The sequence below is a fragment of the Micromonospora sp. DSM 45708 genome, assembly GCF_039566955.1.
Taxonomy (GTDB): Bacteria; Actinomycetota; Actinomycetes; order Mycobacteriales; family Micromonosporaceae; genus Micromonospora.
Genome location: NZ_CP154796.1, coordinates 6,328,675 through 6,382,644, shown reverse-complemented (window position 1 = coordinate 6,382,644; position 53,970 = coordinate 6,328,675). Strand labels below are relative to the sequence as shown.

General features: G+C 73.8%; 59 protein-coding genes, 3 tRNA genes and 1 pseudogene (2 of these 63 cut by a window edge). 27 read left to right on the top strand and 36 right to left on the bottom strand.

The annotated features are described in order from the left end of the window. Nucleotides 1–759, top strand: partial view of an adenylosuccinate lyase gene (purB, locus tag VKK44_RS27885; RefSeq protein ID WP_343444145.1) — the 3' portion only. 666 nt of this gene lie to the left of the window's left edge; 759 of the gene's 1,425 nt are visible here — the last part of the coding sequence; the start codon falls outside the window, past its left edge; the stop codon is at nt 757–759. Nucleotides 760–865: 106 nt separating this feature from the next. Here purB and VKK44_RS27880 read toward each other — a convergent pair. Further along, a pseudogene (locus VKK44_RS27880) lies at nt 866–1,430 on the bottom strand (YbjQ family protein). Nucleotides 1,431–1,453: 23 nt separating this feature from the next. Further along, nucleotides 1,454–2,137 (bottom strand): S1 family peptidase, encoded by a 684-nt coding sequence (locus VKK44_RS27875; protein WP_343444144.1) that lies wholly within the window; start codon nt 2,135–2,137, stop codon nt 1,454–1,456. Nucleotides 2,138–2,582: 445 nt separating this feature from the next. Between VKK44_RS27875 and purS the strand changes: the two genes are divergently transcribed. The 4 genes from purS to VKK44_RS27855 are packed head-to-tail and all read left to right on the top strand — an operon-like array spanning nt 2,583 to nt 7,125. Continuing rightward, entirely contained in the window at nt 2,583–2,846 is a 264-nt protein-coding gene (purS, locus tag VKK44_RS27870; protein WP_107157991.1) for a phosphoribosylformylglycinamidine synthase subunit PurS, read from the top strand. Then, nucleotides 2,843–3,526, top strand: a complete 684-nt coding sequence (gene purQ / locus VKK44_RS27865; protein WP_343444143.1) for a phosphoribosylformylglycinamidine synthase subunit PurQ — start codon at nt 2,843–2,845, stop codon at nt 3,524–3,526. The genes purS and purQ overlap by 4 nt, the downstream gene beginning before the upstream one ends. A 52-nt stretch (nt 3,527–3,578) precedes the next feature. Further along, complete coding sequence (gene purL / locus VKK44_RS27860) at nt 3,579–6,365, top strand: phosphoribosylformylglycinamidine synthase subunit PurL (RefSeq protein ID WP_343444142.1); 2,787 nt, start codon at nt 3,579–3,581, stop codon at nt 6,363–6,365. Nucleotides 6,366–6,375: 10 nt separating this feature from the next. Beyond that, nucleotides 6,376–7,125, top strand: coding sequence for a 2-phosphosulfolactate phosphatase (locus VKK44_RS27855; RefSeq protein WP_343444141.1), 750 nt, complete (start codon nt 6,376–6,378; stop codon nt 7,123–7,125). An 88-nt stretch (nt 7,126–7,213) separates the two neighbouring features. Here the strand turns inward: VKK44_RS27855 and VKK44_RS27850 are convergent, their stop codons facing one another. Then, entirely contained in the window at nt 7,214–9,403 is a 2,190-nt protein-coding gene (locus VKK44_RS27850; protein WP_343444140.1) for a carboxypeptidase-like regulatory domain-containing protein, read from the bottom strand. 190 nt (nt 9,404–9,593) lie between these two features. Between VKK44_RS27850 and VKK44_RS27845 the strand changes: the two genes are divergently transcribed. From VKK44_RS27845 to amcA, 5 genes are all read left to right on the top strand, one after another. Continuing rightward, nucleotides 9,594–9,917, top strand: a complete 324-nt coding sequence (locus tag VKK44_RS27845) for a sterol carrier family protein (protein ID WP_343447922.1) — start codon at nt 9,594–9,596, stop codon at nt 9,915–9,917. 168 nt (nt 9,918–10,085) lie between these two features. Next, nucleotides 10,086–11,603: an amidophosphoribosyltransferase gene (gene purF, locus VKK44_RS27840; protein WP_343444139.1), complete on the top strand. Its 1,518-nt coding sequence runs from the start codon at nt 10,086–10,088 to the stop codon at nt 11,601–11,603. Between the two features lie 55 nt (nt 11,604–11,658). Next, a complete protein-coding gene (purM, locus tag VKK44_RS27835; RefSeq protein WP_343444138.1) occupies nt 11,659–12,813 on the top strand; it encodes a phosphoribosylformylglycinamidine cyclo-ligase in 1,155 nt (384 codons plus the stop codon). 138 nt (nt 12,814–12,951) lie between these two features. After that, nucleotides 12,952–14,043, top strand: coding sequence for a cyclophane-forming radical SAM peptide maturase AmcB (amcB, locus tag VKK44_RS27830; RefSeq protein WP_343447920.1), 1,092 nt, complete (start codon nt 12,952–12,954; stop codon nt 14,041–14,043). Continuing rightward, nucleotides 14,024–14,236 (top strand): multiple cyclophane-containing RiPP AmcA, encoded by a 213-nt coding sequence (gene amcA, locus VKK44_RS27825; RefSeq protein WP_343444137.1) that lies wholly within the window; start codon nt 14,024–14,026, stop codon nt 14,234–14,236. Before amcB ends, amcA begins: the two co-directional genes overlap by 20 nt. Nucleotides 14,237–14,382: 146 nt before the next feature. Here the strand turns inward: amcA and VKK44_RS27820 are convergent, their stop codons facing one another. After that, nucleotides 14,383–14,598 carry a DUF3073 domain-containing protein gene (locus VKK44_RS27820; RefSeq protein WP_107157984.1) on the bottom strand — a complete coding sequence of 72 codons (216 nt, stop codon included), beginning with the start codon at nt 14,596–14,598 and terminating at the stop codon, nt 14,383–14,385. A 298-nt stretch (nt 14,599–14,896) separates the two neighbouring features. Further along, nucleotides 14,897–15,979, bottom strand: a complete 1,083-nt coding sequence (locus tag VKK44_RS27815) for a Glu/Leu/Phe/Val family dehydrogenase (protein WP_343444136.1) — start codon at nt 15,977–15,979, stop codon at nt 14,897–14,899. 176 nt (nt 15,980–16,155) lie between these two features. Between VKK44_RS27815 and VKK44_RS27810 the strand changes: the two genes are divergently transcribed. Together VKK44_RS27810 and VKK44_RS27805 are read left to right on the top strand one after the other, a co-directional pair. Beyond that, the gene (locus tag VKK44_RS27810) at nt 16,156–16,995 is read left to right on the top strand and encodes a hypothetical protein (protein ID WP_343444135.1); all 840 of its coding nucleotides are present in this window, start codon (nt 16,156–16,158) and stop codon (nt 16,993–16,995) included. A 256-nt stretch (nt 16,996–17,251) separates the two neighbouring features. Beyond that, a complete protein-coding gene (locus tag VKK44_RS27805) occupies nt 17,252–17,461 on the top strand; it encodes a BldC family transcriptional regulator (protein ID WP_007073996.1) in 210 nt (69 codons plus the stop codon). A gap of 71 nt (nt 17,462–17,532) precedes the next feature. Here VKK44_RS27805 and VKK44_RS27800 read toward each other — a convergent pair whose 3' ends face one another. Then, nucleotides 17,533–17,931, bottom strand: coding sequence for a PPOX class F420-dependent oxidoreductase (locus VKK44_RS27800; protein ID WP_343444134.1), 399 nt, complete (start codon nt 17,929–17,931; stop codon nt 17,533–17,535). Between the two features lie 52 nt (nt 17,932–17,983). On the opposite strand from VKK44_RS27800, the gene VKK44_RS27795 reads away from it, so the two are divergent. Further along, nucleotides 17,984–18,763, top strand: a complete 780-nt coding sequence (locus VKK44_RS27795) for a class I SAM-dependent methyltransferase (RefSeq protein WP_343444133.1) — start codon at nt 17,984–17,986, stop codon at nt 18,761–18,763. A 51-nt stretch (nt 18,764–18,814) separates the two neighbouring features. Here the strand turns inward: VKK44_RS27795 and VKK44_RS27790 are convergent, their stop codons facing one another. After that, a complete protein-coding gene (locus tag VKK44_RS27790; protein WP_343444132.1) occupies nt 18,815–19,102 on the bottom strand; it encodes a hypothetical protein in 288 nt (95 codons plus the stop codon). Nucleotides 19,103–19,264: 162 nt separating this feature from the next. Here VKK44_RS27790 and VKK44_RS27785 point away from each other — a divergent pair, with 162 nt between their 5' ends. After that, nucleotides 19,265–20,122, top strand: a complete 858-nt coding sequence (locus VKK44_RS27785) for a 3-hydroxyacyl-CoA dehydrogenase family protein (protein ID WP_343444131.1) — start codon at nt 19,265–19,267, stop codon at nt 20,120–20,122. Further along, nucleotides 20,119–20,862 carry an enoyl-CoA hydratase/isomerase family protein gene (locus VKK44_RS27780; protein ID WP_343444130.1) on the top strand — a complete coding sequence of 248 codons (744 nt, stop codon included), beginning with the start codon at nt 20,119–20,121 and terminating at the stop codon, nt 20,860–20,862. The genes VKK44_RS27785 and VKK44_RS27780 overlap by 4 nt, the downstream gene beginning before the upstream one ends. A 62-nt stretch (nt 20,863–20,924) precedes the next feature. Here the strand turns inward: VKK44_RS27780 and VKK44_RS27775 are convergent, their stop codons facing one another. Next, on the bottom strand, nt 20,925–22,262 hold the full coding sequence (locus tag VKK44_RS27775) for an ABC transporter substrate-binding protein (protein WP_343444129.1): 1,338 nt from the start codon (nt 22,260–22,262) through the stop codon (nt 20,925–20,927). A gap of 166 nt (nt 22,263–22,428) precedes the next feature. On the opposite strand from VKK44_RS27775, the gene VKK44_RS27770 reads away from it, so the two are divergent. Next, nucleotides 22,429–22,818, top strand: a complete 390-nt coding sequence (locus tag VKK44_RS27770; RefSeq protein WP_343444128.1) for a hypothetical protein — start codon at nt 22,429–22,431, stop codon at nt 22,816–22,818. Between the two features lie 33 nt (nt 22,819–22,851). Beyond that, nucleotides 22,852–23,556, top strand: a complete 705-nt coding sequence (locus VKK44_RS27765; protein ID WP_343444127.1) for a DUF2786 domain-containing protein — start codon at nt 22,852–22,854, stop codon at nt 23,554–23,556. A gap of 22 nt (nt 23,557–23,578) precedes the next feature. Here VKK44_RS27765 and VKK44_RS27760 read toward each other — a convergent pair whose 3' ends face one another. Then, the gene (locus VKK44_RS27760; RefSeq protein ID WP_343444126.1) at nt 23,579–24,094 is read right to left on the bottom strand and encodes an SRPBCC family protein; all 516 of its coding nucleotides are present in this window, start codon (nt 24,092–24,094) and stop codon (nt 23,579–23,581) included. A 165-nt stretch (nt 24,095–24,259) separates the two neighbouring features. Here VKK44_RS27760 and VKK44_RS27755 point away from each other — a divergent pair, with 165 nt between their 5' ends. Continuing rightward, on the top strand, nt 24,260–25,243 hold the full coding sequence (locus VKK44_RS27755) for a hypothetical protein (protein ID WP_343444125.1): 984 nt from the start codon (nt 24,260–24,262) through the stop codon (nt 25,241–25,243). A gap of 103 nt (nt 25,244–25,346) precedes the next feature. On the opposite strand, the gene VKK44_RS27750 is transcribed toward VKK44_RS27755, so the two are convergent. The 10 genes from VKK44_RS27750 to VKK44_RS27705 form a co-directional block, all read right to left on the bottom strand. Then, nucleotides 25,347–25,556 carry a hypothetical protein gene (locus VKK44_RS27750; protein ID WP_343444124.1) on the bottom strand — a complete coding sequence of 70 codons (210 nt, stop codon included), beginning with the start codon at nt 25,554–25,556 and terminating at the stop codon, nt 25,347–25,349. Nucleotides 25,557–25,583: 27 nt separating this feature from the next. Further along, nucleotides 25,584–26,021, bottom strand: a complete 438-nt coding sequence (locus VKK44_RS27745; protein WP_343444123.1) for a VOC family protein — start codon at nt 26,019–26,021, stop codon at nt 25,584–25,586. A gap of 140 nt (nt 26,022–26,161) precedes the next feature. Next, a tRNA-Phe gene (locus tag VKK44_RS27740) sits at nt 26,162–26,235 on the bottom strand. Nucleotides 26,236–26,309: 74 nt separating this feature from the next. Further along, nucleotides 26,310–26,383: transfer RNA gene (locus tag VKK44_RS27735), tRNA-Asp, on the bottom strand. A gap of 33 nt (nt 26,384–26,416) precedes the next feature. Further along, nucleotides 26,417–26,489, bottom strand: a tRNA-Glu gene (locus tag VKK44_RS27730). A gap of 155 nt (nt 26,490–26,644) precedes the next feature. Beyond that, nucleotides 26,645–27,439, bottom strand: a complete 795-nt coding sequence (locus VKK44_RS27725; protein WP_343444122.1) for a polysaccharide deacetylase family protein — start codon at nt 27,437–27,439, stop codon at nt 26,645–26,647. 76 nt (nt 27,440–27,515) lie between these two features. Then, entirely contained in the window at nt 27,516–28,463 is a 948-nt protein-coding gene (locus VKK44_RS27720; RefSeq protein WP_343444121.1) for a MerR family transcriptional regulator, read from the bottom strand. Further along, nucleotides 28,453–29,073, bottom strand: a complete 621-nt coding sequence (gene idi, locus VKK44_RS27715) for an isopentenyl-diphosphate Delta-isomerase (RefSeq protein ID WP_343444120.1) — start codon at nt 29,071–29,073, stop codon at nt 28,453–28,455. Before idi ends, VKK44_RS27720 begins: the two co-directional genes overlap by 11 nt. Next, on the bottom strand, nt 29,070–30,551 hold the full coding sequence (crtI, locus tag VKK44_RS27710; RefSeq protein ID WP_343444119.1) for a phytoene desaturase family protein: 1,482 nt from the start codon (nt 30,549–30,551) through the stop codon (nt 29,070–29,072). The genes idi and crtI overlap by 4 nt, the downstream gene beginning before the upstream one ends. Nucleotides 30,552–30,586: 35 nt before the next feature. After that, entirely contained in the window at nt 30,587–31,741 is a 1,155-nt protein-coding gene (locus VKK44_RS27705; RefSeq protein ID WP_343444118.1) for a polyprenyl synthetase family protein, read from the bottom strand. Nucleotides 31,742–31,805: 64 nt separating this feature from the next. Between VKK44_RS27705 and VKK44_RS27700 the strand changes: the two genes are divergently transcribed. Both VKK44_RS27700 and VKK44_RS27695 read left to right on the top strand, forming a co-directional pair. After that, nucleotides 31,806–32,732 carry a phytoene/squalene synthase family protein gene (locus VKK44_RS27700; RefSeq protein WP_343444117.1) on the top strand — a complete coding sequence of 309 codons (927 nt, stop codon included), beginning with the start codon at nt 31,806–31,808 and terminating at the stop codon, nt 32,730–32,732. Then, nucleotides 32,729–34,051 (top strand): cryptochrome/photolyase family protein, encoded by a 1,323-nt coding sequence (locus VKK44_RS27695; RefSeq protein WP_343444116.1) that lies wholly within the window; start codon nt 32,729–32,731, stop codon nt 34,049–34,051. Before VKK44_RS27700 ends, VKK44_RS27695 begins: the two co-directional genes overlap by 4 nt. 281 nt (nt 34,052–34,332) lie before the next feature. Here the strand turns inward: VKK44_RS27695 and VKK44_RS27690 are convergent, their stop codons facing one another. After that, entirely contained in the window at nt 34,333–35,433 is a 1,101-nt protein-coding gene (locus tag VKK44_RS27690; protein WP_343444115.1) for a serine hydrolase domain-containing protein, read from the bottom strand. A 93-nt stretch (nt 35,434–35,526) separates the two neighbouring features. On the opposite strand from VKK44_RS27690, the gene VKK44_RS27685 reads away from it, so the two are divergent. After that, a complete protein-coding gene (locus VKK44_RS27685) occupies nt 35,527–37,011 on the top strand; it encodes a dihydrolipoyl dehydrogenase family protein (RefSeq protein WP_343444114.1) in 1,485 nt (494 codons plus the stop codon). Nucleotides 37,012–37,014: 3 nt separating this feature from the next. Here VKK44_RS27685 and VKK44_RS27680 read toward each other — a convergent pair whose 3' ends face one another. Then, nucleotides 37,015–37,779: a crotonase/enoyl-CoA hydratase family protein gene (locus VKK44_RS27680; RefSeq protein WP_343444113.1), complete on the bottom strand. Its 765-nt coding sequence runs from the start codon at nt 37,777–37,779 to the stop codon at nt 37,015–37,017. A gap of 167 nt (nt 37,780–37,946) precedes the next feature. On the opposite strand from VKK44_RS27680, the gene VKK44_RS27675 reads away from it, so the two are divergent. Further along, entirely contained in the window at nt 37,947–38,798 is an 852-nt protein-coding gene (locus VKK44_RS27675) for a Rieske (2Fe-2S) protein (protein WP_343444112.1), read from the top strand. Nucleotides 38,799–38,827: 29 nt separating this feature from the next. Here the strand turns inward: VKK44_RS27675 and VKK44_RS27670 are convergent, their stop codons facing one another. The 12 genes from VKK44_RS27670 to VKK44_RS27615 all read right to left on the bottom strand — a co-directional run bounded on the left by VKK44_RS27670 (nt 38,828) and on the right by VKK44_RS27615 (nt 47,776). Further along, entirely contained in the window at nt 38,828–39,856 is a 1,029-nt protein-coding gene (locus VKK44_RS27670; RefSeq protein WP_343444111.1) for a LysM peptidoglycan-binding domain-containing protein, read from the bottom strand. A gap of 14 nt (nt 39,857–39,870) precedes the next feature. Then, the gene (locus VKK44_RS27665) at nt 39,871–40,299 is read right to left on the bottom strand and encodes a hypothetical protein (RefSeq protein ID WP_343444110.1); all 429 of its coding nucleotides are present in this window, start codon (nt 40,297–40,299) and stop codon (nt 39,871–39,873) included. Next, the gene (locus VKK44_RS27660) at nt 40,296–40,766 is read right to left on the bottom strand and encodes a TadE/TadG family type IV pilus assembly protein (RefSeq protein WP_343444109.1); all 471 of its coding nucleotides are present in this window, start codon (nt 40,764–40,766) and stop codon (nt 40,296–40,298) included. The genes VKK44_RS27665 and VKK44_RS27660 overlap by 4 nt, the downstream gene beginning before the upstream one ends. Further along, complete coding sequence (locus tag VKK44_RS27655; RefSeq protein WP_343447919.1) at nt 40,763–41,173, bottom strand: TadE/TadG family type IV pilus assembly protein; 411 nt, start codon at nt 41,171–41,173, stop codon at nt 40,763–40,765. Before VKK44_RS27655 ends, VKK44_RS27660 begins: the two co-directional genes overlap by 4 nt. Nucleotides 41,174–41,247: 74 nt before the next feature. Next, complete coding sequence (locus VKK44_RS27650; protein ID WP_343444108.1) at nt 41,248–41,463, bottom strand: hypothetical protein; 216 nt, start codon at nt 41,461–41,463, stop codon at nt 41,248–41,250. A gap of 26 nt (nt 41,464–41,489) precedes the next feature. Then, entirely contained in the window at nt 41,490–42,353 is an 864-nt protein-coding gene (locus tag VKK44_RS27645; RefSeq protein WP_343444107.1) for a type II secretion system F family protein, read from the bottom strand. Next, nucleotides 42,353–43,309 (bottom strand): type II secretion system F family protein, encoded by a 957-nt coding sequence (locus VKK44_RS27640; RefSeq protein WP_458351696.1) that lies wholly within the window; start codon nt 43,307–43,309, stop codon nt 42,353–42,355. Before VKK44_RS27640 ends, VKK44_RS27645 begins: the two co-directional genes overlap by 1 nt. Next, nucleotides 43,252–44,796, bottom strand: a complete 1,545-nt coding sequence (locus VKK44_RS27635) for a CpaF family protein (protein ID WP_343444105.1) — start codon at nt 44,794–44,796, stop codon at nt 43,252–43,254. Before VKK44_RS27635 ends, VKK44_RS27640 begins: the two co-directional genes overlap by 58 nt. Continuing rightward, nucleotides 44,786–45,610 (bottom strand): ParA family protein, encoded by an 825-nt coding sequence (locus tag VKK44_RS27630; RefSeq protein WP_343444104.1) that lies wholly within the window; start codon nt 45,608–45,610, stop codon nt 44,786–44,788. Before VKK44_RS27630 ends, VKK44_RS27635 begins: the two co-directional genes overlap by 11 nt. Next, nucleotides 45,610–46,275: an SAF domain-containing protein gene (locus VKK44_RS27625; protein WP_343444103.1), complete on the bottom strand. Its 666-nt coding sequence runs from the start codon at nt 46,273–46,275 to the stop codon at nt 45,610–45,612. Before VKK44_RS27625 ends, VKK44_RS27630 begins: the two co-directional genes overlap by 1 nt. Next, nucleotides 46,272–47,216: a hypothetical protein gene (locus VKK44_RS27620; RefSeq protein WP_343444102.1), complete on the bottom strand. Its 945-nt coding sequence runs from the start codon at nt 47,214–47,216 to the stop codon at nt 46,272–46,274. Before VKK44_RS27620 ends, VKK44_RS27625 begins: the two co-directional genes overlap by 4 nt. Then, nucleotides 47,210–47,776: a hypothetical protein gene (locus VKK44_RS27615; protein WP_458351574.1), complete on the bottom strand. Its 567-nt coding sequence runs from the start codon at nt 47,774–47,776 to the stop codon at nt 47,210–47,212. Before VKK44_RS27615 ends, VKK44_RS27620 begins: the two co-directional genes overlap by 7 nt. 581 nt (nt 47,777–48,357) lie before the next feature. Here VKK44_RS27615 and VKK44_RS27610 point away from each other — a divergent pair. Both VKK44_RS27610 and VKK44_RS31090 read left to right on the top strand, forming a co-directional pair. Further along, entirely contained in the window at nt 48,358–49,140 is a 783-nt protein-coding gene (locus VKK44_RS27610) for a prepilin peptidase (protein WP_343444101.1), read from the top strand. A gap of 32 nt (nt 49,141–49,172) precedes the next feature. Next, on the top strand, nt 49,173–49,547 hold the full coding sequence (locus tag VKK44_RS31090) for a hypothetical protein (protein WP_458351695.1): 375 nt from the start codon (nt 49,173–49,175) through the stop codon (nt 49,545–49,547). Here VKK44_RS31090 and VKK44_RS27605 read toward each other — a convergent pair. Next, a complete protein-coding gene (locus VKK44_RS27605; protein WP_343444100.1) occupies nt 49,450–49,929 on the bottom strand; it encodes a hypothetical protein in 480 nt (159 codons plus the stop codon). The two genes, VKK44_RS31090 and VKK44_RS27605, sit on opposite strands and share 98 nt — an antisense overlap. Before the next feature lie 96 nt (nt 49,930–50,025). Between VKK44_RS27605 and VKK44_RS27600 the strand changes: the two genes are divergently transcribed. Both VKK44_RS27600 and VKK44_RS27595 read left to right on the top strand, forming a co-directional pair. Then, nucleotides 50,026–50,766, top strand: coding sequence for an SAM-dependent methyltransferase (locus VKK44_RS27600; protein WP_343447917.1), 741 nt, complete (start codon nt 50,026–50,028; stop codon nt 50,764–50,766). 228 nt (nt 50,767–50,994) lie between these two features. Further along, nucleotides 50,995–52,128 (top strand): MFS transporter, encoded by a 1,134-nt coding sequence (locus VKK44_RS27595; RefSeq protein ID WP_343444099.1) that lies wholly within the window; start codon nt 50,995–50,997, stop codon nt 52,126–52,128. A gap of 3 nt (nt 52,129–52,131) precedes the next feature. Here VKK44_RS27595 and VKK44_RS27590 read toward each other — a convergent pair whose 3' ends face one another. After that, nucleotides 52,132–52,425, bottom strand: a complete 294-nt coding sequence (locus VKK44_RS27590) for a hypothetical protein (RefSeq protein ID WP_343444098.1) — start codon at nt 52,423–52,425, stop codon at nt 52,132–52,134. Next, nucleotides 52,422–53,321 (bottom strand): RNA polymerase sigma-70 factor, encoded by a 900-nt coding sequence (locus VKK44_RS27585; RefSeq protein WP_343444097.1) that lies wholly within the window; start codon nt 53,319–53,321, stop codon nt 52,422–52,424. The genes VKK44_RS27590 and VKK44_RS27585 overlap by 4 nt, the downstream gene beginning before the upstream one ends. 167 nt (nt 53,322–53,488) lie before the next feature. Here VKK44_RS27585 and VKK44_RS27580 point away from each other — a divergent pair, with 167 nt between their 5' ends. Further along, a protein-coding gene (locus VKK44_RS27580; protein ID WP_343444096.1) for a carboxymuconolactone decarboxylase family protein crosses the window boundary here: on the top strand, nt 53,489–53,970 show its 5' portion. 4 nt of this gene lie beyond the right edge of the window; the window shows 482 of its 486 coding nt (coding positions 1–482); the start codon lies at nt 53,489–53,491; its stop codon lies beyond the right edge, outside the window.

Genomic DNA, 53,970 nt, shown 5'->3' with positions numbered 1-53,970 from the left:
CGGGTGCTGGACAGCGTCGGGCAGGTCTACCCGCGCTCGCTGGACTTCGACGTGCTCTCCGCGCTGGCGCAGGTGGCCGCCGCGCCGTCGTCGCTGGCCACCACCATCCGGCTGATGGTGGGGCAGGAGCTGGTCACCGAGGGCTTCAAGCCGGGGCAGGTCGGCTCCAGCGCGATGCCGCACAAGATGAACACCCGCTCCTCGGAGCGGGTGAACGGCTTCGCCGTGATCATCCGGGGTTACCTGTCGATGGTCGGCGAGCTGGCCGGCGACCAGTGGAACGAGGGGGACGTCTCCTGTTCGGTGGTGCGGCGGGTGGCGTTGCCGGACGCGTTCTTCGCCGCCGACGGCCTGTTCCAGACGTTCCTGACGGTGCTGGACGAGTTCGGCCCGTACCCGGCGGTGATCAACCGGGAGCTGGAGCGCTTCCTGCCGTTCCTGGCCACCACGAAGATCCTGGTCGCCGCCGTGCGTCGGGGCGTCGGCCGGGAGGTCGCGCACGAGGTCATCAAGGAGCACGCGGTGGCCGTGGCGCTGGCCATGCGGGAGCAGGGCGCGGCCGGGAACGACCTGTTCGACCGCCTGGCCGCCGACGGCCGCCTGAACCTGACCCGGGCCGACATCGACGCGCTGGTCGCCGACCGCAACACGTTCACCGGCGCGGCGGAGACCCAGGTGTCCCACCTGGTCGCCCGCGTTACCAAGATCGTCCAGTCCCACCCCGAGGCCGCCGCCTACTCCCCGCCTCCCATCCTCTGACCGATCTCTCCGGTGCCCGCTGATTCACGGAAAGTGCGGCTATTTCGCGCTCGATGGCCGCACTTTCCGTGAATCAGCAGCGACAAGACGGCGCCGAGACGCTGGGTCAGGGGCCGGTGGGGGTTTCGGCGGCCGTGGACAGGTTGGGGGCGCTGGCCGGCTCGGCGATGCCGCCGGGGGCGCTGGCGATCTCCGGGTCGTGGGCCGTTTCGGCAGCGATCATCGGCTGGTCGGGTGGCATGACGTCGGGTGTCTTCGGCGCGACGATCACCGCCGTGCCGTAGGCGCAGATCTCCATCCACATCTCACCGCAGTCGCGGCTGTCGAAACGCATGCCGATCACCGCGTTCGCGCCGAGCCGCTGCGCCTCCTCACCCAACCGGGCCACCGAGTCGGTCCGCCACCGGGTGAGGTTGTCCGGGGCCATCGGGTCGTAGGCGCCACCGCGCAGGTTCTTGACCCCCTCGCGGTACGGGTTGCGGGTCCTCGCCATCGAGGAGACCACTTCGCCGAGGATCTGGCGGATCTCGTAGCCGGGCAGTTGATCCGTCGTCACGACCAGCACGGTGTCGATGCTGTCAGCCCCCGGCGGAGGGGGTTCGCGTGCCGTGGGCACCCGACCGGATGCTGCAAAACGGCGCGGCGCGGACGGCCGGGCGACTCCCGGCCATCCGCGCCGCTTCGGCACCAACCGTCAGACACCGGCCACCGAGGTGATCCAGGACCGGTTGTACGCGACGCTGCCGTAGTTCTGGATGCTGGAGCCGTCGGCGGTGGAGGCCACGCCCACCTGCTGACCGTTGTAGAACTGCGGGCCGCCCGAGTCGCCCCGCCACGCGTTGCCGTTGATCCGGGTGCTCCGGATCGCCTGGCCGCCGTACGCGTCCGTGGCGTTGGTGCTGGTCACCTGGACGCTGGCGGTCTTGAGCTGGGGCGACGCGCCGCAGCCGCTGTAGCAGGTCATGCCCCAGCCGTAGATCGAGTTGGTGGAGCCGACCGGCGGGTTGCTGCTGGCCAGCGACACGGTGGAGGTGCTGACCGTGCTGGAGAGCCGGAGCAGGGCCAGGTCGTTGCGGGTGTAGGACGCGCTCACGGTCCGGGTGACGCCGCCCGAGGCGTAGTAGACGCTGCCGACCCGGACCGACATCGTGCCGCTGACGCAGTGCCGGGCGGTGAGCACCCACTGGGACGCGATCACGCTGCCGGAGCAGGTGAACGAGCCGTTGCTGAAGACCGCCGCGGCCCACGGCGCGGACGAGACGGTGCTCCCGCCGATGATCGGCTGCGGGCCGGCCGGCGCGGCACCGGCGCCGGATGCGGTGGCCAGCACGCCGGCCAGCGCGGTGGTCAGCACGGCGAGCAGGGGACGGAGGCGCATGTGGGGCTCCTTCTGCGCGGACACCCGGGGTTGCCGGGCGCGGATGGGCATCCGCCGGGCGGGGTGGACCGGCGGCAGAGGTCGATCATCAACATCGACATCTGACGATGCATGCTACGGCCGGGGCGAGTCCCGTCACAAGACATTGATCGATCCGGAGCGATGGCTCGGGCGTGGCGGGCCGCGGTCGGAAACCAGCCCGCCGGCCGAGCGATACGCGACGAAATGCCTGGTGAGGGCGGTTGTCCAAGCCTCTCGACCGGAGTGCCGCGCAACGAATGCGTATCGACGCCGCAACGAACGCGCAACGGTCCTCCGGGTCCCGCCCTCCACCGCCCGAACTGCCCCCGGCCGGTGCGGGTGGGGCGGTATCTGCCAGGTAGGCTGGCTGCGCTCGGCCGTTTGTGGGCCGGCACCCAACTGCGTACACAGTCAGGAGTGCCCAGTGCCTCGCGTCGTCGTCGACGTCATGCTCAAGCCCGAGATCCTCGATCCGCAGGGCCAGGCCGTCGCAAACGCACTGCCCCGACTCGGCGTCAGTGACGTCGCCTCGGTCCGGATCGGCAGGCGGATCGAGATCGAGTTCACCGGCGAACCGGACCTGGACCGGGCCCGTGAGATCGCCGACAAGCTGCTCGCCAACCCGGTCATCGAGGACTTCACGGTCCGCGTGGTCGAGGCCGACGAGACCGCGGGCGCGCACTCGTGACCGCCCGGGTCGGTGTGGTGACCTTCCCCGGCTCGCTCGACGACGGGGACGCGGCCCGGGCCGTCCGGATCGCCGGCGCCGAGCCGGTGCGGCTCTGGCACGGCGACCCGGACCTGCACGGGGTGGACGCCGTCGTCCTGCCCGGTGGCTTCTCCTACGGCGACTACCTGCGCTGCGGTGCCATCGCCCGGTTCGCGCCGGTGATGGAGACGATCGTGGACGGCGCCCGTGGTGGCCTGCCCGTACTGGGCATCTGCAACGGCTTCCAGATCCTCTGCGAGGCCCATCTGTTGCCCGGGGCGCTCACCCGCAACCAGCACCTGCACTTCCGCAACCGGGACCAGGTCCTCCGGATCGAGGCCGCCGGCACCGCCTGGACCAACGCGTTCCAGCCGGGCCAGGAAATTCTCATCCCGGTCAAGAACGGCGAGGGCTGCTACGTCGCCGACACCGCCACGCTGGACCGGCTGGAGGCCGAGGGCCGCGTCGTGGCCCGGTACCTCGGCGGCAACCCCAACGGTTCGCAGCGCGACATCGCCGCGATCACCAACGAGGCCGGCAACGTCGTCGGCATCATGCCGCATCCCGAGCACGCGGTGGAGGCGCTCACCGGTCCCTCCCTGGACGGCCTCGGCTTCTTCACCTCGGTGCTCAAGCACCTGGTGGGAGCACCGGCGTGACCATCGGTCGGCTCACCCGCCGTCCCGACGGCGAGCGCAGCAAGGAGATGTCATGACCATCCATCCGGATCCGGCCCTGCGGGAGCCGCAGGGCGTGACGCCGCAGGCCGGCCCGACCGACGACTGGGCCCCGGGCGTCGACACCGTCCCGCAGGCCGCCGGCACGCCGGAGGAGCTTCAGCCGTACGCCGAACTCGGTCTCCGTGACGACGAGTACGACCGGATCCGGCACATCCTCGGCCGGCGACCGACCCAGGCCGAGCTGGCCATGTACTCGATCATGTGGAGCGAGCACTGCTCCTACAAGTCGAGCAAGGTGCACCTGCGCCAGTTCGGCGAGAAGGCGCCGCCGAGCGACCGGCTGCTCGCCGGCATCGGGGAGAACGCCGGTGTGGTCCGGGTCTCCGACGAGCTGGCGGTGACCTTCAAGGTCGAGTCGCACAACCACCCGAGCTTCGTCGAGCCGTACCAGGGCGCGGCGACCGGCGTCGGTGGCATCGTCCGCGACATCCTCGCCATGGGCGCCCGCCCGGTGGCCGTGATGGACCCGCTGCGCTTCGGCGCGGCCGACCACCCGGACACCGCCCGCGTGCTGCCCGGCGTGGTGGCCGGCGTCGGCGGCTACGGCAACTGCCTCGGCCTGCCCAACATCGGCGGCGAGGTGGTCTTCGACCCCTGCTACCAGGGCAACCCCCTGGTCAACGCGCTCTGCCTGGGCGTGCTGCCGGTCGACCGGCTCCAGAAGAAGGACGCCACCGGCCCCGGCAACGTCGTGGTGCTGATGGGCGCCCGGACCGGCCGCGACGGCATCGGCGGCGTGTCCGTGCTGGCCAGCGCCACCTTCGACGAGGGCAGCGAGCAGCGCCGCCCGTCCGTGCAGGTGGGCGACCCGTTCATGGAGAAGCTGCTCATCGAGGCGTGCCTGGAGCTGTACGACGCCGAACTGGTCGTCGGCATCCAGGACCTCGGCGGCGCCGGCCTGACCTGCGCGCTGACCGAGACCGCCGCCTCCGCCGGCACCGGCATGCGGGTGTGGCTGGAGCGGGTGCCGCTGCGCGAGCCCTCGATGGAGCCGCACGAGATCCTGGCCAGCGAGTCCCAGGAGCGGATGCTGCTGGTCGTCACGCCGGAGAAGCTGGAGGCGGTGCTCAAGACCGCCGAGAAGTGGGGCGTCTGGGCCACCGCCATCGGCGAGGTCACCGCGCCGTCGCCGGACGGCCGACCGGGCCGGCTGGTCATCACCTGGCGCGACCAGCTCGTGGTGGACGTGCCGCCGGGCTCGCTCGTCGACGACGGGCCGGTCTACGCCCGCCCGATGCGCGAGCCGGCCGACCTGATCCTGCTCCAGGCCGACCGGGCCGAGACGCTGCCCCGGCCGAGCACCCCGGACGCGCTCCGGGAGACCGTGCTGCGCATGATCGCCTCGCCGAACCTGGCCGACAAGACCTGGGTGACGGAGCAGTACGACAGGTACGTGCTCGGCAACACCGTGCTCGCCCAGCCGGAGGACTCCGGCGTGATCCGGATCGACGAGCGCAGCGGCCTCGGCGTCGCGCTCTCCGTCGACGGCAACGGCCGGTACGCGCGCCTCGACCCGTACCACGGGACGAAGCTGGCGCTGGCCGAGGCGTACCGGAACGTGGCGGTGACCGGCGCGAAGCCGATCGCGGTGACCAACTGCCTCAACTTCGGCTCGCCGGAGGACCCGGGCGTGATGTGGCAGTTCGCCGAGGCCGTGCGCGGCCTGGCGGACGGCTGCCTGGAGCTGGGCATCCCGGTGACCGGCGGCAACGTCAGCTTCTACAACCAGACCGGCGCGGCGGCCATCCACCCGACCCCGGTGGTCGGCGTGCTGGGCGTGCTCGACGACGTCGCGCAGCGGGTGCCGATGGGCTTCGTGCCGCGGCCGGCCGGCGACCACGACCAGCTCTTCCTGCTCGGCGAGACGCACGTCGAGCTCTCCGGCTCGGAGTGGGCCTGGGTGACCCACGAGCACCTGGGCGGCATCCCGCCGCAGGTGGACCTGGCCCGCGAGCGGCAGCTCGGCGAGCTGCTGGCCGAGGCGGCCCGGGTGGGGCACGTCAGCTCGGCGCACGACCTCTCCGACGGCGGCCTGGCGCAGAGCCTGGTCGAGTCCAGCCTGCGCCGCGGCGTCGGCGCCCGGATCACCCTGCCGGAGCACTTCGCCGACGGCTCCATGCCGTTCGTGTTCCTGTTCAGCGAGTCCGCCGGCCGGGTGCTGGTGTCGGTGCCGCGCGGGCACGAGAAGGCGTTCACCGCCCTCTGCGCCGAGCGCGGGGTGCCGTGGGAGTACATCGGCGTGACCGATCCGGCCGGCGGTGCGCTGGAGGTGCGTGGCCAGTTCCGGATCGGCCTGGACGAGCTGCGCGAGACGCACGCCGCGACCCTGCCGCGCCTCTTCGGCGAGGCCGAGGCGGCGCGGGTGGAGGTGGCGGCGACCCGTACCGGCACCACCACCGTGCTGCCGGCCACCGCCGAACAGCCGGTGGGGGTGGATCCGGCGCAGGTCGACGCGGAGCCGATCGCCCGGACGGCCCCGGACGCGCACGCGCCGGCACCGTCGGGCGGCCCGACGCGGGCGGACGCGGGCACCGGGCCCGCTCCGGCCGGAGACGTCCCGCCCGGAGCCGGGGAGACGCCGACCGGTCCGACCGCGGCGGACGCATCGACCGGTCCGGTGCCTGCGCTTGACAAGGCCGGGTCCGACGAGCCGACCGCGGCGCGGGCCGAGGCGTCCCCGGCGGAGGCCACCGGGTCTCCGTCCGGCTCCGCCCCGGGCGACGCCCGCCCGGCTTCCAGCGAGCCGGACCAGCGCTGAGGCCGCGACCTTGGGCGTCTTCACGCAGCCCGGTGCCGGGGCCCGGTTCGACTGGGGCCTGACCGGAGCGGCGGAACTCGGCCGGGTCTGTGCCGTCCTGGTGGTGGTGGACGTCCTGTCGTTCACCACCGCCGTGGAGGTGGCGGTGAGCCGGGGCTCGCGGGTGCACCCGTTCCCCTGGGGTGAGCAGGCGGCCGAGTACGCCCGCCGGGTGGGCGCGGTCGCCGCGGTGGGCCGCCGGCAGACGACCCCGGAGCATCCGTGGTCGCTCTCCCCGGCGGCGCTGCGGACCGCGCCGGTGGTCGCCGACCTGGTGCTGCCGTCGCCCAACGGCTCGGCGATCAGCGCCGCGGCGAGCGCCACCGGCACGCCGGTGGTGGCGGCGTGCCTGCGTAACGCACGCGCCGTCGGGCGATGGCTCCGCCACCAGGGGTACGGCACGAGCGACGCCCCGGTGGGCGTGGTGGCCGCCGGTGAGCACTGGCCCGACGGGTCACTGCGCCCCGGCGTGGAGGACCAGCTCGGGGCGGCCTGCGTGCTGGACGCCCTGGCCGGCGTGCCCGGGGGCCTCTCGGTGGAGGCGGCCGTGGCGCTGGCGGCGCTGGCCAGCACGCCCGACGTGCCGGCGGCGGTCCGGGGCTGCGTCTCCGGCCGGGAACTCGCCGAGGGCGGGTTCGCCGAGGACGTCGAGGTCGCCGCCGAGGTCGGGGTCTCCGACGTGGTGCCGGTGCTCCGCCAGGGCTACTTCGCCCCCGCCTGAGCCTCCTCGCCCTGGCACCGGCGGGCTCGGTGACGAGCGTGGCCGCCCGGCAGGAGCCGGACGGCCACGGGTGGCACGGGAAAGATGGTCAGTCGTCCAGCCAGTCGAGGCGTCGCCCGCCCCGCTCCGGCGTACCGTCCGCACGGCCCCGACCGGGCTGCGCCGGATCCTCGGGGTAGCCGCCCTGGTTGTCGTAGCCGGGGCCGCGCTGCTGCGGCGGTTCCTGGCCGTACCCGCCGGGCTGGCCGTAACCGCCCTGCTGGCCGTAGCCGTCGCCGTAACCGCCACGCTGGTCGTAGCCGCCCTGCTGGTGCCCGCCGTCGTAGCCGCCGGGGCCGTTGCCGTAGCCCCCGCCGGCCGTGCCGGCGTCGTAGCCGCCCTGCGGGCGACCGTCGTAGCCGCCACCCGTCGGGGCAGCGCCGTAGCCGCCGGTCGGGGCGTCGCCGTAGCCGCCCTGTTGCCGGCCGCCGTCGTAGCCGCCGGCCGGAGCGTTGTCGTAGCCGCCGCCCGGCCGACTGTCGCCGTAGCCCGGGGCGTCGCCGTAGCCGCTGGCGGGGGCGTTGTCGTAGCCGCCACCCGTCGGGGCAGCGCCGTAGCCGCCGGTCGGGGCGTCGCCGTAGCCGCCCTGTTGCCGGCCGCCGTCGTAGCCGCCCGCCGGAGCGGTGTCGTAGCCACCCGCCGGGTCGGCAGCGCCGTAGCCACCGCCGTAGCCGTCGGCCTGCTCCGTGCCCCGGCCGTACTGACCCGCGCCGGGCTGGTCGTAGCCCCGACCCTGCTCAGGCTGGTAGGTGCTTGTCGGATACGGGTCGGCCGCCGGCGCGTACTGGGTGCTGTCGCCGGTGTAGCGGCCGGTGGGCTCGTCGAAGCGCTCGTTGCCGTACCCGCCGCCCTGGGGTGCGGAGTAGCCGGCCGCACCGGCCGCACCGGCCGCGTAGTCGGGGCTGCCGTAGCCGGCGCCGGAGGACGGGCCGTTGCCGTAGCCGCCGCCCGAGGAGGGCGCGTTGCCGTAGCCGCCGCCGTAGCCGCCCTGAGCGGGCGCGTCGTCGCCGTAGCCGTAGCCGGCCTGCCCCGCTCCGACGCCGTAGGCGGGCCCGGGGGGCGCGCCGTACGGGTCCGGCGGGACGTCGTCCACGACCGGGCGCTGGAGCATGGTCGGCGCCTCGCTCATCGCGGCGCCCCCGACCATGGTCGGGGCCGGCCCGGCGCCCATGCCGTTGACCACCCGGGTCTGGTCGTCCACGCCCCGGTAGGCGCCGTGGGCCGCGGGGATCGCGCCCGCCGCCGCCCCACCCGGGCCACCCGGACCGGCCGGCCCGTCGGGACCGTCGCCGTCGCCCTCGTCGTTCTTGCGGCGCATGTAGAGCAGCACGATGGTGCCCACGCCGACGGCGACGAAGAGGCCGCCGAGCAGGATCAGCAGCCAGTTGCCGAAGCCGCCGGAGTCTTCGTTGGCGGACGGCTGCTGGGCGGCCGGCGCCTCGGTGGCCGGGCCCTCGGTGACCTCGTCCTCGGTGACCTCCTCGGACGGCGGGGCCGACTCGCTGGCCGACGGCGTCGCACTCGGGCTGGCCGAGGCCTTGAGCGCCACGCTGATCCGGACGCCGGTCACGGACTGGCCGGCGGCGGCGTTGATCGACTTGGCGCTCGGGGTCGCGCCGTCCGCGGAGGCGCCCAGATCGATCCGGCCGGGCGCGATCGGGTTGTCGGCGGAGCCGCTGAAGCTGAAGTTGCCGCTGCCGTTCGTGTTCGTCCGGCGCTCCTTGCCGGCGCTGTCGCGCAGCATGACGAGCGCGCCGGAGATCGGCTCACCGTCGGAGTTGACCACCTTGCCGGAGACCGTCTTGACGGTCTGCGGCTGCTGCGGCGGCGGGGGAGGAGCAGCCGCGCCCTTGACCGTGACCCGGAGCTGACGTCCGCCGTCACCCGTGACCGTGATCCTCGCCTGCCTGCCGTTGGCATCCGGCGCGTTCCCGGCGGCGGACAGCGTCAAGGTGACTTGCTTCGTCGGCTGGCCACCGAAGTCGAGCGGACCGCAGCCCCCACAGGTCACGCCATCCGGCAGGCCGGTCACGTCAATGTCGGCGGACGTCTCACCGTCGCCCAGCCGGACCAAGACGTTGACCGTGCTGCTCTTGCCGGCCTCGATCGTCACGGAGTTGTCGGCGGTGACGATGTTCGCCGCGAGGGCGGGTGTGGCGGGGACGGTGAGCAGGGCGCCGAAGACCAGCGCTACGACCACACCGGCCCGATGCTTCCAGGCACGTCGGTGTGTGGACACGTCCACCGCCTTCCGGGTCTGATCTTCCCGCCGGCCGGTCCGGCCGGGTTGATCACTCACGGTACGAATTACGCCGTCGGCAACTATGCCTTGTCTGACCGGATCATCTCTACCCAGGGCCGGCGTCGGGTGGCCTCCTGCGGGGTCGTATCGTCCCGTCGTGTCCTCTCCGCGCGCTTATTCCGACTCGGTGCTCGCCGCCCTGGCGGCGCTGGACGAGGGGCGTACGCCCGAACGGCCGGTGCTCCGGGAGGCGGTCCGGACGCTCTTGACCGCCCTCACGGAGCGCGCGCCCGGCCGATCGGTGGAGGTGCGCGTCCCACCCTACGGGGCGGTGCAGTGCGTGCCGGGGCCGCGACACACCCGCGGCACCCCGCCGAACGTGGTGGAGATGGACCCGGCCACCTGGCTGGCGGTGGCCACCGGACGGCTCGGCTGGGCCGAGGCGGTCACCGAGGGTCGCGTACGGGTCTCCGGCAACCGCGCCGACCTCTCCGCGTACCTCCCGATTTAACCGGCCGGCGCGGGCGTCCCGAGCCACGCTCCGCAGACGGTTCGTGACTGTCGGTGGCGACGTGTGTTCGCGTACACTGGTGGCCGACGACGGTCCCGGCCCACGGTGCGGAGCTGCCCCCCGACTCCGCCAGGCCAGTCCAGACCCCCCAGCACGAGGGAGCGGCAGGTGCCCCGAGGCGATGGCCGGCTGAGCCACGACCTTGACCCCCAGCGACCCGGCCCCCAGGACGCGTGCGGCGTCTTCGGTGTCTGGGCGCCCGGGGAAGAGGTCGCGAACCTCACCTATTTCGGGCTCTACGCCCTCCAGCACCGCGGCCAGGAGGCCGCGGGGATCGCGGTCAGCGACGGCTCGGGCGTGGTGGTCTACAAGGATCTCGGCTTGGTCGCCCAGGTGTTCGACGAGCCGACCCTGGCCAGCCTGCGCGGGCACGTCGCGATCGGCCACGCGCGCTACTCCACCACGGGCGGCTCGACCTGGGAGAACGCCCAGCCGACGATCCGGGCCACCAGCGCCGGCACCACTATCGCGCTGGCCCACAACGGCAACCTGGTCAACACCGCCGAGTTGCAGCGCGAGGTGTCCGCCCGGGGCCTGGACTCCGACGGGTCGAGCAACGACACGTCGCTGGTCACGATGCTGCTGGCCAGCCGGCCCGACCTCTCGGTCGAGGCGGCTGCGCTGGAGGTGCTGCCGCAGCTCCGCGGCGCGTTCAGCTTCGTCTTCATGGACGAGTCGACGCTCTACGCGGCGCGTGACCCGCACGGCGTGCGCCCACTGGTGCTCGGCCGGCTGGAGCGCGGCTGGGTGGTGGCGAGCGAGACCGCCGCGCTGGACATCGTCGGCGCGAGCGTGGTCCGCGAGGTGGAGCCGGGCGAGCTGATCGCCGTCGACGAGGACGGGCTGCGCTCCAGCCGGTTCGCCGCGCCGGAGCCGAAGGGCTGCCTCTTCGAGTACGTCTACATCGCCCGGCCGGACGCCACCATCGCCGGCCGGAACGTGCACGCGGCGCGGGTGCAGATCGGCCGCCAGCTCGCCAAGGAGCATCCGGTCGAGGCGGATCTGGTGATCCCGGTGCCGGAGTCCGGCACCCCGGCGGCCATCGGCTACGCCGAGGAGTCCGGCATCACCTACGGCCAGGGCCTGATGAAGAACCCGTACGTCGGGCGCACGTTCATCCAGCCCTCGCAGACGCTGCGCGCGCTCGGCGTGCGGCTCAAGCTGAACCCGCTGCGGCAGAACGTCCGCGGCAAACGGCTGGTGGTGGTGGACGACTCGATCGTCCGGGGCACCACCCAGCGGGCCATCGTCCGGCTGCTGCGGGAGGCGGGCGCGTTGGAGGTCCACGTCCGGATCTCCTCGCCGCCGGTCAGCTGGCCCTGCTTCTACGGCATCGACTTCGCCACCCGGGCCGAACTGCTGGCCAACGGGTTGGACAACGATGGCATCCGGCGGTCGATCGGCGCCGACACGCTGGGCTACGTCTCGCTGCCCGGCCTCATCGCGGCGACCGAGCAGCCGAAGACCCGACTCTGCCGGGCGTGCTTCGATGGGGAGTACCCGATCGAACTGCCGGCCGGGAACCTGATCGGCAAGCACGTGCTCGAGGGAGTGGGTCGCCGGGTCGTCGCCGAGGCGGCCGAGCCCACCGGCCCGCTCGTCGCCACACCGACCCATCACCCGTAGCACCACCGACGCGGGTCCGGCGTTCCGGCCCCGCGGGACCACAAAGGGGAGAACCGTGACGCACGTGTCCGAGCGCAGCGGCGCAGGATCCAGCCCGACGGGCGCCGGCGGCGACCGCCAGCCCTGGTCGGCGGGGTCCGGCCGCACGCAGCGCAAACGCTCGGTCTCGTACGCCGACGCCGGGGTGTCGATCGAGGCGGGCGACCGCGCGGTCGAGCTGCTCAAGTCGAAGGTCAGGGAGACCCGGCGCCCGGAGGTCATGGGTGACCTGGGCGGCTTCGCCGGCCTGTTCCGGCTGGACACGAAGAAGTACAAGAGCCCGATCCTGGCGTCCTCCACCGACGGCGTGGGCACCAAGCTGGTGATCGCCCAGCAGCTCGACATCCACGACACGGTCGGCATCGACCTGGTCGCCATGGTCGTCGACGACCTGGTCGCCTGCGGCGCCGAGCCGCTGTTCCTGCTCGACTACATCGCCACCGGCGAGGTCGTCCCGGACCGGGTCGCCGAGATCGGCGCCGGCATCGCCGACGGCTGCCGGTACGCCGGCTGCGCGCTGCTGGGCGGCGAGACCGCCGAGCACCCCGGTGTGCTGCGCCCGGACGAGTACGACATCTCGGCCACCGGCGTCGGCGTGGTGGAGGAGAGCGAGATCCTGCGCCCGGAGCGGGTCGAGGTGGGCGACGTGGTCATCGCCATGCGTTCCTCCGGCCTGCACTCCAACGGCTACTCGCTGGTCCGGCACGTGCTGCTGGGCGCCGGCCGGATGCGGCTGGACGTGGTGATCGACGACTTCGGCCGCCAGCGCACGCTGGGCGAGGAGCTGCTCACCCCGACCAAGATCTACGCGCAGGACTGCCTCAAGCTGATCGCCGAGGCCGAGGTGCGGGCGCTGGCCCACGTGACCGGCGGCGGCATCCCGGGCAACCTGGTCCGGGTCCTGCCGGAGCACGTCGACGCGGTGGTCAACCGGTCGACCTGGAAGCCGCAGCCGATCTTCGACCTGATCCAGTCCAAGGGCCGGATCGAGGACCCGGAGATGGAGTCGACGTTCAACATGGGCGTCGGCATGTTCGCCATCGTCGCCGCCGAGGACGCCGACCGCGCGCTGGCCACCCTGACCGGCCGCGGCGTCGACGCGTGGCAGGCCGGCGAGATCATCGAGGGTTCCGGCAACGTGCAGATGGTCGGGCAGCACACCCGGGGCTGACCGGGCTGGTCACCCAGCGCTGATCAGCCGGGCACCTGATCGGGGGTTCACCCGAGTGGCCGCCGCCGCCTAGCCTGAAGGTTCGGTTTTTTTAGGCACGCGGGGGAGGGGTCGATGGCTGCACGCTCGCCCGGGGGGATGCGCGGCATCGCCGCCGTCCCCTCGTACGTGGTGATGCAGCCGACCACGCTGTGCAACCTCGACTGCGCCTACTGCTACCTGCCGCTGCGCGCGGCGGACCGGCGGATGTCGGTGGCGGTGGCCGAGGCGGTGGCGGCGTCGGTGAACCGCTGGGCGGCCCGGGGCCGGTGCTCCGTGGTCTGGCACGGCGGGGAGCCGCTCGCGGCCGGGCGGGAGCACCTGGCCGCGCTGCTGGCCCCGTTCGGGCCGGAGGTCGAGCATCACGTGCAGACCAACGCCACGCTCATCGACGACGCCTGGTGCGCGTTCTTCGCCGAGCACCGGGTCCGGGTCAGCGTGAGCGTGGACGGTCCGCGGGCGCGCAACGGCGAGCGGGTCACCCGGGGTGGCCGGCCGGCGTACGACCGGATCGTGGCCGGGGTGGCGGCGCTGCGCCGGCACGGGCTGCCGTTCTCGGCCCTGGCGGTGGTCTCCCGGCCGGAGCCGGGCCTGGCGGACGAGCTGTACGCCTACTTCCTCGACCTGGGTTGCGAGGTGCTGGGCGTGAACATCGAGGAGACCGAGGGGGTCAACACCCGGTCGAACGCCCGGGACGCCGCCTCGGTCACCGGTTTCTGGTCGGAGCTGGTCGCCGCCTGGCGTCGGGAGCCCCGGATCCACCTGCGCGAGGTGGAGTGGTCGCTGCGGTACGCCGGCGCGGTGCTGGCCGGCGCCGCGGACGATCTGCTGCCCCGCCGGCTCGACCCGATTCCGACGGTCGGCCACGACGGCTCGGTGGTGGTCCTCTCGCCGGAGCTGGCCGGCTTCACCGACCCCCGGTACGGCGACTTCGGCAGCGGGAACGTGCTGGTCACCCCGCTGGGCGAGATCCTCGCCGGGGCCGGGCGGACGCCCTGGGTCGGTGAGTTCCTCACCGGTGTGGAGGCGTGCCGGGCGTCCTGCGCGTACTTCGGTTTCTGCGGCGGGGGCCATGCCGCCAACCGCTACTTCGAGCAGGGGCGGTTCGACGGTACGGAGACCGAGCACTGCCGCAACAGCAAGATCCGCCTACTGGAGGGAGTGTTGGAGCATGCCCGAGATCACCAGTGACACCGACCGGGACACGGTCGCCGGCCGGGTGCGGGACGTAGCCGCGGGGCTGACCGCGCTGCTCCACGAGGCGGAGGCGGCGCGCCTGCTGCGGGCGGAGGCGTCGGGCGGCGACGGCGGCAGCGCGGTGTGCGCGTGGAACCACTTCGAGAACATCCCGACGTTCTACAACTGGAACAACCGCCCGCGCTGAGCGCCGGGCCGCGATCAAGGACCTGCCGGCGCAGTCGGGGAGGCGTCCCGGTGCGGCAGGTCCCTGATCGTCGGTGCTCCGCCGGCTCCGGCTGAGCACATGCGTGAGCACGCGGGGGCTACCGCGTGCTCAGATGTGACCGGAGGTCAGCGGGTCGGACGGGCCCAGGGGTCCGGGTCGTCGTCTGCGTGGTCCTCGTCATCGTCGTCGACATACTCTTTGTAGTCGTCGTCGAAGTTGTGCTCAGACTTACCACTACCCGCCAGTTCACGCTGCAAGGCGGTTAGGTCGGTGTTCGGGGAGTGGTACTTCAACTCCCGGGCCACCTTCGTCTGCTTGGCCTTAGCACGGCCGCGCCCCATGGCTCGACCCCCTCGCACAGAATGCGGGGCAGCCCGAAGGCGGGCCCCGATGACGTCAGGCATCTCTCGTGGCTCTTACGGTACATGGGGATGCCACCGTTCGGCACCTCGGGTCACCGTCGACCGGCCTGCGCGTCGCAGTGCTCCGGCCGTCACAAAGTGTACCCGGTAAGGGGTGATTGCCGGGGCCGGCCGTGACAGCGGGCAAACTGCTACGTAAGCACCGAAACCAGCTTAACGCCCAACTCGGGCAGGTATGGCCCCGGGGGTGGGCGGTGACCCGCCCCCGGGCACCGTTTCACCGCAGGTGGATGGTGCGCAGCCGGCCGACCTCGGCCATCCGCCGCTCGGCGAGCCGGTCCGCGGCCACCGCCGGCGGGACACCCTCGTCGTCGGCGAGCCGCAGGATCTCCCGCGTGGTGTCGAAGATCCGGGTGGCCCGCAGCTTGGCCCGCTCGAAGTTGAAGCCCTCGATCTCGTCGGCGACCTGGATCACGCCGCCGGCGTTCACCACGTAGTCCGGCGTGTAGAGGATGCCCCGGTCGGCGAGGACCTTCTCGATGCCCGGGTGGGCGAGCTGGTTGTTAGCCGCGCCGCTGACCACCTTGGCCCGCAGCACCGGCACCGTCTCGTCGTTCAGCGCGCCGCCCAGCGCGCACGGGGCGTACACGTCGATGTCGGACGCGACCAGCGCCGCGGTGTCGTCGACCAGGGTGACCTGCGGGTGGTTGGTGCGCACCCACTCCCGGGCGCGCGGGTTGACGTCGGTCGCCACGACCTCCGCACCGTCGGACAGCAGGTGCGCGGTCAGGTACTTGCCGACCTTGCCCAGGCCGGACACGCCGACCCGGCGCCCGGCCAGCGTCGGGGTGCCCCAGACGTGCTCGGCGGCGGCCCGCATGCCCTGGTAGACGCCCCAGGCGGTGAGGACGGAGGAGTCGCCGGCGCCGCCGTGCTCCACGCTGCGGCCGGTGACGTAACGGGTCTCGCGGGCGATCACGTCCATGTCGGTGACGTAGGTGCCGACGTCGCAGGCGGTGTAGTACCGGCCGTTGAGCGACTCCACGAAGCGGCCGTACGCGCGCAGCAGCGCCTCGCTCTTGAGCTGCTCCGGGTCACCCCAGATGACCGCCTTGCCGCCGCCCAGGTCCAGGTTGGCCAGGGCGCTCTTGTACGCCATGCCCCGCGACAGGTCGAGCACGTCGGCGAGGGCGTCGGCCTCGCTGGCGTACGGGTAGAACCGGGTGCCACCGAGGGCCGGGCCCAGCGCGGTGGAGTAGATCCCGATGATCGCCTTCAGACCGGACTGCTTGTCCTGGCAGAACACGACCTGCTCGTGACCCGAGGATGACGGGTCGTCGGTGCTGGCGAATACGCCCATGGCTGACTCCTGTGTCGGTGTGCGCCCTTGTGGGGCGCGGAACCTTCGGTGGCACGCCGGCGGGATGGTGCCGGTGCCATTGAGCCTAATATCGGCCGGAACCGTACTGTCGCGCACGTCACGCCGCCGGTGTGACGGCGGCGACGGACGGTCCCGTCTCGTGGGAGGATCGCGCCGTGCCGTCGCTCTTCGCTTCATACCTGCGCGTGTACGAGCCGCTGACCGCCTTCGACCGGGACCGGCAGTCGTACTGGCGCCGGTACGTCAGCGAGGGCCGTGCGATCGCCCCGCTGGAGGGGCCGGGCCGGCAGCGCACCTCGGTGATCGAGGCGCTCGGCGCGGGCTGGACCCGCCTGCCCGACCTGCCCGACGAGGCGTACGTCCTGGAGGCCGACGACACGCTGCTGGTCTGCCCGTGGAACCTGCGGATCCGGGTCGCCGAGGCGGCGTTGAGCGCCCGCGACGGCGTGCCCCCGGTGCTCGCCGACGCGTTCGTGCCGCCGGTCCTGGCCGGTCAGGCCAAGGCGGTGGTGGAGGATTGGCGCAGCGGGGCGCGCGTGCTGGAGCACGGCGTGCCCCGGGTCCACGAGCAGGTCGCCACCTGGGGTGTGCCGCTGCGTTGGTTCGTGCTGTTCGAGGCCGGTGAGCGGCACCTGGTCACCGAGCCGGAGCGACGCGCGCTGCGCTACCGCACGGAGATCTCCAAGGCGCGCCGCCGCTCGTCCCGGGCGCTGTCGGTGCTGCGCAAGTCGATCGGGGAGGCGCCGATCACCGAGGCGGTCGAGGAGGCCGCCCGCTGGTTGGAGGAGTTCCACCCGCGCTCGGTGGTGGAGCTGGACTACGGCGGCCTGGTGCAACTGCTGCCGGACGAGACGCTGACCGCCGACGACTCGACCGAGCTGGTCGCGGCGGGTCTTGCCGGGTTGTCCCGGGGCGAGGCCGAGGAGGCCTCGGCGGCGTACGACAAGCTGGTGGCTCGGTGGCGTGCGGTGCAACTTCTAGAACGCTGTAATTGACGCCCAGTTTGCCCTACTTCAGGGTATGGGATATGAGAGTGTCTCGTAGTTGACGCATCACGAACCGTGATCATGAGTCCGAATAAGGTAGTTTCTGCTGTGTAAAAGTCGTAAAAATCGGGCATGGTTCATCCGTCCGTCTAGGGACCTTCAGCCGTTCGGCCCATGTCGGACATCGGGGACTAGCCGGACCATGGGAGACGCGTCGGCCGGCGGGACCCCGGCCGATGTCTATACATGTGGAGGAGTGACCCCGATGGCATCGCGAACGCACGAACCCGAGCCGCTACTCACACCGGCCGAGGTGGCGTCGATGTTCCGTGTCGACCCGAAGACGGTGACCCGGTGGGCCAAGGCTGGCAAGCTCAGCGCCATCCGGACCCTGGGCGGCCACCGCCGTTACCGCGAATCGGAGGTTCGGGCCCTGCTGCAGGGGCAGATCCCCCAGCAGCGTCAGGGGGACTGACGACCCGGACGATCTCTCAAGCGTTCCGATCAGGGGCGGTGGGACGTCGCGACAGCGACGATCCGCCGCCCTCAATCGTGTCCGGCGGTCGGCGAGGCCAGCACGATCCGCAGCCCCACTGTGCCGCCCTCGCCCCGACGCAACCGGCTGCCCAGCAAACTCAACCGGCCGATCAGCCGGTACTTGCGCTTGAGCAGCCCCCGGACCCGGCGCGTGCTCTCCGGGTCGTCGATCGTCGCGTGCCCCGGCACCGCCTCGCCGTGCGGGCGGCCCCGCACGTCGCACGGGGCCACCGTGACCCGGCCGTCCCGCCGGATCCGCTTCACCTTGCCGGAGTCGGACACCGTCCACACCGCCAGCGCGTCGCCGTCGCGCACGGCCCACACCGGCGTCGGCACCGGCCGGCCGTCCTTTCGGAACGTGGTGAGCAGGACGTACTTCTCCGCCGCCAGGCGGTCCAGGTCGGTCACGCCGCCAGGATACGGCTGCCACGGCGTCGCCGAGCCCCGATAGCGTGCACCCATGACCGGGGAACCCACGATCGGCGACGTGTTCGGCGAGATGATCCGCGACGCGTACGCGGTGGCCACCGGGATCGGGCCCCGGCCGCTGGCCGGCGGCCGGCTGCCGCGGCCGGTCATCGAGATCATCGAACGGGACGACGGGCTGGTCAACGGCGCGCCCGCCGGGCACTACCTGGACCCGCCGCAGCGGTGGCAGCCGCACGACCACCGGGCGGTCGACCGGGTGCACGGCCACGTGCTCGACGTCGGGGTCGGCGCCGGCCGGATCGCACTGCACCTCCAGGAGCGCGGCGTGCCGGTCACCGGGCTGGACACCTCGCTCGGCGCGTTGCGCGTCAGCCGTCACCGGGGTGTCCGCGAGCTGGTGCACAGCACCGTCGACGAGCACGTCGCGGACGGCCGGCGCTACGACACGTTCCTGCTGCTCGGCAACAACCTCGGCCTGTTCGAGGGGCGGGAGCGGGCCCCCGCGCTGCTGGCCGCGCTCGCCGCGCTGGCCCGCCCCGGGGCGCGGGTGATCGCGCACGGCACCGACCCGTACGGCACCACCGACCCGGTCCACACCGGCTACCACGAGGCGAACCGGCGACGTGGCCGGCTCGGCGGGCAGCTCCGGCTGCGACTGCGCTACCGGCTGCTCGGCACCGACTGGTTCGACTACCTGGTGTGCTCGCCCGACGAGTTCGCCGAGCTGGTCCACGACTCCCCGTGGCGACTGACCGACGTGGACACGACGGACCGCCCCTACTACCTCGCCACGCTCGAGCTGAGGCGTTAGGAAGGGCCCCTCCTATCGCGTACGCGATAAGAAGGGGCCCCTCCTTACCTCTCAGACCTGGACGGTGGGCGCGGTCTCCTCGGGCGGGAGGCCACCGTCGCCGTCGACCACCTCGTCCGGCGTGCCGTCCTCGTCGATGTCGACCATGGTGATGTCCACCTTGCCGTCGCCGTCGGTGTCGAACTGGAACAGGTCGGCCTTGCCGTCGCCGTCGGTGTCCACCACCCACACGTCGGTCTTGCCGTCGTTGTTGGTGTCCGCACGAAGCAGGTCCACCCGCTCGTCACCGCGCGTCTCGACCGTCTCGGTGCGCTCCGCGCTCTCCGGTGCCTGACTCATCTCGTTCCTTCCTTCGGCGTTGACGGCGACCTTTACCCCATCCGCCCGGCCCCCACGCATGCCCGACGGAGCCGCCCTGCATAGGGTCGCATCCAGGACGAGCGAGCGGCCGGCCCGGCGCGGTGGAGACCCCGCGCGCCACCGCCGCGGCGAGGGGACACGATGAGTGGTCGTTTTGTGGTCGTCGGGGCCGGCACCATGGGCCTCGGCATCGCGTACGCGGCGGCCGGCGCCGGGTACGCGGTCGAGCTGGTCGAGGTGGACCCCGACCGGGGAGCCGACGCGGTCCGGCGGCTCGGCGAGCTGTGGGACCGCGCCGTGCAGCGGGGGAAGCTGACCGCCGAGGCGGCCACCGCCAATCGGGTGCGCGTGACCCTGCGGACCGGGCTGACCGAGGTGGCCGAGGGGCCGGACGTCATCGTGGAGGCGGTGCCGGAGCGGCTCGACCTCAAGCGGGCCGTGCTCCGCCAGGCCGAGGGCCGCCGGCCGGCGCTGCTGGGCAGCAACACCTCCAGCATCCCGATCGCCGAGCTGGCCGAGGGGCTGGACCGCCCGGCGGACTTCCTCGGGCTGCACTTCTTCAACCCGGTCTGGGCGATGGCGCTGCTGGAGGTCGTGGTCGGCGCGGCCACCGCGCCGGAGACCACCGGGGCGGCGGTCGCGCTGGCCGGCCGGCTGGGCAAGGACCCCGTCGTGGTACGCGACATGCCCGGCTTCGCCACCTCCCGGCTCGGCGTCACGCTCGGCCTGGAGGCGATCCGGATGGTGGCCGACGGGGTGGCCGCCCCGGCCGACATCGACAAGGCGATGGTGCTCGGCTACCGGCACCCGGTCGGTCCGCTGGAGCTGACCGACCTGGTCGGGCTGGACGTCCGACTCGACATCGCGCGCACGCTCCAGGCCGCGTACGGGGACCGGTTCGCGCCGCCGCCGCTGCTGGTGGAGATGGTCGCCGCCGGGAAGCTGGGCAAGAAGTCCGGGCAGGGCTTCTACACCTGGACGGACGGCGGGAAGCAATGAGCGGGCTGCGGATCGAGGAGCTGCCGGACCGGCTCGTCGTCACGCTGGACCGACCGGAGAAGCGCAACGCGATCGACGCCGACCTGGTCGGCGAACTGCACGCCGTCTGCGCCGAGCTGGAGGCCCGCCCCCGGCTGATGCTGCTCACCGGCGGGGCGGCGGGCGTCTTCGCCGGCGGGGCCGACATCGGGCAGCTCCGCGAGCGCGGCCGGCTGGACGCGCTGGCCGCCATCAACCAGGGTGTCTTCGCCCGCATCCGGGCGCTGCCGATGCCCACCGTGGCCGCGGTCGACGGCCCGGCGCTGGGCGGCGGCGCCGAGCTGGCGTACGCCTGCGATCTTCGGGTGTGCACGGACCGTGCCGTCTTCGGCCAGCCCGAGGTGCGGCTGGGCATCCTGGCCGGCGCCGGCGCGACCTACCGGCTGCCGGCCCTGATCGGCGAGGCCCGGGCCAAGGAGCTGCTCTTCACCGGCCGGCGGGTGGACGCCGACGAGGCGCTGCGGATCGGCCTGGTGAACCGCGTGGTGGCCGACCCGGCGGAGCTGCTGCCCACCGCACACGGCCTGCTCGACGAGATGGCCAAGGGCTCGGCGCTGGCGCTGCGGCTGACCAAGCTGGCGGTGGACGCGCCGCCGGCCGCGCACCCGCAGCTCGACCTGCTGAGCCAGGCGGTGCTCTTCGAGGACGAGGAGAAGCACCGGCGGATGACCGAGTTCCTGGACCGACGCCGGGCCCGCTGAGCCGCGGCACGCCGAGGGCCGCACCGGAACGTCCCGGTGCGGCCCTCGATGCCCGAACGGGCTCAGTTCCGGATCGGCACCCCGGCGTCGGCCAGCGCGGTGATCGCGGTCGCCGACTCACCGAAACCGATCACCAGCACGGCCTCCGGGCCGAAGCTCTTGATGTCGCCGGCGATGCCGGTGAAGTCGACAGGCGTCTTCGGGTCGGCCGGCGGCGCGTAGGTCAGCAGCTTGACCCGGTCCGCCCCGACGCCGGCCTTCTCCAACTCGGCCCGGACGTTCTCCTGGAGACCCTCGCCGTAGGAGTCCTTACGGGCCAGGAGCACGATCTTGCGGGGACCGTCCCGCAGCATCACGTCGGCCAGCGCGCGGCCCTGGAGGCTGTCCGGCGGGGCGGTGCGGAAGTAGAGCCCCTTGTCGTCCACGGTGCTCAGGCCCGCGTCCGTGTTCGACGGCGAGAAGAGGATCCGCCCGGCGGCCACCACGTCCGGCAGCACCGCGCGGGAGATGCCGGACGCGCCGGCACCGATGATGACCGGGACGCCCTGGGCGACGTGCGCCGCCACGGTCGCCTTCGCCACCGCCGGGTTCGTGCCGTCGTCGCCCTCGATGAACTTCACCGGCTCGCCGAGCACCCCACCGCCGGCGTTGATCTCGTTTATCGCGAGCGTGACCGCGGCGGCCATCGGCGGGTACGCCAGCGCCAGGTCACCGGTCTTCGGCAGCAGGCCGCCGAGCACCAGCGGGGCGTCCTTCGCCTTGCCGGCGCGGGGCTTACGACCACGCGGCGGCGACTTGGTGCTCGCCCCGGACTCCTCGCCGGCGCCGACGAACTCGGTCTTCGCGTCGTCGAGCTGCTGGTTGTCGAAGTGCAGCGTGCCGTAGCTGGCGGTGGCCGGCTCGCCGTTGTCGGTGAAACCGGCCCGGGTCAGCGACACACCCCGGTACTCCAGGTCCTGGCCGGCGCGGGCGAGCTGGAGGCAGGCCGCCACCTCGTCGCAGCGCTGGCCGCCGGTGGTCACGCCGACGATCTGCCGGGCGATCTCGGCCGGCGCGGTGGTGCCGGCGAGCTGGGCCGCCAGCGCGCTGATCACCACGGCGTCGTACGACTCGGCCGAGTAGAGGAAGTCGGTCAGCTTCGGATTGACGTTGCGTAGCCGTTCCTTGAAGCTCTCCGGCAGCGGCGTGAGCGGGGTGGTGCCCTTCATGCCGTTGAGAAGATTCGCCCGGTCCTTGAGTTCCGCGGCGAAGGAGTTCTGCATGTTGCCGTCGGTGCCGTAGAGGCGGACCTGGGTGGTGCCCGCGTCTTTCGGCTCGTCGCTCCCGCAGGCGCTGGTAGCGAGCAGGAGCGCCGCGCAGGCCATGGACAGGGCCGCGCGCGACGTGCGATTTCCAAGCATGGTCGTCCTTCCTCCGGCGAAGGTCCGCTGCGCACATTAGCGTGCCGGTGCGGCACGTGGGACTGTGGACCGGGCTCCGTCGGCACCCCGACTGCGGGTATCACCCTCAGTGATCGACATGCTGATGACGGGTCACCGCTTGACCCCCGGCCTTACAGTTCCGCAGGTGACCGATGACGCACAGCAGACGCTGGACGACGCGACCGCCGTGCTCCGTTCGGCACTGGCCGGCGACGGCGCCGGCGTGGTCGGCGCCTTCGACGCGGTGGTGGACCGCTCCGGGCTGGCCGGTGCGTACGGGGTGGCCTGGTGCCTGGCCGCCACCATGCTCGGCGACGACGCCCCGGCGGGCGCCGCCGCGCTCGACTTCCCCGGCATCGACCAGGCCGACTACGACACCCGCTGGGTGGCCCGTTTCGTCAGTGCGTACGCCAACGACGACGCCGACACCGGCGAGGCGCTGTTCGGTGCGGCAGCCGCCGACGGACTGTTGCCCGACTGCCTGCTCACGCTCGCCGGCTCGACCATCGCCACGCTGCGCAGCCGGGAGGACTGACCGCGCGCCGCGCCGTTGTGGTACCCCTGACTGATGTCCGAGGCGATGCTCAGCAAGGTGCGCAAGCTGCTCGCCCAGGCCGAGGACCCGGCCTGCACCCCCGCCGAGGCGGCCACGTTCATGGCCAAGGCCACCGAGCTGATCGCCCGGTACGGCGTCGACCGGGCGCTGCTCGCCGCCCGTGAACCGGCCGGCGACCCGGTCGGCGACCGGACGGTCGAGGTGGTCGCCCCGTACGCCCGGGACAAGGCCGGCCTGCTCGCCGCCGTCGCCGACCCGTTGCGGTGCCGCTGCGTCCGCCGCCGCCAGGGCAACGGCTTCGCCATGCACCTGTTCGGCTTCGCCAGCGACCTGGAACGGGTCGAGCTGCTCTTCACCTCGCTGCTGGTCCAGGCGGCGCACGGACTGGCCGGGGCCGCCGTGCCGGTCGGGGAGCACCCGGCCGCGTTCCGGCGCGCCTGGCTGGCCGGCTTCGCCCAGGTGGTCGCCGAGCGGCTGCGCGCGGCCGAGGCCGGCGCCGCCGCCGAGGCCGGCGTGCCCTCGATGACGCTGGTGCTCGCGGACCGCTCCGACCGCGTCCAACGCCGGCTCGCCGAGGTGTACCCGCGACTGCGTACCGCCCCGCGTCGCCGGCTCGCCGGTGGTGGCTTCGGCCCGGGCGCCGCCGCGGGCCGTCGGGCCGACCTCGGTGGCACCGGACTGAGCGGTACCGGCGCGAGCCCGGGCATCGCCGGCTGACCCGCGCTCGGGTGGCGGCCGGTCAGTCGGTGGTCCGGGCGACCGTCGCCAGGTAGCGGCAGAGCAGCTCCTGCCAGCCGGCGGTGAGCGCCTCGCGGTAGCCCTCGGCGGCCGAGCCGTGCCGGTCGAAGTAACGGTGCTCGACGTCCACCCGGGTCGAGTCGGGGCCTTCCGGGTGGAAGAGCACCTCCACCTCGCTGGCCCGGGCCGGGTCCGGCACCGGCACCCGGTCCGGCCCGATCTGCCAGGTGAACACCAGCCGGCGGGGCGGATCCCAGGTCAGCACCCGGCCCCAGTCGGTGCGGAAGCCGTACGGGCCGATCTCGTAGAGCATGCCGCCGGCCCTCGGCTCGACCCCGAGCCCGGCCAGCGCCTCCGGCCCGGACCAGGTGTACTCGCGGACCCACCAGTCGGCCAGCGCGCCGGTGAAGACGGCGTACGCCCGCTCGCCGGACGCCGGGACGAGGATGCTGCTGCGGAGGGAGAAACGGTCGGACTCCTGCCGGACCTCATCCGGATCGGCCATCTCCTGTCCCATAAGCCCGGACCATACCGGCTGATGTCTCGCTGTGCAGCTTTGCTTTCCGCCCGCTACCGGACAGCGGGAACGCTGGTTCCCGACCGCGCGAACCGCCCGACGGATGTCGTACCCGAAACCGGGTAACCGCCGTCGACCCGGACCGGCCGATGGGGGAGCGGGAGCATGAGCGACAGCGGAGCGACCGACCGGCAGACCACGGCGCGGGGCGCGGCGGTACCGGAACCGGACGTCCTGCTCGACGTGCCGGAGTTGTCGGTCGACGAGATCCGGCTCGCGGTCGACGGGCTCGACGCGGACCTCTCGCTGCGTGCCCGGCTGGCCAACCTGCTCCAACTGGACGCCGGCGTGCGGGTGCACCTGGAGGGCGTCGAGCTGGACATCACCGGGGTCCGGGCCGAGGCGCTGCTCAAGGTGCGGCTGGAGAAGCTGGTGCAGATCCTGGACCGGGCGCTGACGACGATCGACCGCAACCCGCAACTGATCGACGCGCTGGCCCGTTCCGTCGGCGCGACCGTCGACGACGTGCACCGGGCGGCCGGCCAGGTCGCCGGGCCGGTCGCGGAGCAGGTGGGCCGGACCGGCGACGTGCTCGGCCGGACCGGATCCGCGACGGCCGGCGAGATCGCGCAGGCCGCGTCGCCCGGCGGGGAACGGCCGGCCGGCTCGCGGGCCGAGAAGCCGGGACCGGGGACCGGGGACGATGGCCGCCCGGTCGGTGCGGGACCGGCGCACGAGGTCGAGCCGGGTCGGACAGCCGGGTCCGCGACGCCGGTGGCCGGTGCGGGACCGGCGCACGAGGCCGATTCTGGGGAGACGGTCGCGTCCGCCAAGGAGACCGGGGCCGGCGATGACGCCGGGACCGCTGGTGAGACCGGGGCCGGTGGTGAGGCCGGGGACGGTGGTGACGCCGGGGCCGGTGGTGAGGCCGGGGCCGGCGGTGGCGGTGCGGCCGGGGGCGATGGGCCTCGCGCGGGTAGTGGTGCGGGATCAGGCAGCGGCGGGCCGGAGCGGGGGCCGTCGCCGGGTGCCGGGGCAGGACAGTTGGCCGGGCAGGCCGGGCAGACGCTGCGTCAGGCCGGCCGGAGCGTCTGGGAGGCGATCCAGGGCGGCATGAGTCAGCACCGTCAGCAGCGCCCGGGACGGTGACGGTCACCGACGCTGTCACCCCGGCCCGTCGGTGCGGCCGGGCAGCGTGCGCCGGACATGGATCTGCTCCCCCACCGGACGCCGCGCGGCTGGCCCGGGCGTGTCAGGTGCTGTGCGGGGTGCGGCCCCGCGACGCCTCGCCCTGCATCATGTGGCGCTCCACGTCGGTGCGGGCCTGCCCGTCGCGGGCGGCGTGCAACGCGGCCCGGTCTTCCGACGACGTCGTCCGGCTCCGGTCGCGCCGGCCGACGAAGACCGCCACCGCGAGCACCAGCAGCACGGCCACCAAGAGGGAAACCAGCAGCGTCGTCATGTCCAAACGGTAGGGCACCGGTGCCAGCTAGAGGACGTCGAACTCGTTCCCCTCGGGATCAGCCATCGTCACGAGGTCCGGCAAGCCCTCCGGTTCGTCCAGCCGGAGTACGGTCCCACCCGCCGCCACCAGTTTCGCGACCGCCGCCTGGACCCGCGGCCAGCGGATCTCGAACGGCTCGTGCCGGCCGCCACCGGCGTGGATATCGAAGTGCATGCGGTTCTTGACCACCTTCGGCTCCGGCACCTTCAGGAAGGACACGCCGGGCCGGACACCGTCCGGGTCCTCGATGAAGGCGCCGTCGTCCCACTCGTCCTCGGGAACCCTGAAGTGGGTCTGCCATGCCTCCCAGGTGGCGAACCCCTCTGGCGGGGCAGCCGGAACGTAGCCCAACGCGAGGCACCAGAACGCGGCCAGTTCGCGGGGGCGCGCGCAGTCGACGGTCAATGACCACTGCTCGGACATCGCCACACCATAGACCCGCGGGAGGCCACCCCGGGGCGGGGCGAGTGCGGACCGGGGAAGGTCAGCCCGGGCGCGAAAAAGCAGAACGCCGACCGGCGTTTCCGCTGGTCGGCGCTCCTGTAGCCCGGCGAAAGGCTATGTGGCCAGGGGCGGGGTCGAACCGCCGACCTTCCGATTTTCAGTCGGACGCTCGTACCAACTGAGCTACCTGGCCGTGTTGCTCGGCACATGCTACCGCACGACCGATACGCAGAACGCCGCGCATGAGGTGCGCGGCGTCAGCGCTTGCGGTCCTGACGGGACTTGAACCCGCGACCTCCGCCTTGACAGGGCGGCGAGCACTCCAACTGCTCCACAGGACCTTGCTGATGGTGCATCCGGCGCGAGCCGGACCGTGCCCCCAACGGGATTCGAACCCGTGCTACCGCCTTGAAAGGGCGACGTCCTGGGCCGCTAGACGATGAGGGCGGCCCCGCCATCATTGCACACTCGCAACTTCAAGCGGACTTGCTCCCATCCGGCCCCGCCGGAGGCAGGAGAAGCATATGCCATCCCTCCTCGGACGACCAAACCGGTATGGCCGTCCGCACACTGCCGAGCGAAGTCGCAGCTCAGCGGCGGTGTCACCGGAGCCGGACGATGCCGTACCGCCGCTTGAGATCGGGGATCAGGCGCCGGCACGCGGCCATGGTCTGGGTCCGGTCGCCGCCCGCGTCGTGCATCAGCACGACCGAACCGTGACGGGCGGCCGACTCCACCCGCGTGATGATCTTCTTCGCCGGGGGGTGGTCCCAGTCCTGCGGGTCGACGCTCCAGTGCAGTGGGCGCAGGCCCAGCTGCCGGGCGACGGTGAGTTCCTCGGCGGTCCACCGGCCGCCCGGCTGGCGGAACCAGGTGATCGGCGCGTCGGGCGCCGCCGCGTGGATGGCCCGGTTCGTCCGTTCCAGGTCGGCCCGGATCTCGGCCGCCGGCCGCCGGCCGAGGTCCACGTCGTGCCGCCAGCTGTGGTTGCAGAGCTGGTGACCCTCGCGGACGATCTGGGCCACCAGGTGCGGGTAGCGCTTGGCCTGCTTGCCGACCAGGCAGAACGTGGCGGTCACGTGGGCCGCCCGGAGCTGGGCCAGGATCTGCGGCGTGTAGCGGGGGTCCGGCCCGTCGTCGAAGGTGAGCGCCACCCCCGGGCTGCCGCTGCGCCGATGCAGCCCGGCCGGGAGCTTCTTGGGCAGCGGACGCAGCGTCGGCTTCGGCGGCGCGGTGGTGCGGGTCGGCTGCGGCTTCGGACTGGGCGTCGTCGTCGTCGGCGCGGCCGGAACCGACGGCTGGGCGGTGACCCGTTGAGGGGTCTTGCCCGGGCCGCCGCAGCCGGTGACGAGGAGCACCAGACCGAGGGCGAACGCCAACAGGGTGCGTCGAGGCATCTGTCGCTCCCGGAGGGGTCGGGTCAGACGGACTTTCCGACCGTAGTGGACGCCACCGGCGAGCGGGAGGGGGCCCTCAGCCCGGCGTCGACTGATCCAGCGAATCCCGTACGGCCACGGCCAGCGAGAGCGCCTCGGCCAGGTCGACCGGACGGACCACCCCGGCCGGTAGCGAGTCGGCCCGCCAGCCGGGCCCGGCGGCCAGCACCAGCAGCGGTCGGCGCGGGGCGGCCAGCAGCGCGGTGAGCTGGTGCGGGTCGGCGGTGGCGCGGGTGTGCGACCAGAGCACCACGGCCGCCGGGCCGGTCCGGTTGACGGCCTCGACCAGGGCGGCCACCGGCACCCGGGCGCCGAGCATGCGGTAGCTCACCCCGATCTCCGCCAGCGCGGCGGCCAGCGCCTCCAGGGGCAGCGAGTGCTGCTCCTCGTCGGCGCAGGAGAGCAGGATCCGGGGCGTCCCGACGGCCGGGTGCGCGCGCGCCACCGAGGCGAACGCCTCGGAGACGCACCGGGACATCAGGTGCTCCACCTCGATCAGGCCGGCGGTGGCGACGTGCCGCTCCCCGATGCCGGCGAGCACCGGCCGGAGCAGCCCCTCCCAGGTCGCCACCACGCCGTCCGCGGCGAGCGAGTCGGCGATGGTGCGGCCGATCGCCACCGAGTCCAGCCGGATGGCGGCCCGGGCCAGGCCACGGGCGACCGGCCCGGCCCGGCCGACCGGAATGGTGTTCCCGCCGCCGTCCCGCGCCGTGGTGACGCCGGCCTTCAGCCCGACCCGTTCCGGTGGCAGCACGGTGGGCGCCTGCCGGGCCCAGCGGGCCGCCTCGGCGGGCGCCACCCCCTCCACGGTGAGTCGCCGCATGATCTCCAGGCGGGCGAGGTCGGCGGGCGTGTAGCGCCGGTGGTGGCCCGGCACGTGCTCGCTGGGGCCGAGGCCGTACCGCTGGTGCCAGGTGCGGAGCGTGGTGACCGCCACGCCCAACCGGCGCGCGACGGCCCCCGCGCTCAGCGCCTCATCGGCCACCCGACCGCTCCGGTGCCTCAGCGGCGGGCACGCCCGACCGGGACGACTCGGCGGGCACGCCCGACCGGGTCGGGTCGGCCGGGTGCAGCAGCCGGTTCACCACGCCGCCCAGCCAGGGCGCGTACGCCCGGGGGTCGGCGTCGAGGTCGGCGATCACCGCGACCGGATCCACCCAGCGCACCTCGGCCACCTCGTCCGGGTCGGGCCGGGTGGGCAGGTCGGCGGGCACGTCGGCGCGCAGTACGTGGTCGTACTCGAACTCGACCCGGCCGGTGGCCGGATCCTCGGCGTAGTAGAGGTAGACGCCCACCTCGGTCAGGCCGACCGGACCGAGGCCGAGTTCCTCGGCGAGCCGGCGGTTGGCGGCGTCGGTCAGCGACTGGCCGGGCAGCGGGTGGCCGCAGCAGGAGTTCGCCCAGCGCAGCGGGAACCGGGTCTTGACCGCGGCCCGCCGCTGGAGCAGGACCCGCCCGGCGGGATCGACGAGCAGCACCGAGAAGGCCCGGTGCAGCCGGCCGGGCGGCTGGTGGGCGTTGGCCACGGTGGTCTCGCCGAGCACCCGGCCACCGTCGTCGACCAGCTCGACCAGGTGCTCCTCCCGCGCGGTCAAGACGACCGTCCGGTGATCCGGGCGGCGGCCAGCTTGCCGCTGATCAGCACCATCGGCACGCCCACGCCGGGCTGGGTGCCGGAACCGACGAAGACCACGTTGCCCAGCGTGCGGTGCAGGTTCGACGGCCGGAACGGGCCGGTCTGGAAGAGGCTGTGCGCGGCGGCGAACGGGGTGCCGGCGGCCATGCCCTGCGCGGCCCAGTCGGCCGGCGTGACGGCCCGCAGCACCTCGATGCCGTCACCGAACCCGACGTAGCCGCGCTCCTCCAGCGTGGCCACGAGCTGGCCGGCGTAGCGCTCGGTGAGGTCGCCGGACCAGTCGAACGGCGCCCGGTCCAGGTTCGGCACCGGGGCCAGCACGTAGTAGGTGTGCTTCCCGGCCGGGGCCACCGACGGGTCGGTGCGGCTCGGGTTCGTCACCAGCAGCGACGGGTCGGTCATCAGCTCGCCTCGTCGGATCACCTCGTCGAACGTGCCCTTCCAGGCGCGTCCGAAGTGGATGTTGTGGTGGGCGATCTTGCCATAGCCCTGCGTCGAACCGACGTGCAGCACCACGCAGGACGGCGAGTAGGTGAGCTTGCGCTGCCGGCTGTACGGCAGCAGCTCCTGGTAGGCGACGGGCAGGTCGGGGTTGAGCACCACCACGTCGGCGGGGACGAACTCCCCGTCCGAGGTGATCACGCCGGTGGCCCGGCCGTGGGCGGTCTCGACCCGGGTCACCGTGGTGCCGTACCGGATCTGCACGCCGTGCTTCTCGGCCGCGCCGGCCATGCCGCGGGAGACCGCGTGGATGCCGCCGCGAGGGAAGCTGACCCCGGCCACCGAGTCGAGGTACGCGATGACGGTGTAGATGGCCAGCGCGTCGTGCGGCGACAGGCCGGCGTACATCGCCTGGAAGGAGAAGATCCGCTGGGTACGCGGGTCGCGGAAGAACTGGTTGATCTTCGTCTGGAGTCGCCGGAAGGCGCCGTTCGCGAACAGCTTCAGCAGGTTGCCGGTGAGCAGGTCGGTCGGCGCGTCGAGGTTGCGCTCGATGAAGTCGGCCCGTTCCCACTTCCACAGGTTGCGCGCGTAGTCGACGAAGCGCAGATAGCCGTCCGCCTCCCGGGGGCCGCAGACCTTGGCGATCTCGGCGGCCATCCGGGTGGTGTCGGTGATGACGTCGAGCGTCGACCCGTCCGGGTAGTAGGCACGGTAGGCCGGGTCGAGCGGGGTGAGGTCGAGCCAGTCGCTCAACTCCTCACCCACCGCGCCCAGCGCCTCGGCGATCAGGTCGGGCATGGTGAGCACGGTCGGCCCGGTGTCGAACTCGTACCCGTCGACGCTGAGCCGGCCGGCACGCCCGCCGGGCACCGGCTCGCGTTCCAGCACCGTCACCTGACGGCCGCTGCCGGCCAGGTGCAGCGCGCACGCGAGCCCACCCAGCCCGGCGCCGACCACGACCACCCGGTCGGTCCGTCCGTTCACGGTGCGCATTCCGGCTCCCTTGCTCGTGCTCACGAAAGTGTCCATCAGGATCGCCGCGCGGTGGCGGCGGTGGCGAGGCCGGTCAGCGCGGTGCGCGCCGTCTCGTCGATCGGTGCGGTGTCGAGCGCGGACAACGCCTCGGTGACCCGCTCGGCGATCATCCGTTCCACCCGGGCCGCGGCCCCGGTGTCCCGGACCAGGTCGGCCAGGCGGGCGACCTCGTGGCCGCCGGTGGCCGTGCCGGCCCGGTCCAGGGCGCGGCGCTGGGCCGGGTCGGCGAGCTGCCGGGCCAGCATCAGCAGCGCGGTGGGCTTGCCGGTGCGTAGGTCGTCCCCGGCCGGCTTGCCGGTGGTCGCCGGGTCACCGTAGACGCCGAGCAGGTCGTCGCGGAGCTGGAACGCCTCGCCGACGGCCAGCCCGTAGCGGGTGTACGCGGCGATCAGCGGGCCGTCCGCGTCGGCGCCGGCCAGGCAGGCGCCGAAGAGCAGCGGTCGCTGGACGGTGTAGCTGGCGGTCTTGTAGCGGGCCACCCGCAGCGCCCGGTCGACCGACCAGCTCGCCGCGTCGTTCTCGCCGAGCACGTCCAGGAACTGCCCGGCGACCGTTTCCACCCGCATCTGGTCGTAGCAGCGGCGCACGTCGAGCAGTCGGTCCGCGGGCACGGTGGCGTGCGCCATCAGCCGGTCGGCCCAGACCATGCAGAGATCGCCGATGAGTACGGCGACCGCCTCGCCGTACCGGTCGGGGTCGCCGGTGTGCCCGGCGGCCCGGTGCCGGGCGGCGGCGGCCCGGTGCGCGGTGGGCCGGCCGCGTCGGGTGTCGGAGGCGTCCATCACGTCGTCGTGCACCAGTGCGAACGCGTGCAGCAGCTCCAGCGCGGACAGGGCGGGCAGCACCGTGCCCAGTGGCGCGTCGCCGCCGACCACCCCGCGCCAGCCCCAGTACGCGAACGTGGGCCGCACCCGCTTGCCGCCGGCCAGCACGCAGTCACGGGCGGTGGCGGCGAAACCACCCATCGCTGCGTCGATCTCGGCCAGTGAGTCGACTTCGGCGGCCAGGAACGCCGTCAGCGTGTCATCGACGCTGCTGACCAGGTCTTTCGTGAACGCGGCCAGTACGCCGCGGACCGGATCGTCCGTCGCTTCCGGCTGTGCCGGCGCGACGCGAAGCGCATTACCCGCAACTGCGTCGTTGGCCATGTGAGGAAGCGTACCCTAGGGTTACGAGTTGCGTCGATTGCTGCGTCGAAACCGAGGAGGGCCGGTGGACACCGATCTCACCGCTGCCTATGACCGTTGCCGCGAGCTGCACCGGCGTCACGGCCGTACCTACTATCTCGCCACCCGGCTGCTCCCCGCTTGGAAACGACGGCATGTGCACGCCCTGTACGGCTTCACCCGCTACGCGGACGAGATCGTCGACCGCACCGAGGACCTGCCGCCCGCCGAGCGGGCCGCCAAGCTGCGCGAGTGGTCGGACCGTTTCGTCGCCGGCCTGCACGGTGCGTCGGTCGACGACCCGCTGCTCCCCGCCGTGCTGCACACCATCGCCGTGTTCGACCTGGACCGCGCCGACTTCGCGTCGTTCCTGCGCAGCATGGCGATGGACCTGACGGTGATGTCGTACCCGACCTACGACGACCTGCTCGACTACATGGAGGGCTCGGCGGCCGTCATCGGCACCATGATGCTGCCGATCCTGGGCAGCTCCGATCCGGCCGCCGCCCGGGAGCCCGCCCGCCAGCTCGGGTTCGCGTTCCAGCTCACCAACTTCATCCGGGACGTCGCCGAGGACCTCGACCGCGGCCGGACCTACCTGCCCGACGAGGATCTGGCCAAGTTCGACGTCACCCGCGACGACCTGCTCGCCGCGAAGGCCGTCGGGCGGAGCACGCCGGCGATCCGCGAGCTGATCGAGTACGAGGTGACCCGCGCCCAGGCCCACTACCTGGCCGCCGCGCCCGGCATCCCGCTGCTCAACCCCGCCTCGCAGGCGTGTATGCGGACCGCGTACGCGCTCTACGGCGGCATCCTCGACGAGGTGGCCGCCCAGGGCTTCGACGTCTTCGTCCGCCGGGCCCTGGTGCCGCAGCGGCGGCGGATGGCGGTGGCCGCGCGGTCGCTGCTCACCCCGACCGGCACGCCGGTGCGGGTGCCCGGCCCGGCGCTCACCCCGGCCCTGGCCGAATGACCGAGCGTACGGCGGTCGTGCTGTTCACCCGCGACCTGCGGGTGCACGACCATCCGGCGCTGGCCGCGGCCGTCACGGCGTTCGACCGGGTGGTGCCGCTCTACGTGCTCGACCCGACGTTGCAGCAGCTCTCGCCGAACCGCACCCGCTTCCTCCATCAGAGCCTGGCCGAGCTGCGCGAGTCGCTGCGCAAGCGCGGCGGCGACCTGGTCGTCCGGCGGGGCGATCCGGTGGCCGAGACGGTCACGCTGGCCCGCAGGGTCGGTGCCGAGGGCATCGGCCTCTCCGCCGACGTGAGCCGCCACGCCCACCGGCGGGAGCGCCGCCTGCGCGCCGAGTGCGACAGGCACCGGATGTTCCTGCGGCTCTTCCCCGGGCTGACCATCGTCGAGCCGGGTGCGCTGCGGCCGGCCGGGGGCGACCACTACCGGGTGTTCAGCCCCTACTTCCGGGCCTGGCAGGGCGTGAGGCTCCGGGAGGAGCTGGCCGCGCCGAAGCGGATCCGGCTGCCCGACGGCGTCGACCCGGGCCGGCTGCCGCAACCGCCGAAGGGCGACAGCCCGGACGCCGCCGAGGGCGGGGAGAGCGTCGCCCGGCGCCGGCTCACCGCCTGGCTGCCCACGCTCGACCGGTACGACGACATCCACGACGACATGGCCGGCGACGACACCTCCCGGCTCAGCCCGTACCTGCGATGGGGTTGCGTCTCCCCGCTGGCGGTGGCGAACCGGGCCGGTGACCGCGACGGGCCGTTCGTCCGGCAGCTCTGCTGGCGCGACTTCTACCACCAGGTCGTCGCCGGGTTCCCCGACCTCTCCACCACCGCCTACCGGCGGGGCGCCCGGGAGGAGTGGCGGGACGACGGGCACGCGCTGGCGGCCTGGACCGAGGGGCGCACCGGGATGCCGATCGTGGACGCCGGTATGCGGCAGATGCGGGCCCAGGGCTGGATGCACAACCGGGCCCGGCTGATCACGGCCGGCTACCTGACCAAGCATCTCGGGCTGGACTGGCGGCCGGGCCTGGACGTCTTCTTCCGCTGGCTGCTCGACGGCGACCGGGTCAACAACTCCGGCAACTGGCAGTGGGTGGCCGGCACCGGCAACGACAGCCGGCCGTACCGCGGCTTCAACCCGGTGCGGCAGGCCGAGCGCTACGACCCGGACGGCGCGTACGTGCGGCGGTGGGTGCCGGAGCTGGAGTCGGTGGCCGGCAAGGCGGTGCACCAGCCGTGGCGGCTGCCCGACGGGACGCGCCGCGCGCTCGACTATCCGCCGCCACTGGACGTCCCCGGCAGCGACCCGGTCTGGATGCGCTGAGCCCGCCCGCCCGCCCGCACGCTTCGGTGACCTTCCGTAATCGATCGGGCCGGGCTGGACGCCGCCCGCAGCCCCCTTTGCTCTGCAGCCATATCCGCATCGGTTACGGAAAGTGGCTGTCCGCCCGACCGTGCCGTTCCGGTGCGACGGCTGAACTGCCTGCTCACGACGGTGCTGCGTAATTGGCTGCAGAGCAAAGGCGAACGATGAGGCACGGGTCTTCCCGCACCGGGAATCACCCTGCGTAAAGGCGCTCCATCGTCACGCTCAGTGGCAACCGGTCAGAGGCAGGCGTGCAGCGCCTCGGCCAGCTCGTCCACCCGGTCGTGTTCGGCCAGCCGGGCCGTCGCGTAGGCGAACGCGTAGCCGCGCTCCGGATCGGCCCAGGCGCTGCTGCCGCCGATGCCACCCATGCCCCAACTGCCGTCCGGCTCCCACTGCATGCCGAGCGTCCAGTGCACGGTCCGGTCCAGCACCAGGTCCGGGCCGGCGTACTGCACCCGGGTCGCCTCGGCCACCAGGCCGGGGCTGAACAGGCGTACCCCGTCGAGGATGCCGCCGGCGAGCAGGCCCGCGTAGCACCGGGCCAGCGCCGACGCGGTCGCGTGCAGGTTCACCGCCGGGATCTCGGCGGCCCGCCAGCGGTCGCTGTTCACCACCGCCACGTCGCGTCCGCCCGGCGGGTTGTCCAACGCCCGCGCCCGCAGCGATCCGGGCTCGCCGCGCGTCCGGCCCGGCCAGCCCGGATCGCCGTACGACAGGTCGGCGCACCGCCCCCGGTCCGCCGGCCCCAGCCCGAAGGCCAGGTCCAGCCGCCACGGGCCGGCGATCTCCTCGGCCAGGAAACGCCCCACTGAACGCCCGTCCACCCGGCGGACCAGCTCACCCACCAGGTGCCCGTACGTCCAGGCGTGCTCGCCCGCGACGGTGCCCGGCACCCACTCGGGCTCGGCCGCGGCCAGGTCGGCGCAGAGCAGCTCCCAGTCGGTGATCGTCTCGGCCGGCCGGGGCACCGGGAAGGCGGGCAGTCCGGCGGTGTGGTCGAGCACCTGCCGCACGGTAGCCGGGGCGCGGAACCCCGGCCAGTACGCGGCCACCGGCGCGTCCAGGTCGACCCGGCCCCGGTCGACCAGCAGCAGCAGGCACAGCGCCACCACCGGCTTGCCCACCGAATAGACGTCGACCAGCGTGTCCGGCCGCCACGGCCGTCGCGCCCCCGCCGCCGGTACGACCGCGCCGGGCGGCACCGCCGCGCGGGTGCCGCCCACCAGCTCCACCACCGGGACGCCGTCGTGCCAGACGGACAGCGCCGCGCCGGTCTCCCGGCCGGCGGCGAAGAGGTCGTGGAAGCAGTCCCGGACCGGGGCGAAGCGCGCGTGCATCCGGCCACGGTAGGCGGTCGCACTCCTTACGGGCGGGGGAATTCAAGTCGGGTCCGGTGGCCGGGGCACCCGGCGGTGCGGAATGCTGGCGGAATGGCAGAGCCGGAACTGGTGGACGTGGTCGTGGTCGGGCTCGGCGTCGGCGGCGAGGAGGTGGCCGGGCGGCTCGCCGAGGCCGGCCTCGACGTGGTCGGCATCGAACGGGACCTGGTCGGTGGCGAGTGCCCCTACTGGGGGTGCGTGCCGAGCAAGATGATGATCCGGGCGGCCAACGCGCTGGCCGAGGCGCACCGGGTGAACGAACTCGCCGGGTCCGCCGAGGTGCGCCCCGACTGGGCGCCGGTGGCGAAGCGGATCCGGGAGGAGGCCACCGACACCTGGGACGACAAGGCGGCGGTGGACCGCTTCACCGGCAAGGGCGGCCGGTTCGTACGCGGCAGCGGCCGGCTCGACGGCCCCAACCGGGTACGCGTCGGCGACCAGGTCTTCGAGGCCCGCTTCGGGGTGGTGCTCGGCACCGGCACCCGGCCCTCGGTCCCGCCGATCGACGGGCTGGCCGACACGCCGTACTGGACCAACCACCAGGCCATCGAGGTCGAGGAACTGCCCGGGACGCTGCTGGTGCTCGGCGGCGGCGCGATCGGGCTGGAACTGGCCCAGGTGTTCGCCCGGTTCGGCGTACGCGTCACCGTCGTCGAGGCCGCCGACCGGGTGCTCGCCGTCGAGGAGCCGGAGGCGTCCGAGCTCGCCGCCGAGGCGCTGCGCGCCGACGGGGTGGAGATCCGCACCGGGGTCAAGGCCGGCCGGGTCAGCCACGACGGCGACGCGTTCACCATCCACGCCGACGGCGCCACGTTCAGCGGCGAGAAGCTGCTGGTGGTGACCGGCCGCCGGGCGCACCTGGAGGAGTTGGGGCTGGACACGGTGGGCGTGGACGCCGGGCAACGCTACCTGCCGGTCAACGAACGGATGCACGTCACCGAGGGCATCTGGGCGGTCGGCGACCTCACCGGCGAGGGCGCGTTCACCCACATCGCCATGTACCAGGCCGGCATCGTGGTGGCCGACGTGCTCGACCACATGCGGCGTACCAGGGGCGGGCCGGACGCCAGCGGCACCGCCAGCGTGGTCGGCGGCGCGGCCGGCGTGGTCAGCGCCGTCGGCGGTGCGATGAGCGCGGGCGGTTCCACAGTCGCGCCGGGCAGCCTCCCGGTGGCCGACTACCGGGCACTGCCCCGGGTCACGTTCACCGACCCCGAGGTGGGCGCCGTCGGCCTCACCGAGCAGCAGGCCCGCGACCGGGGCGTCAACGTCCAGATCGGCTACACCGACCTGACCTCGTCGACCCGGGGCTGGATCCACAAGACCGGCAACGCCGGCTTCATCAAGCTGGTCGCCGACGCCGACCAGGGCGTCCTGGTCGGTGCCACCTCGGCCGGCCCGGCCGGCGGCGAGGTGCTCTCCGCGCTTATGGTCGCCGTGCACGCGGCCGTGCCGATCAGCCAGCTCCGGCACATGATCTACGCGTACCCGACGTTCCACCGGGCCATCGAGGACGCGCTGCGCAACCTGAAGTGACGCTCAGCCGGCCGGCGCACCGTGCCGGCCGGCACCGGCGGCGAACCGGCCGGCGCCGCGCACCCCGTCGACCGCGAGCGACTCCATGCCGTGGGCCAGCTCCACGGCGAGCGCCTCCGGCTCGGGCCGGCCGGCGCCGTCGAGCAGCGCCGCCCGGTCGTTGCGCAGGCAGGTCTGCGGGTGCCGGGCGATCCCGGCGGCCAGCCGCTCGGCCTCCGCGCGGGCCGTGCCGGGCGCGACCAGCCGGTTCACCAACCCCATCGCGTACGCCTCGTCGGCCGGCACCGGCCGGCCGGTGAGGATCAGGTCCATCGCCCGGCTCTCCCCGATCAGCCGGGGCAGCCGCACCGTCCCGCCGTCGATCAGCGGCACCCCCCACCGCCGGCAGAACACGCCGAGTGTCGCGTCCGACTCGGCGACCCGCAGATCACACCAGAGCGCCAGCTCCAGGCCGCCGGCCACCGCGTACCCGGAGATCGCGGCGATGACCGGCTTGGACAGGCGCATCCGGGTCGGGCCCATCGGGCCGTCGCCCTCGGCCTCGACCCGGTTGCCGCGCGCCGTGCCGATCGCCTTGAGGTCGGCACCCGAGCAGAACGTGCCGCCCGCGCCCCAGAGCACGGCGACCGCCGCGTCCGGGTCGGCGTCGAACGCGCGGAACGCGTCGGCCAGTGCGCGGGCGGTCGGCCCGTCCACCGCGTTGCGGGCCTCCGGCCGGTCCAGGATCACCGTGGTCACGCCGTCGGCGTGCTCGACGCGTACCCCCATCGCCCCAGCATGCCCGCGACGGCGCCGGACCCGCCAGCCCCGACCGGGCGCACTGATTCCCGGAAAGAGTGCCCATCCGGCACACAATGGGCACTCTTTCGGGGAATGTGTGGGCCGGAAGGTCCGGCGTCCGGTTTGGGGGTCCCCCTGCCGGGAAGTCGGAACAGGTGCGCCAACTACTGACGAAGCTCGAACAGGCCTCCGCTCTCGACCGGGTGAGCGACCGGGTCCAGCGCGTCGTGCAGGGCACGCTGCGCTCATCACGCGTCCGGGACGCGCTGCACGGCGTCTGGCTGGGCCATCCGCTGCACCCCGCGATGGTGCAGGTCCCGGTCGGCGCGTGGATCTCCGCCGCCGTGGTGGACCTGCTGCCCGGCCAGCGCCGGGCCGCCACCGCGCTGGTCGGGCTCGGCACGGTCAGCGCGTTGCCGGCGGCGGTCGCCGGGTGGAACGACTGGGCGACGCTCACCCGCGACCAGCGCCGGATCGGGCTGGTGCACGCCGGGGCCAACATCGTCGGCCTGACGCTCTACGCCGGGTCGCTGGCGGCCCGGCTGAACGGGCGGCACGGGCTCGGTCGGGCCCTGGCCTACCTGGGGCTGTCCGCGGCGAGCGGCGGCGCGTACCTGGGCGGGCACCTCGCTTACAAGCAGGGGGCCCAGGTCAGCCAGAGCGTCTCCGAGATGCACCTGATCGGCGACGGCTGGCACCCGGTGGGCGACCTGAGCAGCCTGCCGCAGCGCGAGCTGGTCACCCGCGAGATCGACGACGTCTCGGTGATCCTCTACCGGCACGGCGACGACGTCACCGTCATGCTGGAGCGCTGCCCGCACCAGAGCGGCCCGCTCGGCGCGGGCGAGGTGCAGCAGATCGACGGCCACGCCTGCGTGGTGTGCCCGTGGCACGGCAGCGCGTTCCGCCTCAACGGTGGCGAGGTGGTGCACGGCCCGGCCGCCAACGACCAGATCGTGCTGCCCACCCGCGTGGTCTCCGGCCGGGTCGAGGCCCGGCTGCCCTGATCCGGGCCGGCCGCGCCGCCTCACCGACCTCAGTCGCGGCGGTGCCGTCCGCTGCCCAGCGCACGGGCCGGCACCGGCCGGCGGCGCAGCCCGAGCACGGCGCCGATCTGGGCGCCCACGATGCTGGCCACCGCCAGCACCGCCGAGATGGCCAACGGGCGGTTGATGCCCTCCTCGGCCGTGGCCCGGGACGCGCCCGCCGCCATGGCCGGCGGCGGTCCGTCCGGCGCCTCCACCGTGGGCGTGGTGTCCCGCGCCGGCGTGTGCGGCGCGGGCTTCGGCTTCGGCTTCGGTGCCGCCGGGGACGCGCCATCCCCGCCGGGCTTCGCCGGGGCGGGCTTCGCCGGCGTCACCACCAGTCGGCCGGCCGCGTGCCGGCGGGCACCCTCGTCCACCGCGCCGCCGGGCAGTTCGAGCAACTGGCCGGGGCGGATCCGGTCCGGGTCGGCGAGCCGGTTCAACCGGGCCAGTTCCCGGTAGCGGTCGAAGTCGTCCAGGTAGCGGTCGGCCACCTCACCCAGGTAGTCGCCCTTCGCCACCCGGTACACCGCCGGGCCGGTGGCGTCCGGTGCGGCCGACGTCGGCGTCGCCACCTGCGGTGCGGTGTACGCCGTGGTGACCGCCGGCGCGGCGACCACCGGTTGCGGCGCGGCCAACGTCGCGGCGCTGGCGGCAGCCGGACTCGCCGCCAGGATCAGCGCCACGGAACCGACCAGCGCGGCGGCGGCCCGCTGCTGGCGGTGCATGCCGGGCAGCTTCGGCGCGGGGCGGCGCAACGCCGACGCGAGCAGTTCCACCACGACCGAGAACGCGAACGTGGCCCAGCCGAACCAGCCCACCACGGCCAGCGCCCGCAGGAAGAGCTGCCCGTCGTCGCGGCTGGTCAACGCCGTACCCACCTCGGCCAGCGTGGGCAGGTGGTCGGGCAGTGGGTTGCCGGCGAAGGCCAGCAGCGCGACCGGCCCGCCGGCCAGCAGCGCCACGAGCACGACGAGGGCGCCGAGGCCGGTGAGGACCTGGCCGGCGCGGCGGACGGCGGAGCGTCGGGGTGCACCCATGGCGGCCTTCCTTCCTACGGTCCGGTGAGCGCCCGAGCGGTGGCCTCACCGGTGACGGTGGCGGTCTTCTGCGCGCCGAAGAGCCCGATCAGGTCCCGGCGGTAGGTGATCCGGACGCGTACCCGGATCTGGGTCTCGAGGCCGACCACGGGGAAGTCGACGTCGTGGCCACCGACCCCACCCGCGGCGCGGAGGTAGGCGGCGACGGCCGCACGGGCGGCGACCTGGTCGATCCGCTTCGGACCGCCCTCGATGGCGCTCGCGCGGTCGATCATCTGGCCGCCGCTGCGGGCCGCCTCGGCAGCCAGGTTGTCGGCGCGTTGCAGCGTGCGGAGCTGCCCGGCGCCGTCGTAGGCGAGGCTGACGATGGCCAGCACGCCGGTCATCGCCACGGCCAGGAACAGGCTCACCCGGCCGCTCTCCGCACCCCGTCGACCGGTCATCCGCGACTCCGGTAGGTGTCCAGCGGCGAGGTGAAGCGCGCCGTCACCGTCTTGCTGCCCGGCACTCCCGGCAGCCCGGGCGCGCGCAGGTCCTCGAAGGAGACGGTGCAGGTGACAGTCACCGTGACGGTCGCCGGCACGCCGGCCGCGCTCCGGTACGCGGCGGCGAAGCTGGTCGCCTGCCCGGCCACCGACCCGCTCAGGCCCAACCTCGGCGGGGCGGTGCAGCGCAGGCCGGACCAGTTGAGCTGGTTGCGGGTCGCCTGCTCGGCGGCCTTCTCGCCGTCGCGGGCGTCGCGGGCCAGGGAGGCGGCCCGGGCGGCGTCGTGCGCGGCGGACTCCACCGCCTCGTCGGCGACGGCCGTCCGGCCGGCCACCCCGGCGAGCACCATCAGCCCGATGAACGCGGGGGCGAGCACCGCCACCTCGATCGAGACGGACCCGCGGTCCCGGGGCGCCGGCCTCATCGCGTGGTCCACCGTTCGACGGGGCCGTGCGCGGTCTGCGTGACCTCGAAGTCGACGCCCGGGACGACCGACAGGGAGCGACCCCGGACGGTGCAGGTGACGTCGGTGGCGGTTTCCACGCAGGTCGGGCCGACCCGGTCCCAGCCGGCCAGCCAGTCGCCGGACCGGCGCAGGAAGGCGATCGCCTGGGCCCGCCCCGCATCAGGTCCGGCGTCGTACGTGCGTTGGGCGTTCACCCCGGTCTGTGCCGCGTTGAGCGCCGTGGACCGGGCGACGAACCAGACACCGACCTGGATCGAGCCGAAGAGCAGCACCAGGATCGCCGGCATCATCACGGCCAGTTCGACCGGGTTGGCGCCCCGTTCGTGCCCGCCCGCGGCGAGGCGGGCGCGAACGGCGGCGGCGATCCGCCCCGGACCGCGCGGACCGGGGCGGCCGGCGGGTGCCGGCCGGCTCCGGACCCTACGGGCGGGGCGGGAGGTCACTTGGTCACCACCGGGTCCTTGTGGTCCGGGATGCTGGTCATCCAGTCCCGCGCCTTGGTCAGCGCGAGCCCGGTGACCACGACCGCCACCGCGACCAGACCGAAGATGATGACGGCGGTCGGTACCGGGCTGTCGCCGCGCTCGGCCTGGTGGCGCAGCTCGGCGAGGCGACTCCGGACCGCCGCGTAGACGTAGGTGCTGAACAGTTGCATGACGGTGCTCCTTCTCGGGGTGGGGTTCACAGGCGGGCGAGGAACGGATAGACGGCGAAGCCGAGCAGGACGAAGACCAGCAGCGAACCGGGGATGTCCAACTTGCTGGTCACCCCCTCGGCCCGGGTCAGGTTGTCGGTGCGGATCTGGTCGCGCAGCGAGTCGGCGCGGGACCGCAACGTCTCGTGCACCTGCGCGCCCTCACTGCCGGAGGAGCGCATGATGGCGCCCACGTCGCCCAGCTCCGGGATGCCGATCCGGTCGGCCAGGTCCTGCAACTCGTCCCACGGCGAGTGCATCTGGAGCTGGGCGAGCCGCAGCGCCTCCCGGATCCGGTCGAAGACCCAGCCGTCGCAGACCGCTGCCGCGCGTTCCAGCGACTGCACCGGGCCGTGCGCGGCGGAGAGCTGCAACGCCACCAGGTCGAGGTAGGTGCAGACCGCCTGCCGGAACTCGTCCCGGGCGGCGTTGGCCTTGTCGAGCACCGAGCGGTGCGCGACCAGGCCGGCGAGCAGCGCCAGGCCGAGGCTGGCCAGCACCGGCACGGCCACCGGCACGGACACCCCGCCCAGGAAGAGCACGGCCGAGAGGACCGCCGGCGTGGCGAACCCGATCAGCGCGGAGAGCAGCACCGACAGGGCGTACTGCTCCGGGGTCCGGTCGAGCAGCGCGAGCTGCCGGGTCGGCGGGCGCAGCCAGCGGGCGAAACCGCCGAGCCAGTCCGGCCCCGCGCCGGCCGTCGGGGCCTGACCGGGCGGCTGGTGCAGCCGGCGCAGCGCCGGGCCGAGCGCCGGGGTGGCCGGCAGCGCCTCGCGGACCACGAGGAAGAGACCGAGCCCGACCGCCGACCCGCCCAGCACCGCCGCCGCGAGCTGCCAGTTGATGACCACTATGCGATCGCCTCCTCCGGGTCGGGCGCCGGCAGGAAGCGCGCCGGACGCGGCGGCTGGCTCATCGAGCGCACCCAGACCAGCAGGCCGATGAAGGCCGCGCCGAGCACCGCCATCACGAGCTGCCCGGTGACCGTTCCGTAGGGGCGGATGTAGTCGCTGTTCACCAGCCCGTACGCCAGCGTGGCGAGCGTCATGCCGGTGAGGAAGCGGACCGCGAACCGGGGCTGGGTCCGCTTCGCCTCCACCTCGCGCCGGGTGGCGACCTCGGCGGAGGCGGCGCCGGCGATCGAGCGGAGCACGTCGCCGAGGCGCTCGCCCCGGTCGGTGAGGTGCAGGATCAGCGCGGCCACCACCTGGTCGGCTACCGGGTCGGCGATCTCGTCGGCGAAGGCGAGCAGCGCGGACCTGGCCGACCAGCCGGCCTGGAGGCGGGCGGCCAGCGTGCGTACCTCCTCCTGGATCTCCTCCGGCGCGGTGGTGATGGTGCCGACGATGGCCTGCTGGAGCCCCTGCCCGGTGGCCGAGATGTCCTTCAGGCGGCGGGTCCACTCGCCGACCGCCTCGACCCGGGCGATGGCCCGTTGTTCGGCCCGGCCGACCGCGAACAGCCACGGCACGCCGGGCACCGCGAGCGCCACCAGCAGGCCCACCACCGGCAGCCCGGTGAGCAGGAACGCCAGCGCGCCGGCGGCCACCGCACCGCCCAGCAGGAGCTGGTGGCGTCGCTGGTCGGCGCGACCGGTCCCGGCGCCGGTCCAGAGCCGGCTCAGGCCCGGCCCGGCGCTGCCCGGCGTCGACCCCGGTGGCCGGCGGGTGCCGACCAGCGCGACCACGGCCAGCACCAGCCCGGCCACGCAGGCGGCGCCGGAGACCAGCGCGACCAGCTCGATCTGCGTCACGCCGGCCCCCCGTTCGGCCGCCGCCCGAGGTGGGTGTGCCGGGGCCGCCGCCAGGCGCCGACGCCGGCCTCCACGAACCGGGTGAGCAGGCGCGAGTCGTAGCCGACGCGCAGCAGTTGGTCGCGGATCCGCTCCGGCAGGTGGCGGGGGACCGCCCGGCCGTCCGGCCCGGGACCGAAGACCGTGGTGGTGGTGATCCGGTTGCCCTCGCCGACGCCGATGACCTCCTCGACGTGCGAGACGAAGCGGTGCTTGCGGCCACCGATCGCGGTCTCGTCCTCGACCGTGACGTAGACGATCAGGTCGAGCGCGTTGCCGGCCATCCGGCGGGCCTGGTCGACGGTCATCTCCCGGCCGTGGGAGAGCGCCAGCTCGATGATCCGTTCGCTCACCCCGGCCGGGGTACGGGCGTGGATGGTGCACATCGACCCGCGGCTGGTGGTCATCGCCTGGAGCATCGGCACGATCTCCCGGGACCGCACCTCGCCGACGATGATCCGCAGCACGCCCATCCGCAGCGACACCGGGATCAGGTCGGCGATGCTCACCTCACCGGCCGGTCGCCCGTCCGCGCCGCGTTCGCCGTGCCCCTCCCGGGACTCGAAGCTCATCACCGCCCGGTGCTTGTGCCCGCGCCGGGCCGGCAGCAGTTCCCGGCTCTCCTCCAGCAGCACGTACGGCTCGTCGGCCGGGATGTCGTCCATCAGCGCCCGGATGACAGTGGTCTTGCCGGCCCCGGCCAGCCCGGCGACCATGATGTTCAGCCCGGCCCGCATGGACGCGCGGAGGAAGTCGCGCAGCAGCGGGTCGATCATCTCGTCCAGGTCGGGCCGGCCGCCGGCGATGTCCTCCAGGCTCACGTCCAGCGTGTTGTGCTTGCGGATCACCGCGTACGGGCGGTGGCTGACCAGGAAGACCGCGGCGAGCCGGCTGCCGTCGGGCAGTTGCAGGTCGAGCGTGGGCTTGGAGGTGGAGAGCGACCGCTCGGTGGCGCCGGCCCGACGGGCCGCCGCCTGGAGGATCTCCACCAGTTCGTCGTCCGTCTCGGCGATCGGCTCGGCCCAGTCGACGCCGCCGCCGTGCCGGGTGATGCGCACCTGGTCGCAGCCGAGGATGTGCACCTCCTCGATGGTGTCGTCGACCAGCAGCGTCTGGAGCCGGCCCAGCCCGACCAACTCGGCGGTCACCTGGTCGAGCAGCATCCGTTCCGCGTCGGCGGGCATCGGCGTGCCGGCCCGGCGCACCGAGTCGGCGTACGCGGACACCACCGCGACGGCCAGCCGGGCCCGCTCGACCTCCTCGGCGTCGGCGTCGAACTCCCGCCCGCGCTGCCAGTGGGTGAGCCGCTCGCTCAGTTCCCGGCGCAGCTCGCGGACGACCGCGAAGTCGACCCGGGGGCGGGGCGGTGGCGCCGGCGGCGCGGCGGGGAGGGCCGGGCCGGCCACATGGTGCCGTCCGTTCGGCGGCGCCAGCGGCGGGACCGTGGAGACGACACCGGGTTGCTGCCCGCGCGGGTCGTGCGAGACCGGCTCAAACCGCACCGGGCACCCCCGGCGCGCTCACCGCTGGCGTGGCCGTCACGCCGGGCCAGGACAGCCGGGCCCGTCGCCGGTCCAGCAGCGCCCGGACCGGCACCTCCAGCGCGCCGGCCGCGCGCATGAGCGGCCGGTTGGCGCGTACGGTGCCGCCGCGGCCGAGCACCTCGGCGGTACGCGGGTCGTGCGGCAGCCGGGCGATCACCGGCAGCCGCAGCGCCTTGCTGATCTCGCTGGTGCCGTGCCCGTCGCCGACCACCAGCAGGCGCAGGTTGCCCGGGGGGACGCGGTGCTCGGTGAGGTCCCGTTCGATCGCCCGGACCGTGGCCCGGGTGGCGGAGAGGTCGGGCAGGTGCGCGCGGGTGACCAGCAGCACCACCGCGGCGGCCCGCAGCAGCGGCCACGGTGGACCGCCGACCGCCAGCCGACCGCAGTCGACCAGCACGTCGTAGGGGGGCACGCCGCGTTCCAGCCCGGTGAAGTAGTCGGCGAAGCGCTGCCAGAGCGGGACCACGCTGCCGGCCTGGGCCGGGTCGACCACGCCGGGCAGCAGCAGCCGCTCGCGGCGGGGCGCGTCCAGGTCGACGAGCTGGGACCAGAACGTGCTCTCCAGGCTGCCGTCGCGCAGCTCGCCGACGGCCAGCTCGCCGATGCCGCGCGGGCCGTCGAGCGCCCCGCCCAGGTAGCCGGCGAGGATCGAGCCGCCCGCCGGGTCGCACTCGGCCAGCACGAGCCGGCGGTGCCAGCTCAGCGCGGCGGCCAGCGCGGTGGTGGTGACGCCGGGCGAACCCTTCGCCGAGACCAGGGCGATGATCGCCATCAGGCCGCCTCGGTGAGCACGAGCGCGATCCGGTCGTCCGCGGCCAGCACCACCACCGCCGGCACGTCCCGGACGGCCAGCGCCAGGTAGACCACCACGTCGCCGTTCTCCGGCGTGGCGGTGTCGATCACGGTGGCCGTGAACCGGGTGCCGCCGCCCCGGGCCGTGTCGGAGCCGCTGGTGCCGGCGGTCGGCGTGCTGACCAGCAGCACCTTGTCGCCGGGGTGCAGTTCGCGGGCGGGCACCTGGTCGGCCGCCAGCCCCAGGGCGATCTGCTGCTGGCCGGGTCCGAGCAGCGGGGCGTCGGTGAGTTGGGCCGGGGTGAGCAGCGTGCCGGGGGTGAGCCGCACGGCGGCGCGCAGGCCGAGCAGTTCCTTCATCCGGTCGGCCGGCACCGGCCGCAGCTCGCGTCCGCCGGAGACGCGGACCGGCACCAGGTCGTCGGCGGTGAGCTGCTGGCCGACCTCGACCGGCCGGGCCACCGCGAGGTAGCTGCCGGTGGACCGGACCGAGGTGACCGCGAACGCCGCGCCCAGCCCGCCGAGCGCGATCAGCAGGATGGCCAGGCCGAGCAGGCCGGGCCGGATGCGCCGCTGCCGGACCACCTTGGGCGGCGCCACCGGCGCCTCGACCGGGGTCCCGTTCCGGGCCGCCACAACACTCATCGGGTCACCACCTGGAGTTCGTTGATCTGCACCGGGATGACGCCGCTGACCCGGCTCTGGTCGATCACGCCGCGCTCTCCGCCGCCGGACCATGTGACGGTCCAGAACGTGGTGGCGTAGACCTGGTACGTGCCGGCCTTCGGGTAGCCGTTGGGAAGGCCGCAGTCGGGCGAGGGGGCGCCGGCGTGCGGCCCGCTGGAGTTGTAGGGCGTGCCCGGCCCGTGGCACTCGACGTCGAGGTCGTCGGCCATGTGCCAGACGATCCGGTCCACCTTCGCGTTGATCGAGACGGTGAGGCCCCGCTCCGAGGCGGAGGCGCTCAGCGGCCCGAAGTACGAGTTGCCGGGGCTGGCCCACATCCAGACCGGCAGCCCGACCAGCCCCGGCCCCTTGCTGCGCCTCGGCGCGACCGCCGCCCGGGGCGGCAGCAGCGAGATCGAGGCCAGCGCGCGCCGGGCCAGCTCCTCCGGGTCGGGCGGGGTGCCGAAGCCGCCGGGCGGCGCGTCGAGCAGCACGTTGCCCTGCTGGCCGGTGGCGCCGCCGACGCAACTGGCGGTGTACCACTGCTTGCCGTCGGGCGCGGGGAGTTGGGGCTCGGCCAGCTTGTAGTAGCAGCCGTCGCTGTTGTTGAACCAGCCCATCACGTCGTCGTAGCACTTGACGACCTGGCCGTTCCATTGGCACTTCGCGGTGCCTCCGCCGCTGCCGCTGCCGCCGCCGTCGTTGCCGCCGCCGCCCGGCCCGCCGCCACCGCCCGGGACGCCCGGGTCGTCGTCCCAGACGTCGCAGTTGGTCTGTTCGGGCGGGCAGGATCCGCCCGGGTCGGCGGCCCGCGCGGGCGCGCCGGTAAGCGTCAGCAGGGCCGCCAGCCCGGCGACGAACCACCGGCGGGGCGTCCCGGCCCGGCGGGCCGGGACGCCGCCTCCTCCCCAGGTCAGCACGGCTGGTCCTGGTGCGCGACACCGGAGTTGATCAGCCACCGGCCGTCCGGGTAGCGGGCCGCGGTCGCGGTGGCGAGATACCGTCCGCTCCGGGTGCCGGGCACCGGCTTGCCGTCCTTGGCGTAGACCAGCCGGTAGCCGGTCGCGTCCAGGCAGTCCTGGATCTCGACGGTGGGCGTTTCGGCGGCCAGGTCGACCGAGACCACCGTGGGGGTGGAAACCAGTTTTCCGGTACGCATCGCGCCGTGCTCCTTCGCGTCACGAATTGCCAACCGAACCTGGGTCAGCAGCGGGTCGGCCAGAAAACGGCCGAGGGCGGGATGGCCGGGATCGCTGCGGGCGCTCGCCGTCCGGGACGCGGCGAGATAGCCGGAATAGGCGGTGAGTGCCGCTTCTTCGGCCGCCTTCTCCTCGGCGGTGGAATGGGCGGCGGGCGCGGCGGCGCGGCCGGTCAGCGGTTCGGTAGCCGCCTCGGGCCCGGTGCCGCAGCCGGCTGCGCCGGCCGCCAGCACGAGGCTGAGCAGGCAGCTTTCCCATCGGCGGGATTGCCATGTGCGCAACGCCGAGCCCTCCTCGGTGCCGGCCCGGTGCGGTCGCGCGGAGCGCTCCGGGGCATGCGGAAGTGCGCCCGGATCTGTCGGACCGGACCTCGACCGCCACCGTGTGCATTTACCTGTGCTGATCTTCGTCAAATGTGGAACTGATGTCTCCGGTCGGCCTCCGACGCGCATTGAGCGGGGGTTGCGTCGTACCCAAGGGGCGAGCATAGGCTGACGTCCGCCGATGCAACAGAGGCAATTCACGTGAACACGTTGAGTGAAGACGGGTGGTGGCGGCCGGTGGTGTTCCGGACGGTGACGAGCGGGTCCTTCCCGGCCTCCCCGACAGTCGGTGTGCGCTCACCCGCACCCGTCCACCCGCCCGCGCCGGCCGCCCGCCGCCCCGCCGGTATGGGTGGGGTGCACCCCGCTCGTCCGATCCGTCCCGCCGGCCGGCCACGCCCGCCACGCGTCGCCGGCACCGGCCGCGCCGGGGGCCCGCCGGACGCCATTTTCCGCGCCATCCGCCACACGCCGATCAACGTGCCGTCACTCTGCGTGCTCCGCAGCGGAACCACCGGCGACCGGACGGGGGACCCGGCATGACCACCGAACGGGTCCGCCACCCCGACCCGCCGGCCGTCACCCGCCGCCCGCTCGTCCGGCTGTTGGCCATCCTCGCGGTCGGGCCGCCGGTCCGGCTGGCGGTGGCCCGCTACGCCGTACCGCCGGACCGCCCGGACCGGACGGCGTGCGACGCCTGCGGCACGCCGATCGGGCTGGACCGGCCGCTGCCGGCACTCGGGCCGGCGGCTCGCTGCCCGGGCTGCCGGACGCGGATCGGCGCGCCGCCGGTGGTGGCGGAGGTGGCGCTCGGAGTCGCGGTCGCGGTGCTGGCGCTGGCCGGCGGGTCGCCCGGCGCGCGCCTGGCGCTGGCCTGGTGGCTCGCCTGGGCGGTGCCGATGGCGCTGGTGGACGCCGCGGCGCACCGGCTGCCCGACCGGCTGACCTGGCCGGCCGCCGCCGGCACCGCGGCGCTGCTCGGGGTGGCCGCGCTGGCCGGGCCCGGTCCCGCGCCCTGGGTGCGGGCCGTCGCGGCGGGGCTGGCACTCGCCGCCGGCTTCGCGGCCACCACCGTGCTGTTCGGCCGGCGCGGTTTCGGCCTCGGCGACGCCAAGCTGGCCCTGGGCGCGGGCGCGCTGCTCGGCTGGTACGGCTGGCCGGTCCTGGTGGCCGGGCTGGTGCTCGCGGTCACCCTGGCCGCGCTGGCCGGGCTGGTGCTGCTCGCCGCCCGGCGGGTCCGCTGGAGCAGCCACCTGCCGTTCGGGCCGTTCCTCATCCTCGGCACCGCCGCCACGCTGGTGCTCGTCACCGGAGGCGGGTGACCGGCCACCATCGACGTGCGCGCGCCGGCGCCATGGGCCGGCTCGACGAGACCGGGTCGGTCTTCGCGCTGGCGAACGGCTGGGTGGGCTGGCGGGCCACGCTCGACGAGGGCGAGCCGTACGAGATGCCGGGCAGCCACCTCAACGGGTTCCACGAGCAGCACGAACTGAGCTACCCCGAGGGCGGCGAGCAGCTCCGCGTGACCGGCCCCGAGCCGGTGAGCCGGCCGATGCCGCCGGTGCCCGACGCCGGCCCCGAGCCCGCCTCCCCGCCCGGCCGCCGCCCCGCCCGCAGGTGGGGCGGGCGCGTCACGGGGTGCTGGGCGGCGGCTGGGCCGGCACGCCGGACATCCGCTCGACAACCTTCTCCAGCGCCTCGAACGCGTACGCCCAGTTGTGGCACTTGAAGCTGCGCAGCCCCGTGATCGGGGTGCGGCAGTCGGCACAGTGGACACCGGGCACGGCGTCCGGCACCTCGGTGTTGACGTACTTCCGCTCGCCGAGCACCACCCGCGCGATCATCGCCGTGTCGTGCACCCCGTGCAGCGCCGACGAGACGATGTCGTACCAGGTCACCCGGCGTCCGCACTTCGGACAGTCGGGCTCGTCGCCGCTGACCCACAGCGGCGCGCCGATGCTGTGCGCCGGAATGTTCAGCAGCCGCTCCAACCGGCGTACGTCCGACTCCGGGGTCATCCACCGATGCCGCCCCGGCAGTGCGGCGGGCGAGTCGTAGACGGCGCGGAACAGCACCGGGTCGACCTCCACGGTCTGCCGCCGGTCGGTCATCGGTACCTCCTGGGAACAACGGGTCAGCGGTTCGTCGCCCAGGGTGCTACACATCAGGGCGTGACGGAGGCTGAAACGCGACCCAACGTCGCCCGGATGTACGACTACTACCTGGGCGGATGCCACAACTTCGCGGCCGACCGGGCCGCCGCGGAGGAGATCCTCAAGATCTTTCCGGACACCGGCGTGGCGGCCCAGACCAACCGCGCCTTCCTGCGCCGGGCCGTGCGCTGGGCGGCCGAGCGGGGCGTACGCCAGTTCCTCGACGTCGGCGCCGGGCTGCCCACCCAGGGCAACGTGCACGAGGTGGTCCGCGCGGTGCACCCGGACGCCCGGGTGGTCTACGTGGACACCGACGAGGTGGCTGTCGCGTACGCCCGGCGGTTGCTGCCCACCGACGGCGGTCGCACCGTGGTGGTCCGCGGTGACCTGCGGCGGCCCGACGAGCTGCTGGCCGACCCGACGCTGCGTGCCACGCTCGACCTCACCGAGCCGGTGGCGCTGCTGCTGGTCGCGGTGCTGCACTTCGTGCCCGACGAGGACGACCCGTGGACGGCCGTGGCCCGGCTGCGCGACGCCACCGCGCCCGGCAGCCTGCTCGCGTTGTCGCACCTGACGCTGGACGGCGCGCCGCCGCTGCCCGCGCGCGCCGGCACCGAGGTCTACCGGCGCAGCAGCGCGCCGCTGGTGCCCCGCACCCACGCCGACGTGGCTCGCTTCCTCGACGGGTACGACCTGGTCGAGCCCGGTCTGGTCCGGCTGGCCGACTGGCGGCCGGACGGCGAGCCGCGGGCTGCCGTGTCGCACGGCTACGGCGGGGTGGGTGTGCGCCGCTGACCTCCCGACGACATCCAAGTTAGCAAGCATCGGGCATCTGCGGTATCGGCCGACGAACCGATCAGATCGGGCGGAAATCCTCGTTAGATTCGCCGAGCTGATCTGACGGGGAGGTCACCGGTGTCCACTGTGCCCACAATCGAAAAGCGAATTCCGCCACTGGTCCGGCGGGGAATCGTTCCGGAAACGCGACCACAGCGCATTCTCGCGCTGGCGACGTTCGTCAACATGATCGGCAGCGGTGTCTTCATGGTCACCGCCGCGCTGTTCTTCACCCGCGTGGTCGGTCTGCCGCTGGCCCAGGTCGGCCTCGGCATGGGCGTCGCCGCCGCCACCGGCCTGCTCGCCGGCGTACCGGTGGGGCATCTCGCCGACCGGCGCGGGCCGCGGGAGGTCTACCTCGGCATGCTGCTGGTCCAAGGCGCGGCGATGGGCGCGCTGCTTGTCGTCCGCAGTTTCTGGTTGGTCCTGGTGGCGCTCTGCGTCGGTGAACTGGCCCGGTCCGCCGGGGGCGCGGCGCGGGGACCGCTCGTCCGCGGAATCGGCGGCGACGACCTGACGAGATATCGCGCGTACCTGCGCTCGGTCGCCAATCTGGCCGGCAGTTGCGCCGCGATCGCGACCGGGTTCGCCGTGCAGTTCGACAGTCGCCCGGCCTACCTGGCGCTGGTGCTGGCGAACGCGCTCAGCTTCGTCGCCGCCGCGAGCGTGGTCGCCGCCCTGCCGGCGCTGCCGCCGGTGCCCGCGCCGCCCCGCACCAACCGTTGGGCGGTCCTGCGCGACCGGGGGTACGTGGCCGTCACCGTGCTGGACGGCGTCATGTCGGTCCACCACCAGGTGCTGCTCTTCGCGCTGCCGCTGTGGATCGTCGGGCACACCGACGCGCCCCGCTGGCTGGTCGGCGCGACCGCCCTGGTCAACACCGCGCTCGTGGTGCTGCTCCAGGTCCGGGCGAGCCGGGGCGTGGACAGCAGCGACGCGGCCGGTCGGGCCGTACGCCGGGCCGGGGTCGCCTTCCTCGCCGGGATGGCGGTCGTCGCCGCGACCGCCACGCTGCCCACCTGGCTCGCCGTCGCCGGCATCGGGCTCGGCGTCTGCGTGCACACCGTCGGCGAACTGTGGCACACCGCCGGCTCGATGGAGTTGCGCTTCAGCCTGGCCCCGGCGCACGCGCAGGGGCAGTACATGGGTCTGTTCGGGTTCGGCGCCGGCCTGGCGAACGTGGTGGCGCCGACCGTGCTCGCGTTGTGCTGCATCACCTGGGGTGCGCCCGGCTGGCTGCTGCTCGGCGGCGTGTTCCTGGTGGTGGGACTGGTGACGCCGGAGGTGGTGCGCCGGGCGGAGCGGAACCGTCCGGCGTGACGCTCAGTCGAGGCCGCGGTGGGCGGCCCAGAGCGTGGCCGCGCGGTCGGCCGCCGCCGCCACCAGCGCGGCCAGCTCCGGCCGGTCCGGCACCCGGAACGACACGTACGCGCCGCGCCCACCCGCCGTGGGCCGGCCGTACGCCTTCGCGGCGAGCCGGCCGTCCGGCAGCAGCCGGATGTTGAGCGTGGTCAGCGTGAACTCCTCGCCGCGCCGGGTGTCCGTCCAGCGCAGCGCGTCCGGGACCGTCACGTTGATGGCGAGGGCGCTGACGTCGGGCGGGGCGTCGCTGCTCATCCGGGCATCGTCGCACGGCGGCTCAGCGTCGTCTCCCGGGTCATGCCCGACAGCTTCTCCGGGTTGCGCACCGCGTAGAGCCCGGTGATCCGGCTGTCGTCGAGGCGTACCGCCACGACCGTGTCCAGCTCGCCGTCGAGCCGCACGAGCAACGCCGGGTAGCCGTTCACCTGTGCCGGCGCCATCGACGCCGCCCCGGCGACCCGACGCCAGCCGCCGGCCAGCAGGCGGGCCACCTTGTCGGCGCCGGTGACCGGACGCGGGATCGCCTGCTTGATCCCACCGCCGTCACCGACCAGCACGACGTCCTCGGCGAGCACGGCGAGCAACGAGCGGAGGTCGCCGGTTTCGACCGCCCGCCGGAACGCGTCGAGCGCATCCCGGGTCTCGGCCGCGGAGACGGCACGGCGGGGTCGGCGTGCCGCCACGTGGGCGCGCGCCCGGTGCGCGATCTGCCGCACCGCGGCCGGCGTCTTCTCGACCGTCTCGGCGATCTCGTCGTACCCGACGTCGAACACCTCACGCAGCACGAACACGGCCCGCTCGGTCGGCGTGAGCGTCTCCAGCACCAGCAGCACCGCCATCGAGACGCTGTCGGCCAGCGCCACGTCGTCGGCCACGTCGGGCGCGGTCAGCAGCGGCTCGGGCAGCCACGACCCGACGTACGACTCCTTGCGCCGGCCGAGCGCGCGTAGCCGGGACAGCGCCTGGCGGGTGGTGATCCGTACCAGGTAGGCGCGCCGGTCCCGGATCTCGTCGAGGTCGACGCCGGACCACCGCAGCCAGGTCTCCTGGAGCACGTCCTCGGCGTCGGCGGCCGAGCCGAGCATCTCGTACGCGACCGTGAAGAGCAGGTTCCGGTGGGCGAGGAACTCCTCGGTGGCCGGGTCCGCCATGGCTGGCTCCTCCACTGCTCGGCTGCGTTCCCCCACCAGACGCCGGCCACCGGCCCGCTGTGACACCGCGCCGCTGTGGTGGGCGTCACCCGACCACGGTGTCACGCCGGCCCCGCCGCCGGCATCTCGTGGACGACCGAACGCCACACCACCGGAGAGGCAGAACCATGGAGACCCGATTCAACCTGTTCGAGAACCCGATCTCCGCGAACTTCTTCAAGCGGTTCGCCAACGCGGGCCTGGTGATCCAGCGATCGTCGCTGCCGCACTCCGTCCAGGAGCTGGTGTCGCTGCGGGCCAGCCAGATCAACGGCTGCGGCTGGTGCATCGACATGCACACCAAGGAGGCCACCGCCGCCGGGGAGAGCGCGGTCCGGCTGCACCTGGTCGCCGCCTGGCGCGAGTCGACCGTCTTCACCGAGGCCGAACGCGCCGCGCTGGCGTTCGCCGAGGAGGGCACCCGGCTCGCCGACGCCCACCAGGGGGTCTCCGACGAGACGTGGGCGCAGGTGCGCAAGCACTACGACGACGACCAGGTCGCGGCGCTGGTCTGCCAGGTCGGGTTGATCAACGCGGCGAACCGGTTCGCGGTGATCGCACACCAGCCGGGTGGCTCGTACGAGGCCGGCATGTTCGCCGCCGCGCTGGG

What these genes read in the sequence shown, in the direction of transcription:
- VKK44_RS27875 (WP_343444144.1), bottom strand. Translation starts at nt 2,137, where the DNA reads ATGCGCCTCCGTCCCCTGCTCGCCGTGCTGACCACCGCGCTGGCCGGC.
- purL (WP_343444142.1), top strand. Translation starts at nt 3,579, where the DNA reads ATGACCATCCATCCGGATCCGGCCCTGCGGGAGCCGCAGGGCGTGACG.
- amcB (WP_343447920.1), top strand. Translation starts at nt 12,952, where the DNA reads ATGCGCGGCATCGCCGCCGTCCCCTCGTACGTGGTGATGCAGCCGACC.
- amcA (WP_343444137.1), top strand. Translation starts at nt 14,024, where the DNA reads ATGCCCGAGATCACCAGTGACACCGACCGGGACACGGTCGCCGGCCGG.
- VKK44_RS27820 (WP_107157984.1), bottom strand. Translation starts at nt 14,598, where the DNA reads ATGGGGCGCGGCCGTGCTAAGGCCAAGCAGACGAAGGTGGCCCGGGAG.
- VKK44_RS27815 (WP_343444136.1), bottom strand. Translation starts at nt 15,979, where the DNA reads ATGGGCGTATTCGCCAGCACCGACGACCCGTCATCCTCGGGTCACGAG.
- VKK44_RS27805 (WP_007073996.1), top strand. Translation starts at nt 17,252, where the DNA reads ATGGCATCGCGAACGCACGAACCCGAGCCGCTACTCACACCGGCCGAG.
- VKK44_RS27795 (WP_343444133.1), top strand. Translation starts at nt 17,984, where the DNA reads ATGACCGGGGAACCCACGATCGGCGACGTGTTCGGCGAGATGATCCGC.
- VKK44_RS27790 (WP_343444132.1), bottom strand. Translation starts at nt 19,102, where the DNA reads ATGAGTCAGGCACCGGAGAGCGCGGAGCGCACCGAGACGGTCGAGACG.
- VKK44_RS27785 (WP_343444131.1), top strand. Translation starts at nt 19,265, where the DNA reads ATGAGTGGTCGTTTTGTGGTCGTCGGGGCCGGCACCATGGGCCTCGGC.
- VKK44_RS27780 (WP_343444130.1), top strand. Translation starts at nt 20,119, where the DNA reads ATGAGCGGGCTGCGGATCGAGGAGCTGCCGGACCGGCTCGTCGTCACG.
- VKK44_RS27775 (WP_343444129.1), bottom strand. Translation starts at nt 22,262, where the DNA reads ATGCTTGGAAATCGCACGTCGCGCGCGGCCCTGTCCATGGCCTGCGCG.
- VKK44_RS27765 (WP_343444127.1), top strand. Translation starts at nt 22,852, where the DNA reads ATGTCCGAGGCGATGCTCAGCAAGGTGCGCAAGCTGCTCGCCCAGGCC.
- VKK44_RS27760 (WP_343444126.1), bottom strand. Translation starts at nt 24,094, where the DNA reads ATGGGACAGGAGATGGCCGATCCGGATGAGGTCCGGCAGGAGTCCGAC.
- VKK44_RS27755 (WP_343444125.1), top strand. Translation starts at nt 24,260, where the DNA reads ATGAGCGACAGCGGAGCGACCGACCGGCAGACCACGGCGCGGGGCGCG.
- VKK44_RS27750 (WP_343444124.1), bottom strand. Translation starts at nt 25,556, where the DNA reads ATGACGACGCTGCTGGTTTCCCTCTTGGTGGCCGTGCTGCTGGTGCTC.
- VKK44_RS27745 (WP_343444123.1), bottom strand. Translation starts at nt 26,021, where the DNA reads ATGTCCGAGCAGTGGTCATTGACCGTCGACTGCGCGCGCCCCCGCGAA.
- VKK44_RS27725 (WP_343444122.1), bottom strand. Translation starts at nt 27,439, where the DNA reads ATGCCTCGACGCACCCTGTTGGCGTTCGCCCTCGGTCTGGTGCTCCTC.
- crtI (WP_343444119.1), bottom strand. Translation starts at nt 30,551, where the DNA reads ATGCGCACCGTGAACGGACGGACCGACCGGGTGGTCGTGGTCGGCGCC.
- VKK44_RS27705 (WP_343444118.1), bottom strand. Translation starts at nt 31,741, where the DNA reads ATGGCCAACGACGCAGTTGCGGGTAATGCGCTTCGCGTCGCGCCGGCA.
- VKK44_RS27695 (WP_343444116.1), top strand. Translation starts at nt 32,729, where the DNA reads ATGACCGAGCGTACGGCGGTCGTGCTGTTCACCCGCGACCTGCGGGTG.
- VKK44_RS27690 (WP_343444115.1), bottom strand. Translation starts at nt 35,433, where the DNA reads ATGCACGCGCGCTTCGCCCCGGTCCGGGACTGCTTCCACGACCTCTTC.
- VKK44_RS27685 (WP_343444114.1), top strand. Translation starts at nt 35,527, where the DNA reads ATGGCAGAGCCGGAACTGGTGGACGTGGTCGTGGTCGGGCTCGGCGTC.
- VKK44_RS27680 (WP_343444113.1), bottom strand. Translation starts at nt 37,779, where the DNA reads ATGGGGGTACGCGTCGAGCACGCCGACGGCGTGACCACGGTGATCCTG.
- VKK44_RS27670 (WP_343444111.1), bottom strand. Translation starts at nt 39,856, where the DNA reads ATGGGTGCACCCCGACGCTCCGCCGTCCGCCGCGCCGGCCAGGTCCTC.
- VKK44_RS27665 (WP_343444110.1), bottom strand. Translation starts at nt 40,299, where the DNA reads ATGACCGGTCGACGGGGTGCGGAGAGCGGCCGGGTGAGCCTGTTCCTG.
- VKK44_RS27660 (WP_343444109.1), bottom strand. Translation starts at nt 40,766, where the DNA reads ATGAGGCCGGCGCCCCGGGACCGCGGGTCCGTCTCGATCGAGGTGGCG.
- VKK44_RS27650 (WP_343444108.1), bottom strand. Translation starts at nt 41,463, where the DNA reads ATGCAACTGTTCAGCACCTACGTCTACGCGGCGGTCCGGAGTCGCCTC.
- VKK44_RS27630 (WP_343444104.1), bottom strand. Translation starts at nt 45,610, where the DNA reads ATGGCGATCATCGCCCTGGTCTCGGCGAAGGGTTCGCCCGGCGTCACC.
- VKK44_RS27625 (WP_343444103.1), bottom strand. Translation starts at nt 46,275, where the DNA reads ATGAGTGTTGTGGCGGCCCGGAACGGGACCCCGGTCGAGGCGCCGGTG.
- VKK44_RS27610 (WP_343444101.1), top strand. Translation starts at nt 48,358, where the DNA reads ATGACCACCGAACGGGTCCGCCACCCCGACCCGCCGGCCGTCACCCGC.
- VKK44_RS31090 (WP_458351695.1), top strand. Translation starts at nt 49,173, where the DNA reads ATGGGCCGGCTCGACGAGACCGGGTCGGTCTTCGCGCTGGCGAACGGC.
- VKK44_RS27605 (WP_343444100.1), bottom strand. Translation starts at nt 49,929, where the DNA reads ATGACCGACCGGCGGCAGACCGTGGAGGTCGACCCGGTGCTGTTCCGC.
- VKK44_RS27600 (WP_343447917.1), top strand. Translation starts at nt 50,026, where the DNA reads ATGTACGACTACTACCTGGGCGGATGCCACAACTTCGCGGCCGACCGG.
- VKK44_RS27595 (WP_343444099.1), top strand. Translation starts at nt 50,995, where the DNA reads ATGATCGGCAGCGGTGTCTTCATGGTCACCGCCGCGCTGTTCTTCACC.
- VKK44_RS27590 (WP_343444098.1), bottom strand. Translation starts at nt 52,425, where the DNA reads ATGAGCAGCGACGCCCCGCCCGACGTCAGCGCCCTCGCCATCAACGTG.
- VKK44_RS27585 (WP_343444097.1), bottom strand. Translation starts at nt 53,321, where the DNA reads ATGGCGGACCCGGCCACCGAGGAGTTCCTCGCCCACCGGAACCTGCTC.